The sequence below is a fragment of the Aetokthonos hydrillicola CCALA 1050 genome (genome assembly GCF_017591665.1).
In the GTDB taxonomy this organism is placed as follows: domain Bacteria; phylum Cyanobacteriota; class Cyanobacteriia; order Cyanobacteriales; family Nostocaceae; genus Aetokthonos; species Aetokthonos hydrillicola.
The window spans coordinates 1-57,671 of sequence record NZ_JAAKGC010000019.1 but is presented as its reverse complement, the minus strand read 5'-3'; the positions used below and the strand labels follow the sequence as shown (position 1 = coordinate 57,671).

The 57,671-nt window shown below is 39.5% G+C and carries 26 protein-coding genes and 1 tRNA gene; 7 read left to right on the top strand and 20 right to left on the bottom strand.

The annotated features are described in order from the left end of the window. Positions 1-251: 251 nt before the first annotated feature. Positions 252-452 (bottom strand): hypothetical protein, encoded by a 201-nt coding sequence (locus tag G4P69_RS12165; protein ID WP_208350006.1) that lies wholly within the window; start codon positions 450-452, stop codon positions 252-254. 124 nt (positions 453-576) lie between these two features. Here G4P69_RS12165 and G4P69_RS12160 point away from each other — a divergent pair, with 124 nt between their 5' ends. Both G4P69_RS12160 and ilvB read left to right on the top strand, forming a co-directional pair. Beyond that, entirely contained in the window at positions 577-1,350 is a 774-nt protein-coding gene (locus G4P69_RS12160) for a hypothetical protein (RefSeq protein ID WP_208350005.1), read from the top strand. 184 nt (positions 1,351-1,534) lie between these two features. After that, a complete protein-coding gene (gene ilvB, locus G4P69_RS12155) occupies positions 1,535-3,448 on the top strand; it encodes a biosynthetic-type acetolactate synthase large subunit (protein WP_208350003.1) in 1,914 nt (637 codons plus the stop codon). Positions 3,449-3,557: 109 nt separating this feature from the next. On the opposite strand, the gene G4P69_RS12150 is transcribed toward ilvB, so the two are convergent. The 16 genes from G4P69_RS12150 to G4P69_RS12075 form a co-directional block, all read right to left on the bottom strand. Beyond that, entirely contained in the window at positions 3,558-7,385 is a 3,828-nt protein-coding gene (locus tag G4P69_RS12150; protein ID WP_208349999.1) for a type I polyketide synthase, read from the bottom strand. Between the two features lie 5 nt (positions 7,386-7,390). Then, positions 7,391-13,969, bottom strand: a complete 6,579-nt coding sequence (locus G4P69_RS12145; protein WP_208349994.1) for a type I polyketide synthase — start codon at positions 13,967-13,969, stop codon at positions 7,391-7,393. A 4-nt stretch (positions 13,970-13,973) separates the two neighbouring features. Then, positions 13,974-20,855 (bottom strand): type I polyketide synthase, encoded by a 6,882-nt coding sequence (locus G4P69_RS12140; RefSeq protein WP_208341232.1) that lies wholly within the window; start codon positions 20,853-20,855, stop codon positions 13,974-13,976. Positions 20,856-20,986: 131 nt separating this feature from the next. Then, a complete protein-coding gene (locus G4P69_RS12135; protein WP_243902327.1) occupies positions 20,987-23,608 on the bottom strand; it encodes an aminotransferase class III-fold pyridoxal phosphate-dependent enzyme in 2,622 nt (873 codons plus the stop codon). A 145-nt stretch (positions 23,609-23,753) separates the two neighbouring features. Beyond that, a complete protein-coding gene (locus tag G4P69_RS12130; RefSeq protein ID WP_208341231.1) occupies positions 23,754-24,872 on the bottom strand; it encodes an acyl-CoA dehydrogenase family protein in 1,119 nt (372 codons plus the stop codon). Between the two features lie 134 nt (positions 24,873-25,006). Further along, entirely contained in the window at positions 25,007-25,822 is an 816-nt protein-coding gene (locus tag G4P69_RS12125) for a methyltransferase domain-containing protein (RefSeq protein WP_208341230.1), read from the bottom strand. A gap of 463 nt (positions 25,823-26,285) precedes the next feature. Then, the gene (locus G4P69_RS12120) at positions 26,286-27,428 is read right to left on the bottom strand and encodes an alpha/beta hydrolase (RefSeq protein WP_208341229.1); all 1,143 of its coding nucleotides are present in this window, start codon (positions 27,426-27,428) and stop codon (positions 26,286-26,288) included. Positions 27,429-27,717: 289 nt separating this feature from the next. Continuing rightward, positions 27,718-28,227, bottom strand: coding sequence for an MAPEG family protein (locus G4P69_RS12115; protein WP_208341228.1), 510 nt, complete (start codon positions 28,225-28,227; stop codon positions 27,718-27,720). 104 nt (positions 28,228-28,331) lie between these two features. Further along, the gene (locus G4P69_RS12110) at positions 28,332-29,621 is read right to left on the bottom strand and encodes an acyltransferase domain-containing protein (protein ID WP_208341227.1); all 1,290 of its coding nucleotides are present in this window, start codon (positions 29,619-29,621) and stop codon (positions 28,332-28,334) included. Positions 29,622-29,820: 199 nt separating this feature from the next. After that, the gene (locus G4P69_RS12105) at positions 29,821-32,490 is read right to left on the bottom strand and encodes an FkbM family methyltransferase (protein ID WP_208341226.1); all 2,670 of its coding nucleotides are present in this window, start codon (positions 32,488-32,490) and stop codon (positions 29,821-29,823) included. Positions 32,491-32,546: 56 nt separating this feature from the next. Beyond that, the gene (locus tag G4P69_RS12100; RefSeq protein WP_208341225.1) at positions 32,547-33,617 is read right to left on the bottom strand and encodes an HAD-IIIC family phosphatase; all 1,071 of its coding nucleotides are present in this window, start codon (positions 33,615-33,617) and stop codon (positions 32,547-32,549) included. Between the two features lie 19 nt (positions 33,618-33,636). After that, positions 33,637-34,803 (bottom strand): acyl-CoA dehydrogenase family protein, encoded by a 1,167-nt coding sequence (locus G4P69_RS12095; RefSeq protein WP_208341224.1) that lies wholly within the window; start codon positions 34,801-34,803, stop codon positions 33,637-33,639. A gap of 137 nt (positions 34,804-34,940) precedes the next feature. Then, positions 34,941-35,192: an acyl carrier protein gene (locus G4P69_RS12090; RefSeq protein ID WP_208341223.1), complete on the bottom strand. Its 252-nt coding sequence runs from the start codon at positions 35,190-35,192 to the stop codon at positions 34,941-34,943. Positions 35,193-35,261: 69 nt separating this feature from the next. Further along, positions 35,262-36,119, bottom strand: a complete 858-nt coding sequence (locus G4P69_RS12085) for a 3-hydroxyacyl-CoA dehydrogenase family protein (RefSeq protein WP_208341222.1) — start codon at positions 36,117-36,119, stop codon at positions 35,262-35,264. Between the two features lie 662 nt (positions 36,120-36,781). Beyond that, a complete protein-coding gene (locus G4P69_RS12080; RefSeq protein WP_208349991.1) occupies positions 36,782-37,663 on the bottom strand; it encodes a DUF3102 domain-containing protein in 882 nt (293 codons plus the stop codon). 1,001 nt (positions 37,664-38,664) lie between these two features. Then, positions 38,665-38,737, bottom strand: a tRNA-Val gene (locus G4P69_RS12075). A 104-nt stretch (positions 38,738-38,841) separates the two neighbouring features. On the opposite strand from G4P69_RS12075, the gene G4P69_RS12070 reads away from it, so the two are divergent. The 5 genes from G4P69_RS12070 (at position 38,842) to G4P69_RS12050 (ending at position 41,843) form a co-directional block, all read left to right on the top strand. Then, positions 38,842-39,462, top strand: coding sequence for a metal-binding protein (locus G4P69_RS12070; RefSeq protein WP_208341220.1), 621 nt, complete (start codon positions 38,842-38,844; stop codon positions 39,460-39,462). Then, a complete protein-coding gene (gene mazG, locus G4P69_RS12065) occupies positions 39,459-40,286 on the top strand; it encodes a nucleoside triphosphate pyrophosphohydrolase (RefSeq protein ID WP_208341219.1) in 828 nt (275 codons plus the stop codon). The genes G4P69_RS12070 and mazG overlap by 4 nt, the downstream gene beginning before the upstream one ends. Positions 40,287-40,831: 545 nt before the next feature. Then, positions 40,832-41,167 (top strand): hypothetical protein, encoded by a 336-nt coding sequence (locus tag G4P69_RS12060; RefSeq protein WP_208341218.1) that lies wholly within the window; start codon positions 40,832-40,834, stop codon positions 41,165-41,167. A 35-nt stretch (positions 41,168-41,202) separates the two neighbouring features. After that, positions 41,203-41,529, top strand: a complete 327-nt coding sequence (locus G4P69_RS12055; RefSeq protein WP_208341217.1) for an MbtH domain protein — start codon at positions 41,203-41,205, stop codon at positions 41,527-41,529. A gap of 77 nt (positions 41,530-41,606) precedes the next feature. Then, on the top strand, positions 41,607-41,843 hold the full coding sequence (locus G4P69_RS12050; RefSeq protein ID WP_208341216.1) for an MbtH family protein: 237 nt from the start codon (positions 41,607-41,609) through the stop codon (positions 41,841-41,843). Between the two features lie 320 nt (positions 41,844-42,163). On the opposite strand, the gene G4P69_RS12045 is transcribed toward G4P69_RS12050, so the two are convergent. From G4P69_RS12045 to G4P69_RS12035, 3 genes are all read right to left on the bottom strand, one after another. Continuing rightward, positions 42,164-45,349, bottom strand: coding sequence for a type I polyketide synthase (locus tag G4P69_RS12045; RefSeq protein ID WP_208341215.1), 3,186 nt, complete (start codon positions 45,347-45,349; stop codon positions 42,164-42,166). Next, positions 45,346-52,035, bottom strand: coding sequence for a type I polyketide synthase (locus tag G4P69_RS12040; protein WP_208341214.1), 6,690 nt, complete (start codon positions 52,033-52,035; stop codon positions 45,346-45,348). Before G4P69_RS12040 ends, G4P69_RS12045 begins: the two co-directional genes overlap by 4 nt. Before the next feature lies 1 nt (position 52,036). Beyond that, positions 52,037-57,671, bottom strand: a 5,635-nt coding sequence (locus tag G4P69_RS12035; RefSeq protein ID WP_208349987.1) for a type I polyketide synthase, incomplete at its 5' end; no start/stop codon positions are given.

The window sequence follows — 57,671 nt, the reverse complement described above, 5'->3', positions numbered from 1 at the left end:
CGGTGTACCTCATTTGTCTCAAAACTGCTGTATCTCTAGCTCTGAGTGATCGCTTATGCAAGCAGGGGTAAAAGTAGCCAAGCGCTGCAAAGCTCCATCAAAGTGCGCGTTTGTGAATCACCAACCTCACCCAGTACTCATGTTTCACCCAACCCCAAGAGAGATCAAGGACGCTAAGTGTTCACAGACATCAGTTGAGCACTTGGGTTGTTCGATAAGTTCAGTTTTAAAACTGTCACCCAGTATACTTGTCAACCAATAAAGACGGTGATAGTCTTTATTTGTGTGTGAGGAGTGAGTTGAAGATAAGAAACGCTTGGAGTGGAAACACGGCAACACTTCAAGCGTTTTTTATTGTCTCGTTGATCTGTCATCTTCGCCACGTCCGTTTTCGTCATGAATACCGTCATCTGGTTCAAATCCCCAAGCTGCATTTCTTGGCGATCGCGCATCTTACCTTAGTTTGTCTATTTGCCATTCCCTGTGTAGCTCTAAGAACCATCACAAACATTACTCCTTTCCTCCCAACCTAAAAGCCATCATAGAAGTCACAGTTTCACAACAAATGAGGGCAAGATGTATTTCACCTTCTTTATGGGTTCAAGTTTTGGGATTGTCGTTTTGGTTCTGTTGGCTTTTAGTGTTCTGCAATGGTTCCACCTACCTACAGGTAACTTTATTGACTGGGTAATTGGGGGTGCAAGCTTTTGGTGGCTGTTGGTGATTGTCACTGTACCTTGGAATGTGCATTTCCAAGCAAAAGAAGTTTTAGCACAAGGCGCACAATCCGCAGAAAAAGACATTCCAGTTGTTGAAAAGCAATTGGAGTATGTTAAGGTTTTGGCAAAGCGATCGCTTGTTGTCGCGATCGCCTTACACGTACTCTCAGCCATTGGTCTTTACATTCTTGCAGCTACCGGCATTAGTGCTGTAGGCTATGTTAGTTCTGGAGCAGCTTTATTATTAACCGCCTTACGTCCAGCTATCAGCGCCTATGAGTATTTGTATGCGCGATTAACAATGATTCGTCAAGAATGGACTTACCCACGGGAAGATATTGTAGAACTTCGCAGCCGATTTGACGCTGTTGAAGCAACTGTAAAGCGTCTGGAGGAACAACTCAACCCAGAACAGCCTTTCTCCTTAGCCGCAAATCAGCAAACTTATTTGGAAGAAAGTCGCAAAGAAGTAGCGCGCATTAGTGCTAATCTAGAGGAATTACGTGCCACTAATCAAACTGAACACGAACGTTTAGCAAGAGAAGCACGACAAGCCTTAGCCCAACTTTCAACAGATGGACAATTTCTCGATCATGTGCGGGAAATTATTCGCTTCTTTAAAACAGCTTAAATTTGAGTGTATACTATTCTTTTAACAAGAGTTTACTAACAGGTGCTGATTAAAAATTAAAGAGATCGCCGTAAGTCTCCCGCTATATTCGGTATTTCCAATTAGAGGCGAGATACAAAGCGTATTAAGCAAAGCATCGGCTAGGAAACAAAAGGATCAACGTAGCTACTTAATCTAATGAGGTTTGACTGTGTATCCACCAAGCGTCTCTGAACCAGATTTGCGTTCCCCACAACCTGAGAATCAAACCCATTCACACGTCTCTCTATCACCAGTTGTTGCGCCAATGCGCGTATCTGGTGGTTTTGCTCTACTTGATAGTCTTAGCCGTCACGGTGTCGAGTACATTTTTGGCTATCCAGGTGGTGCGATTTTACCAATTTATGACGATCTATATAAGGTGGAAGCTTCTGGTGGTGGAATTAAGCACATTCTAGTAAGACACGAACAAGGTGCTGCACACGCAGCGGATGGCTATGCCCGTGCTACAGGGAAGGTAGGGGTATGCTTTGGTACATCAGGTCCAGGAGCAACTAATTTGGTAACGGGTATTGCTACAGCCTACATGGATTCAATACCAATGGTAATCGTTACCGGACAAGTGTCGCGGGCGGTGATCGGCACAGATGCATTCCAAGAAACAGACATTTACGGCATTACACTACCAATAGTCAAGCACTCTTATGTAGTCCGTGACGCAAAGGATATGGCACGAATTGTTGCTGAAGCGTTCCACATTGCTAGCACAGGGCGTCCGGGACCAGTTTTGATTGATGTGCCTAAAGATGTGGCATTAGAAGAGTTTGATTATTCGCCTGTGGAACCGGGTTCAGTTAGATTACCAGGTTATCGCCCCACAGTGAAGGGAAATCCACGACAAATTAGTGCAGCGCTAAAGTTGATTCGTGAAAGCCGTCGTCCTTTACTATATGTGGGTGGAGGTGCGATCGCTGCAAACGCTCACCAAGAAATTAAACAACTAGCCGAGTTATTTCATATCCCTGTTACAACAACTTTAATGGGGATCGGCGCTTTTGACGAAAATCATCCCCTATCTTTGGGAATGCTAGGGATGCACGGGACGGCTTATGCTAACTTTGCTGTCAGTGATTGTGATTTGCTAATTTGCGTCGGTGCAAGATTTGATGATCGTGTTACTGGCAAGTTGGATGAATTCGCTAACCGCGCTAAAGTTATTCACATCGATATCGATCCTGCTGAAGTTGGTAAAAATCGCATCCCTGAAGTGCCGATTGTTGGTGATGTGCGAAACGTGTTGCTGGATTTGTTGCGCCGCTCCAAGCAGTTAAGTGCAACAACGACACCTAATCAAACGCAAGAGTGGCTGAACCTGATCACCCGTTGGAAAGAAGAATATCCTCTAGAAGTACCCCAACACCCGGACAGTATCTCACCACAAGAGGTGGTTGTAGAACTCAATAACCAAGCACCTGATGCAATCTACACCACAGATGTTGGTCAACACCAAATGTGGGCAGCACAATTCCTCAACAATGGTCCTAGACGCTGGATTTCTAGCGCTGGTTTGGGAACGATGGGTTTTGGTGTACCAGCAGCAATGGGTGCTAAGGTTGCTTTCCCTGATCAAGAAGTTATCTGTATCAGTGGTGATGCTAGCTTCCAAATGAATTTGCAGGAGCTAGGAACATTAGCACAGTATGGGATAAATGTCAAGACTGTAATTCTCAATAACGGCTGGCAAGGGATGGTACGCCAGTGGCAACAAGCTTTCTACGGTGAGCGTTACTCTTGCTCTAATATGGAAGTTGGGATGCCAGATATTGAGTTGTTGGGAAAGGCATACGGGATTAAAGGGATGGTGATTAGCGATCGCGCTGAATTAAAAGATGCGATCGCGGAAATGTTGGCTCACAATGGACCAGTAGTAGTCAATGTTCACGTGACCAAAGACGAAAACTGTTACCCAATGGTAGCACCAGGCAAGAGCAACGCCCAGATGATAGGCTTGCCGCGCCAACAAAAGAAAGGTTCCCCAGAACCAGTTTATTGCGGTAATTGTGGTGCAAAAAATCCACCCAATCACACTTTCTGTCCTGAATGTGGAACTAAGTTGTAATTAACATCCTGTCGTAAGGTGTTTAAAAGGATGTCTTAATCACCTATAAGTAAAGCTACATAAGCTTTACTTATACGTCCTTATTCAATTTAAAGCTATTTGCTTTTCTTCAAACAAGAAGAGCAACATTAAGGCAGCTTTTTAACTTTTCTCCAAGTTTTTGAACATGAGGTTCAAGAAACATTGAATAATGATTCCCAGGAACAATATGAATCTCTGGCTCTTTGTGAAAGGGCTTACTCCATTCCTTCCAAGATAAGAAGGGACTATTAGATATGATATGAGCTATTTCTGTAACTTCACTGGTTTCAAATAAAGTAACACGTCCTGGGTAGCTTTTAATAAGATAGTTTTGTGCTTGTTTCCAAGAATTGCGCATGCCTAATTTGTAACATTCAAAAAGATGATGAATTTCATTAAAACTAGTATTTTTAGGTACAACTCCTAGTGCTATTGCTTCTTTCAAGAGGTAATTCAATTGATGTTCAAAATCAAAGATTTTTAACAAATCGTATCTCAAGACAAGTTCTTTATGATGACGTGTTCCTAAATAATTAGCAAAGAAGAATACCAAAACCCAGTCTTCATTAAAAGGTAGGTTCATTATATTAGCAGCATCTAATAATGCAAGTAGAGGTACTTCTTGTCCTCGTTTATATAACTGTTGTGCCATTTCTAAGGCTACGCACCCCCCCAACGACCAACCACCCAATATGTAATTTTGTGGGTGAAGAGAATCCAAAGCCTTGAGGCATTTAGATGCTATATCTGCTATGGTAACTGAAGATGAAAATCCATTTTGATAATTTTGGAAATTATTAAGTTCCGAAGGTTGTAGTAAGTAAAAAGGTTGATCATTACCTAAATAACTTACTAGATTTTTGTAAAAATAAGGCTCTAAAGAACCAGGATGTACGCAAATAAAAGGTAATTTAGAACCTTCAGATTGAATACACCAAAGTAAATCTGATGGTAACTGAGAATGACTAGTTCTAGACTGCCTCATTAAATTGTTAGTGGCTTTGGAGGTAGAATCAGAAATATTTGTCAGATGTTGACATAAATTGATAACAAGTTGGTTGAAACTCAGTTCTTGAAAAAAGTTTTCGGTTTGTAAAGTTATGCCCAGGTTAGTTTCAACCCAGTTATGTAAAACCAATGCCATGATGGAATCCAACCCTATATTTTGAAGTGGTTGTTCTCTATCGAGCATTGATATCGGCATTTCCATTACCCTTACTACTTGTTCTTCTAAATAAGAACTGAGTAACTGTTGCTGATTTTCTAAATTTGCCCCTAAGAGCGCCTCACGAATAGAAGATGTTGCTTTGTTTGACTGGATAACTAAGTCTTGCTCTTTCTTAAAAGAGCCATTACAGCCTAAAAGCTCGTCTTTTGTACCATTCTTATTTTCGATGTGAGAACCTGAAAAATCTTTGATCCAATACCGTTGACGTTGAAAAGGATAAGTAGGTAATGGTAAGCGCAAACGAGAGTAGTCTTTGTCAAAACCAGACCAGTCGACTGGATAACCGTGAAGATATAGACTTAATAAAGTTTCGAGTAAGACTTGCCAATCAGGGAAAGTAGGACGTAAAGAATGTAAAAACACACCGACATCTGAAGGTGAGCGATCGCTAGCCATAGGTAACAAGCTGGGGCGAGGGCTAATCTCCAGAAATATATCCACACCTTGGTGATGGAGAGTATCCATCGCTGCAAAGAATTGCACTGTTTGGGAAGCGTGTTGACGCCAGTAGTCAGGACAAGAGATTTCAGTGTTGCTAGATTTACCAGTGACAGTGGAAACAAAATGAATACGAGCAGGAGAGTAACTCACCTGAGCAAGAATGTCAGAAAAAGGCTCCACAGAAACCATTTGTGCGGATGGAGTCAAAGCCTGCATCAAACGACCACGCTCAGCTACGAGTTTCAAAGCATCTTCTAAACTGAAAACACCAGCAATAGTAGCAGCAACATACTCGCCAAGACCATAACCCATCACAACATCTGGTTCAACACCCCAGCTACGCCATAACTGAGCCAAAGCATATTCAATAGCAAATATGGCCGGTTGAGCATATGCTGTATTCTCCAGTAATGAATCTTGGGAATGCTCAGCATACAACAGTTCTACTAAAGGTATATCTAGAAAGGATGCGAGGATTTGCTGGCAATAGTCAAGGGTGCGACGGAAAGTTGGTTGTGAGAGATAGAGTTGGCGTCCCATACCCTGGTACTGACAACCTTGACCAGTGAACAAAAAGGCAATTTTAGGGCGTTTTGTGCTTGATACTTGTGGCTGGAGTGTAGTGAGTTTATTTGCAAGTTCATCAGTGGAGGAAGCAATCACACCTACACGAGCAGAGAAATGCTCTCTTCCAGTATTGGCTGTAAAGCAAATATCTGCCAGATTCAAGTCGGGGTGTTTGGCTAAATGAAGTTGATAACGAGCGATTAATTCTTGTAGTGCTGGTTGTGACTTAGCCGAGAGTGTCAACAGCTGTAAGGGTCGGTCTATTTGAGATGGCTGTGGTTGTGGTGCAGGTGCCTGTTCTAAAATCACATGGGCATTAGTACCGCTAAAGCCAAAAGAACTCACCCCTGCAATTCTGGTGTTGTTAGTCGTCTGCCATGGAGTCATCTTAGTTGGTACTTGAATTGGCAGTTGCTCCCAGTTGATGTGAGGATTGGGTTGTTGAAAATGCAGATGAGGAGGAATTTGTTGATGTTGCAGTGACAGCACTACTTTGATCAAGCCAGCGACGCCCGCCGCCGCTTCTAGATGACCAATATTGGTTTTCACAGAGCCTATAAGTAACGGTTGTGATGCTGATCTTCCTTGTGCTAGGACTGTCGCCAATGCTCTGACTTCTATGGGATCTCCCAACGGTGTACCTGTCCCATGGGCTTCTACATAGCTGACTTCATTTGCTTCTAGTTTTCCATTTTTCAGGGCTTGACGAATAACAGCTTCTTGTGATAATCGATTAGGCACAGTCAAGCCGCTACTACGACCATCATGATTGACTGCTGAACCACGAATTAAGGCTAAGATGTTGTCTTTATCCGCTATGGCATCTGAAAGACGCTTAAGAATGATCACTCCACAACCTTCGGAGCGAACAATGCCGTCAGCTTGATGATCAAAAGTTTTGCAACGATTATCAGAAGTTAGCATATGAGCTTTTGAAAAATTGATACTAACTTCTGGTAATAAGAGTACGTTTACACCTCCAGCAATGGCTAAATTGCACTCTTTATTACGTAAGCTTTGGCAAGCTAAATGAACTCCCACCAATGAAGAGGAGCAAGCTGTATCCACCGCAAAACTTGGACCTTGTAAACCAAGAAAATAGGATAAGCGACCTGCCGCTACAGAGTGAGAATTTCCTGTAGCCATATATGCATCTATCTCTGTTGTTTCTCTGTTTAGCAGTTTGTGCAAATAGTCATTGTGACAGATACCAATAAATACTCCTGTTAGACTATCGGCAAGTTGTTTAGGTACAATAGCTGCATTTTCTAATGCTTCCCAAGTTACTTCTTGCAATAGACGCTGTTGTGGATCTAGACTAACTGCTTCACGGGGAGAAATGCCAAAAAAACCAGCGTCAAACTCTTGTAACTGATCGACAAATCCGCCATAACGGGTACAGATCTTTCCGGGTACATCAGGATCTGGATTGTAGTAAGCATCTACATCCCATCGCTCTAATGGAACTTCACCAATGGCTATTTCTCCATTAGATAATAGTTGCCAAAAGCTTTCTGGATCATTGTTTCCTCCAGGCAACCGACAACCTATACCAATAATAGCTATTGGTTCACTCATAGCCTTTTCTAAGGCATTGAGCTTGCTTTTTGTTTCTCTGATCTCAATCAGAGCTTTCTTCATTAAAGACTGATAATCGACATCAGTTAAGTTTTGGTTCATTATTTTTACCCTTTCTCATTAGTTTCTAATTCTTGAAGCAGCAGATGAGCAACTTCTTCTAAAGATACATCTGTTAAATCAGCTAATGAATCATTTTGGTCATTTTGTTGAGGCTCTGTATCAAGGTCAGAAGTAGAAAACTCTATTGGCAAAACTTCATAAGCTAAATAGTTAACTAAGGTTTCTAAAGTAGGATATTCCAATGCTATTGTGGAAGGTAAAGAGCATTCCAAACTATTGCGAAGAAGATTTCTCAATTCTACAGAAGTTAAAGAATCCATTCCTAATTGGAAAAATCCTTGTTGTTGATCTAGTGGTTCTGATGGATTTAGCCGTAAAACTTTAGCAACTAACGAATTGACGTGTGTTAACAAATGGGCATAACGTTCGTTGATAGGAGTTGCTTCTAAATGTTTGATAAAACTATTTGCTTTTGGCTTGTCTTGGCTATGTACCTGTGTGAAATTGCTGAAAAATGGAGAAACTGAAGCTTGATCAAACTGTGTCCAGTTTATAGGTACAACTCCTATCTGCGCAGGAGAATGTGACCATACTTTTTCTAGGATCTGCAATCCTGCTTCTGGAGTTATTGAACCGACTCCTTTCATGCTCATTTGTTGATTTAAGTCTCGTTGAGCAGCTGCTCCAACTGTAGCCCAGGGACCCCAATTGATGCTTAAAGCTGTTAGCTCTTGTGTTTTTCGATAAGTAGCCAAAGCATCTAGAAAAGCATTAGCAGAAGCATGGTTAGCTTGACCGGAAGAACCTAACAAAGAAGCAGCAGAAGAAAATAGTACAAAGAAATCTAATGGCAATTTCTGAGTTAAACTATGTAAATGCCAGATTCCGCAAACTTTAGGGGCGAAAACTTTTGCAAAACGTTCCCAAGTTTGTTGTAGTAGGATACCGTCATCGAGTAAACCTGCTGCATGAATAATCCCCCGTAAAGTTGGTAAAGAATTCTCAATAGTTTCTAGTACATAATTAACCTGTTCTAACTGGGATATATCTGCTGATAGTACAACGATTTGAGCCCCGGCTTGTTCTAACTGTTTTAGTTGATTCGTAACAATTGGGTTAGGACTACTACGACTTACTAATACTAAATGTTTTGCACCGTGTTCGACTAGCCAATTTGCTGTGAGTAGACCCAAACCTCCTAAACCACCTGTAATTAAGTACGTTCCATCCTGAGACAATGTGAGAGGCTCTTGAGATATTGTTGCTGTGGCTGATTGTTGAGAAATCACGATTTTGCCAATATGTTTAGCCTGTTGCATATAGCGGAAGGCATCAAGCATATCCGTAAAGGAAAATATTTTTTGCGGTAAGGGTTTCAACTTGCCTTCACGGAATTTTTGCATCAGTTCACCAAACATTGACTGCACTAATGCCGGTTGTTCGTAGCAATCTTTTACTAAATCTACTAAAAAGTAAGAAATATCTGGTCGTATCTGCTTGGCTTGCTCTGGTGTCCAAACTCCATTCTTCCCAATTTCTAAAAAGCAGCCTTTTTCTCGTAAGATCGATAAAGTTTTAGGGATAAAATCTCCGTTTAGGGAATTGATGACAACATCCACTCCCTCTCCATTGGTTTTTTCCATGATTTCATCAGCGAAATCAAGGGTTCTAGAGTTCATAATGTGTTCAATTCCCAACGATTGGAGAAATTCCCATTTTTGAGGACTAGCAGTGGCAAAAATTTCTGCTCCAGCTAGCTGTAATAGTTGTATGGCTGCTAACCCGACACCTCCAGAGGCAGCATGGACTAGTACGCGATCGCCTGGAGATATTTCAACGTTAAGCAAGCTACTACACACAGTTAAAAACGCGACTGGAATTGTAGCTGCTTCTTCAAAGCTCATATCCTCGGGTTTGTGTGTAACTAAAGCAGTCTTAGCAGTAACATACTGACTGAAACTACCCTGGACTAAAGCAATAATCGGATCACCGATCTTAAAACCTTCAACCCCTTCCCCAATTCTTACTATTCGACCAGAACATTCTAAGCCCAAAGGACCAGGATCTCCAGGATATAAACCCAATACATTGAGAACGTCTCTAAAGTTCATTCCTGTAGCACAAACCTCAATTTCTACTTCACCAGTACCGGGCTCCTGGGGAGTGACTGGTTGTAGTTGCAAATTTTCTAGAGTTCCTCGACTAGATACTCCTAAACGGAAAAATTCAGAGTGTGGGGTCTTAATCTGTCTTTGTGTACTATTTTTAACAAGCTTACTATGTACTAATCTAGCAACATAACGAACTTGATCTCGATAAGCAACTTGGTCTTCTTTTGTACTCTTTGACCAAATTTCTGTAAATAGGTCTTGTACTTCATTCTTTTGAGGTTCTGGATTTAAATCAACCCTTACACAATTTAGTTCTGGATGCTCTAAAGTAATAACTTTACCCATACCCCATAAGGGAGATTGAGGTAATCCTAAAATATTTTGCTCTGATTTTACCGGTACAGCACCTCGGGTTACCAACCATAAGGAAGGGGATGAAATAAGTTGAGCTTTCACTAGTGATTGAACCAAGTGCAAGGTGCTGCCACATACATAATTTAATGCTGCTTCAATATTCGCACTTGTCAATGCTTCTGTTATTGTATTTAAGCTCCATAAATGCACAACACCATACAATGAAGGTGTGTACGCTGTGATTGCTGCAAATAGTTGCTCAAAGTCTTTAGGACTAGCTGGATTAATCCTGAATTTTGTTTCTGTTAACTGTTCATATGTATCACCAGGAAGGACAAGAGTACATATTTCCCCCCTTGCTTGTAATTGAGTTATTAACTGCTGACCAATACCAAATTCATCAGCTAAAATCAACCAATTTTTTGGCTCAGAATAACTACGTTGCAACTTCTGTTGTGATACAGACCCTGAAAGCATTTGGGGGTACCACTCTATTTCGTAGAGCCAGTCGTCTAAAGATTTCTGCGGGATGTTCAAGAAGCTATCACTATGGGCTCTTCTAGCTTTAAACCCAATAACCTCAGCAAGGATTTGACCCTCTTGATCTAATAATTGAATGTTACCTACGACTTCTTCTTGAGATTTTTCTATTGGTTGAGAGTAAGCATAACACCATAATTGAGAATAATTGCTAGGCTTTTGGTAGAAATATAATTTCTCGATGCTAAAAGGTACAAAAGTTTCATCTTCTTGAAGATCTACGGTTGCCATTAGCAATTGGAAACAAGAGTCAATTAAACTTGGGTGCAATTGGTATTCCTCAACATTATCTAGTGTTTGAGGAAGTTCCATTTGACAAATAGCTTCTCTATCTCCCTTCCATATAGACTTGATCCATTGGAAGGTTAAACCTAAGTTAATATGCCGTAGTTGGAAAAATTGATAAAATTCAGTCCTAGATATTTCTTTTGTGCATTTGTCTTGCAAGTTCTCAATTGAGACTTTGGTCAATTTTGGGGTATCAGTCAAATACTTTCCTTGAACAGAAATTTTGCCATTCACATGACTACTCCATGAATTGCTTGAATTTGCCACTTCACTTTCCAAGCTAATCAGTTTGAAGGAAGCTGTGGCATTACTTTCAGGAGTAATAAGCAATTGAAGAGTACGTAATTCTTCTGCAGAAATTACCAATGCTTTGGTAAAAATAACATCTTCTAGAATACAGTTTTGCTCACCAAAAGTTAGCTTGAGAGATCCTAAAAGGAAGGATAAGTGAAATGCTCCAGCTATAACAATTTCCCCATAAACCTGATGATCATTTAGATAAGGAAAATCATTGACGCTAATTTCGGATGTAAATAAAGTCTCTTTAAGTAAAGGAGATTGAAGTTTACTGGTGACTAAAGGATGAAGAGATGTTTTTCTTTGAGATGGGGAAGTTAGTCGGCGAGTCTGATTTATTGTTTCTACCCAATAGCGTTGACGTTGAAAAGGATAAGTAGGTAATAGTAAGCGCAAACGAGAGTAGTCTTTGTCAAAACCAGACCAGTCTATTGGATAGCCGTGAAGATATAAACTTAATAAAGTTTCAAGTAAAACTTGCCAATCAGGGAGAGTGGGACGTAAGGAAGGTAGAAAGACACCGACATCTGAAGGTGAGCAATCGCTGGCCATAGGTAGCAAGCTGGGGCGAGGGCCGATCTCCAGAAATATATCCACACCTTGGCGGTGAAGAGTCTCCATCCCTGCAAGAAATTGCACCGGTTGATAAACATGCTCACACCAGTAATCAGCACAAGAGATTTCAGTGTTGCTAGATTCACCAATTACAGTAGAAACAAAATGGAGGTTAGCAGGAGCGTAATTAACCTGAGTAAGAAATTGATAAAAAGGCTCTAAGATGGGCTGAATCAGAGGGGAATGAAAACCGCGAGAAACACTTAAATGCTCAGTATGAATGCCTTGTGCAGACAAAGATGATACAACAGCCTCAATAGCAGCAGGTAAGCCAACAATAACTGTATTGTTGGGTGCGTTAATGGCAGCAATAGAAATCTGTCCAGCGTAGGGTTGAATGATAGCACTGACGGTTGTGGTATTCGCCAACACAGAAACCATTTGTGCGGATGGAGTCAAAGCCTGCATCAAACGACCACGCTCAGCTACGAGTTTCAAAGCATCTTCTAAACTGAAAACACCAGCAATAGTAGCAGCAACATACTCGCCAAGACTATAACCCATCACAACATCTGGTTCAACACCCCAGCTACGCCATAACTGAGCCAAAGCATATTCAATAGCAAATATGGCCGGTTGAGCATATGCTGTATTCTCCAGTAATGAATCTTGGGAATGGTCAGCATACAACAGTTCTACTAAAGGTATATCTAGGAAGGATGCGAGGATTTGCTGGCAATAGTCAAGGGTGCGACGGAAAGTTGGTTGTGTGAGATAGAGTTGGCGTCCCATACCCTGGTACTGACAACCTTGACCAGTGAACAAAAAGGCAATTTTAGGGCGTTTTGTGCTTGATACTTGTGGCTGGAGTGTAGTGAGTTTATCTGCAAGTTCATCAGTGGAGGAAGCAATCACACCCACACGAGCAGAGAAATGCTCTCTTCCAGTATTGGCTGTAAAGCAAATATCTGCCAGATTCAAGTCGGGGTGTTTGGCTAAATGAAGTTGATAACGAGCGATTAATTCTTGTAGTGCTGGTTGTGACTTAGCCGAGAGTGTCAACAGCTGTAAGGGTCGGTCTATTTGAGATGGCTGTGGTTGTGGTGCAGGTGCCTGTTCTAAAATCACATGGGCATTAGTACCGCTAAAGCCAAAAGAACTCACCCCTGCAATTCTGGTGTTGTTAGTCGTCTGCCATGGAGTCATCTTAGTTGGTACTTGAATTGGCAGTTGCTCCCAGTTGATGTGAGGATTGGGTTGTTGAAAATGCAGATGAGGAGGAATTTGTTGATGTTGCAGTGACAGCACTACTTTGATCAAGCCAGCGACGCCCGCCGCCGCTTCTAGATGACCAATATTGGTTTTCACAGAGCCTATAAGTAACGGTTGTGATGCTGATCTTCCTTGTGCTAGGACTGTCGCCAATGCTCTGACTTCTATGGGATCTCCCAACGGTGTACCTGTCCCATGGGCTTCTACATAGCTGACTTCATTTGCTTCTAGCTTTCCATTTTTCAGGGCATCTCGAATTAATGTCTCTTGGGCTACCACATTAGGTACTGTCAAGCCACCACTAGCGCCATCATGATTGACTGCTGAACCACGAATTAAGGCTAAGATATTGTCTTTATCCGCTATGGCATCTGAAAGGCGTTTGAGAATGAGGACTCCGCAACCTTCACCTCTTCCCGTACCACTAGCACCAGCATCAAAGGTTTTGCAGCGTCCATCTTGAGAGAGAGTCTGAGAAACAGACAGAAAAACAGTCACTTCAGGAGAGAGGATGAGATGAACACCACCAGCGATCGCCATGTTGCATTCACGAACACGTAGACTTTGGCAAGCTAAATGAATGGCGGCTAACGAAGAAGAGCAAGCTGTATCAACTGCTATACTAGGGCCATTGAGCCCCAAAATATAAGACAATCGTCCTGGGGCAAAACTAAAGCCATTGCCAGTTCCTTCATAAGGACCAATTTTCGTCAGATCTCCAGAATAAAACTGTAGTTGTGCGTAGTCATTCTGACCTATGCCCACAAAGACGCCAGTTTTGAGATCACTCAGAGATTTGGGAGAAAAACCTGCATTTTCTAATGCTTCCCAAGTGACTTCTAAAAGTAATCGTTGTTGAGGATCTAGACTGATTGCTTCTCGAGGAGAAATGCCAAAAAACTGCGGATCAAATTGGTCTACTTGTTGTAAAAATCCACCAAACCGGGTGCATATTTTTCCAGGAACGCTAGTATCCGGATCATAATGTTCATCAGCGTTCCAACGATCCGTAGGTATTTGAGTAATTGCATCTGTACCATCTTGTAACAGTTGCCAAAATGCGTCTGGGTTATTAGCACCTCCTGGAAACCGGCAACCCATACCAACAATTGCAATCGGTTCAGTTTTTGCACGCTCAACTGTTTCAAGTTTTGTGACTGCTTCGTCCAAAGCAAGAAGAATTTCCTGTGATTCAGAGATACTCATGTTTTTAGTCTTCTTTCAGTAAATTTTTTAGTCTATTCAGTCTTTCAGCAATTAAGATTTCAATGTTACCTGAGGAAAGATTTTCATCTTCTAATCTTGGCTGAGCTTGTGGTTGTTTACCATTTTGAGATTGAGTTTCAACTTTGGTTGTTATTTGTAATTTCAGAATTTTTTGAAGAATGTACCTACTTAAATCTTGAATATTTGGTGCTTCAAAAGCCAACGTTGAAGGCAAGAAAACTCCTAAAACAATTTCTAAGCGATTTTTCATCTCCACAACCATTAAAGAATCCATTCCCATATCAAAGAATCCCTTGGTTGGAACTATTGAATCAGAAGATTCCAGTTTCATAATATGGGCAACTTCATCCTGAAGATAACTCACTAAAAATTCTTCACGCGCATTGATTGGATTTTGTTCTAATTTATACAATAAATCTTTATGCGGTACTGAAACAAAATCATTCGTCTCTGTTGATTCTTGTTTTCCTAAAATACTAGATAGGAGAGGTGACCGTAATTGAGTACTAAATCTTTGCTGGAAAACAACCCAATCAATTGTTAGAACTCCAATTTGTGGGAGAGCTTTCCCTAATACTATATCAAATGCTGATAATCCTTGCTTTAGAGTTATAGGATTCAATCCCATTTCAGCAATACGAGATTGAGAACGATGATCTAACTTGGCTGTCATTCCTATATTCTCCCATGGCCCCCAATTAATACTCAAAGCTGGTAAACCTAATTGGTGGCGATAATGACAGAAATTATCTAAAAAAGCATTAGCTGCGGCATAACTACTCTGTCCCAAAGAACCAATAAGCGAAGCAATAGAAGAAAAACAAACAAAAAAATCTAATGGACAATCCTGGGTTAATACATGTAAATTCCATGCTCCTTTGATTTTTGGAGACATCACTTGGTTGAAACGTTGCCAATTCTGATGTAGTACAATACCATCGTCCAAAACTCCAGCCGCATGAATAATACCTCGTAAAGGTGGGAAAGATACTTTAACCTGTTCTAGTACCTTGACCATGTCTTCTGTGCAAGACACATCAGCCTGAGCAATGAAAAGCTTAACTCCTTGTCGTTCTAATTGATCTAAAGTTTCTTGAACCACACTACTAGGATGATGACGCCCAATTAAGACTAGATGTCGTATACCTTGGTATACCATCGATTCAGCTAGTTTTAATCCCAAGTCACCCAAACCACCTGTAATCAAATAAGTCGCATCTGCGCGTAACTGTGCTTTGGGAAATTGGGGTATCTGAGCCGGTGCTAAACGAGCAAGATAACATTGTCCATTACGTAAAGCGATTTGATCTTCTTGCTGTTGACTCAAAATTTCTGCCAGTGCTAACTCTAGTTCATTTAGGTTTGCTTCACCTGATAAATCGAGCATACCTCCCCAAATACTCGGGTGTTCCAGAGCAATGACTTTACCCAATCCCCATAGAGAACTTTGGTGAAATGCAATGGAGGTTTGTGCTACAGGTGTTGCACTTTGGGTGATTAACCATAGTTTAGAAGTTGACATATTTTCTTGAACCAAAGCCTGCACTAGATACAATGCACTAGTGCACATCAGTTGTTGGGTTTGTTCCAAGATGGGAATTGTTAACTCTTCTAATTTAATTGTTTCTAAACTCCATAGATGAATGATTCCTTTTAAAGGTAATGAGCTAGAATTTCTACATTCTTGCAAGATACGGCTAAAATCTTCTGAGCGATTGGGGTCAATAGTCCAAGTTGTAGATGTTAGTTGCTGGTATTTATCCCCAGGATACACCAGAATACAGTTGTGACCGTACTGTTGTAATAAATCAGCTATGGCTGATCCTAGAGTATTAGGTTTAGCAAAAATTAGCCAACTACTTGGTTGAGACAATTTGCTGATGTCAATAGACGATAATTGTTGAGCTTTCGGATGCCACTCAATATTATAAAACGAGTTTTTGAGGCTATCAGCTTCTATCTCTAGTTGATGTTGTTGAACTAAAGCTTCTACCAACTGGGACAATAATTTTTCTTCTGTTGTTGAAAATTTGTTACTTGCTTGTAAATACTGTGTTAATTTTACTGTATTTCCTTGTTGTAGAAGATTAATGATAGATGATTGATGATATTGTTTTGAGATCTGTTGTGCTGTTTGAGACTGATTGATATTGTCAAACCAATAACTTTGGCGTTCAAAGGGATAAGTGGGCAACGTTATACGTTGTCGCTTGTAATCGCGATCTAGTCCCAACCAGTCTATTGATAATCCCCGTGTATACAACTCGCCTAAGCTATTAAGTAGAATACTCCAATCTTCATATCCAGGACGCAAGCTGGGAAGCCATAACCCTTCAAAATTTCGTAGACAATTACGTCCATTAGCCAATAAGGTTGGTTTTGGCCCAACTTCTACAAATGCATCAATGTCATAAGCCAGCAATGATTGTATACTAGTAGTAAACTTTACAGGAGAGCGTAAATGAGAACACCAATAATCTGGATCAGTCGCTGTTGTAAGTTCTTCTCCCGTTAGATTGGAGATGATAGTTATTTTGGGATTATTATACTTAACAGTGGCAGCTATCTGATAGAATTCAGACAGAATCGGTTCCATCAAAGGTGAATGGAAAGCGTGAGAAGTCTGTAATTTTTTAGTTTGAATACCAGCACTTTTTAAAGTAGCACTAATTTTTTGAACTGCTTGACGCTCGCCAGAAATAATTATATTTTTTGGCCCATTGTAGCTAGCAAATCCTACCTTTTGCTCATCTATCTCTACAGTTGCTCGTAAGGTTTCTTCGTCTGTTAGCACTGCCATCATTTCCCCTACTTGAGGTAGACTCTGCATAAGGAGTGCTCTTGAAGCAATGAGTTTTAGACCATCTTCTAAACTAAAAATGCCTGCTAAGACTGCTGCGACATATTCCCCTACACTATGACCCATAAGTGCAGATGGTTTTATTCCCCAAGATTGCCATAACTGGGCTAAAGAATACTCTAGAGCAAACAGAGCAGGTTGAGTATAGGCAGTCTGATCTATTAATGAAGTTTCTTCAGATGTCGGATACAGGACTGAAAGTAAAGGTATATCTAGGTAAGATCGCAAAACTTCATCACAATAGTCGAGGTTAGCACGAAAGACGGGTGATGTTTCGTAGAGTTGTTGTCCCATCTTTGCATATTGAGAGCCTTGCCCTGTAAATAAAAAAGCTATTTTAGGTTGATTTTTTGCATTGCTGACTTTGATTGATTGACTTACTGAGCTCTCCTGGAGTTCATCGGTGGTAAAGTTACGAAGTTTCTCTTGTAACTGCGTACGCGATGAGGCAACCAATGCTATACGGTAATCGAAATGCGATCGCCCTGTATTGGCGGTAAAACATATATCTGCTGTGGATATTTCCCGATGTGCTTCTAGAAGTTCTACATAAAGCTGTGCTAAATCTCTCAAGCTTGTTTTGCTTTTTGCCGAAAGAGCCAACAGATGTTGAGGACGTTCAATATTTGAATTTGACTGGAGCGATGTTGTTATTGGTGCTTCTTCCAAAATCACATGGGCATTAGTTCCTCCGAAGCCAAACGAAGACACCCCAGCAAATCGGCCGTTTACCCCTCTAGTCCATTTCTGGTTTTCTGTAGCAATCAATAAAGAAGTACCTACTAGAGAAATATGAGGGTTGATCTGATGAAAATGCAAGTGACGAGGAATCTCCTCATGTTGCAAAGACAATGCAACTCTAATTAACCCAGCAATACCAGCAGCAGCTTCCAAATGACCAATATTAGTTTTCACTGAGCCAATCCAGCAAGGCTGTCCTAAAGAGCGTCCTTCCATCAGCACTTCTTTCAAAGAATTTACCTCAATAGGATCTCCTAAAGAAGTTCCAGTACCGTGCGCTTCTACATAACTAATTTGATCCGGTGCAACTTTAGCATTAACTAATGCTTGACGAATAACTGCTTGTTGTGCAAGTCCATTAGGGGCTGTAAGCCCATTGCTGCGTCCATCTTGATTGATTGCTGATCCTCTAATTAAAGCTACGATCCTATCTCCATTCCTCTGAGCTTCGGAAAGACGTTTGAGCACTATGACTCCACAACCTTCTGAACGGACATAACCATCAGCTTTTGCGTCAAAGGTTTTACAACGACCATCTGAAGCCATCATTTTAGCCTGCGAAAAAACGACGGTCAATTGGGGAGCCAGAATTAAGTTTACCCCTCCAACAATAGCCATCTCACATTCTCCATTAGCCAAACTTTGACACGCTTGATGGACTGCTACTAATGAAGAAGAACAAGCAGTGTCTACTGCCCAGCTGGGTCCGTGTAAATCTAGTGTGTATGATAAGCGATTCGCCGCAATACTCAAAGCATTACCTGTACCAAAGTATGCATTTAATAAACTTGAGTCGTTAAATTGCAATTGAGAATAATCATAATTGCAAATACCAATAAATACTCCTGTGGTACTTCCAGCTAGTCGTTCTGGTGCGATACCCGCATTCTCTAAAGCTTCCCAAGTTACCTCCAGCAACAATCGTTGTTGGGGATCTATACTTTCAGCTTCCCGAGGAGAAATGCCAAAAAATTGAGAATCAAAATAATCTACCTGGTCTATAAAACCACCCCAACGAGTATTCATCTTGCCTAAATCGGCTTTCAAATCATAAAATTCGCTGATATTCCAGCGAGATGAAGGTACTTCCTGAATAGCATCTATTCCCTCATGCAACAATTGCCAAAATGTTTCCGGGGTATTCGCTCCAGGAAATCGGCAACCCATACCAACAATAGCAATTGGTTCTGTCGTTTGAGGCTTGATAGTAATAGAATGATAAATTGAGTTAGTCGATTTATTAGTTAAATACTCGACTAAGGCTTTAATTGTTGGGTACTCCCATAGTAGAGTGGGAGAAAGATGACGTTGCAGCCATTCTTCTAATTCTCCGACTAAACTCACTGCCTCTCTTGAGGGTAAACCATAACGAATAAATGGTTCGCGAATATCTATCGTTGTCGCATCAATATTTAATCTTGTAGATAATTGGGTTAATAACCAATCGATAATTGCTTTTTCGGAGTAATCAATAACATATTTTTGCCGGTTATTGTTTGTTTTTTGTTCTTCCGTAAAAGGTTTTCTCCATTCATTAATAACTTCTAAAGTTTTTTCAATAAAAGCTTTACGGCAGCCACTGCGTTGAATTTTTCCACTAGAAGTTTTCAGAATGCCACCTTTTTTTAACAAGGATATAGCAAAAACTTCTAGTCCATGAGTTTCTAAAACTGCTTGAGAAATGGTTTTTATTAAATCCTCACTATCTTCAATATTACGTTCTAATTCTGTAGCAATCACCAATCGTTCTTCACCTTGAAATTCGAATGAAAACGCTGCACAATGGTTAGAACGAATTAAAGAATGACACTGTTCTACAGTCCATTCAATATCTTGAGGATAGTAATTGGCTCCCCCAATAATAATCAAATCTTTGAGACGACCAGTAATAAACAATTCTCCATCTTTGAGAAATCCTAAATCTCCAGTTCGTAGAAACGGACCTTCTTTAGTATCTGTTAGATAAGCTTGGAATGTCTCTTCTGTAGCTTCTACTCTATTCCAATACCCCAGAGCCACACTAGGATCTGAGATCCAGATCTCTCCTATTTTATTTGGCTGGCAGAGGGTTCGTTTCTCTGGGTGCGCTATCACTACCTGCATATTACAGATAGGAACACCGCAGCTAACTATGCTCAATCCTCCTTTATCTCCTGGAGGAACTTCCACAATTTGATTTTTTTCTAAAGCAGTGGCGGAAACTGTACAACTGGTTGGTTGCTGCGTATGCCGTTTTGTTGCAACTAACAAAGTAGCTTCTGCTAATCCATAAGATGGATAAAAAGCTTCTGGACGAAATCCACAAGCACTAAATTTTTGGATAAACCTTTCTACAGTAGCTTTACGAACTGTTTCTGCGCCATTACTAGCTGTTCGTAAGCTGCTTAAATCGAGGGTATTAAGTTGTTCTTGTGTAATTTTCTCTAAACAGTAATCGTAAGCGAAATTAGGAGCTTGTGTATGAGTGACTTTATACTTAGAGATGGCTTGTAACCAGCGAATGGGACGCTTGAGAAAAGCCATAGATGACATAATATAGCAGGGAATTCCTGTATATAAAGGTTGTATCAAACCATCAATCAATCCATAATCGTGAAAATAAGGCATCCATGTGACAGCAACACTATCGGAGTTGTATCCCCATGCTTGTTGGATATATCCAGAGTGATGAATAACGTTTCCGTGACTGATTATGGTTCCTTTAGGTGTGGAAGTAGAGCCAGAAGTGTACTGGAGATAAGCGATATCGTCACTACTGATTGCTGGAGGTTCCCATTCCTGAACTAGCTGCTGCTCAATAATTTCTTCAGTAGCTAACCAACGTATATTTTCGAGTAATTCTGATATTGGCTCTTGTACTGCCGTTACTTGGGATATGATTTTGTGAGTCGTAAAGACTAAAGATGCTTGAGCATCCTCTACAATAGCTTTTAGTCTCGGTAAAGCACGTTTTAATCTTGCTGGATCAGGTGGTGGTGCAGGAATAGCAATAACTTTTGCGTACAAACAGCCAAAGAAAGCACTCAGAAATTCTAATCCTTGTGGGTATAACAAGATTGCCCTTTGTCCAGCTAATTTTTGAGACTGAAGATAAGACGCGATCGCACGCGCTTTTTTATCTAATTCTGCGTAAGTCAACTGACCTGCTTCTTTATCTCCATCTGTTAGAAATGTATAAGCTAGCTTATGTGGTTGGTGAAGTGCTCTATAGGTTAATAAATCAACCAAAGTTGTAACGTCAAAGGAAGATAATTCGTAATGCATTTTAATGCTATTTCCAGTTCAGTGTATCTTCAAGTACAAAATAAGACGCAAATCATGTGTAACATTCCTGTGGTTCTGTTATGAAATATCAATGATTTAATGACTAATTACATCACAGGAATTATTGGCTTTTACATGACAAAAAATTTATCTTGAATCATCTGTTGTAAACTTCGTTCAAAAGCTTGACAAATCATTTCTAAATCTTCCTGCGTATGGCTAGCGTTCAACATTAGAGTGTGTAACTCTGGCATGTAAATTCCGTGTTTACGCATATAGTATGCGAGGGCTAAATTAGCCTTAAAGTTACTCCCAGCTTGTTTTTCTCGATAAAACTTAATCTCTTTATGGGTGAACGACAGCGAAAAGATAGATCGATTAGCCCTCACTTTAAACGGAATCTTGTATTTCTGAGCAATTTTCAGCAGTTCTTGAGCTAACCAAGTGGTTTGCTGCTCTAAACGCGTATAAATTTCTGGGTGTTCCCTTAGATAAGTTAAAGCTGCCAGACCAGCGCTACAGGTAAGAGAATTACCTGTCATTGTGCCACCTATAAAAGCTTTGCTTTCGTAATCAACAAAAGGATCTCGTGAACTTTTGGCAATATCGATCAATTCTGCCTTACCAGCCAGAGCTCCACAAGGAAGACCTCCACCAATAATCTTACCTAAACAAGTCAAATCAGGAGAAACACCTGCCAGAGTTTGAATCCCTCCATAAGCAACTCGGAATCCTGTAACCACTTCATCAAAAATGAGTGGTAAATCGAATTGAGTGCAGACATGACGGAGTTCTTGTAAAAATTCCGTGTCATAGGTAGCCATCAAAGAAGACATAGGCTCACAAATGACGCAAGCCAGTTCATTCGCAGCTTCTCGCAAACGTTCTATGCTTTTAGGATGGCCATACTGTAAGACAAGAGTTTGTTGAACTACGTTTTGATTGCAGCCTTGAGTACCATTCATGGGTTGGGGTTCGTCTTTTTCACCCGTAAAACGAAACCATGAACTCACCATACCTTGATCGGAAAAGCCGTGGAAGTGACCTTCAAATTTCGCTATGCGATCGCGTTTCCGATAAGCCCGACACAACCTTATTGCATGTAAAACTGACTCAGTACCAGAGTTGGAAAATATAACCTTGTCTGCGCTTGGGAAAGCTTTTACAATAGTTTCTGCTAATTGAACTTCCGGTAAATTACCCATGACGTTCACACCTCCCATTTGCACTGCTTCTATAAGTGCAGCGGTAATAGCAGGATGTGCATAGCCTAAAAAGTGAGGTCCATAACCACAAGAAATATCTAAGTATTGATTTCCATCTACATCCTCTAATCTGCAACCATTAGCTTTTTTAATGAAGAGTGGGTAGCTACTAGGAAAAAAGTAGCGATCAAGGTGAGTTGGTGCAACAAGATAATTTCGAGCGTAGTCACGTAGTTCTATAGAAGTAGGGCTGTGCTGTGAGAAATAACTATCGAATATCTCCTTAACTGTCGCATTCATATAAGGAGAGAAACGATCAATAAATTTACGTACATTTTCCCAAATATCAATTTCAGGATCAATCTGGTTTAAAAATCCCTCAAATGATATGAGCAGTAAGTCTATTTTAGTAAAAGTGGTTGTGTATTGTGCTTTATATTTTTTAAGAATTTTGTTGATATCTTGAAAGTAGGCAATTGTTGACCAGCGACTTTTGCGAACTTCAAAATGAAGTTTTAGAACATCTACAACTTCTTGCTTATATTTAGACCAGTCGCGTAAAATATGATCTTTGTTAACTACAAAATCTTTAGTGAATCGCTCAACAGCTAAATCCCATTCTTTACGATTACAGGCAAAATAGAAAGAAGATAATCCCCATTTTTCATCTTCACTGAGCTTGACTGTAATGCCAAAGTCGATGAAAGTAACTTGACCATCTTTACTAAAGATGATATTCCCAGGATGAGGATCACCATGGCTATAACCATCAAAGTAAAGCATACTCCAAATAGCTTCCTGAAAACGTCTTGCCAGTAATGGAGCAGGTAAATCTACTTGATGAGCATTCTGACCCTTAATTCCCTCTATAAATTCCATAACTAATATACTAGAAGTACATAATTCCGGAATTAAAGTTGGAATACGGACATACGGATGATTTTTAAAGTTATTATATATATCCTGTTGACATTTTGCTTCCTCTCTCATATCAGTTTGAGCAATCAACAAAATATATAGCTCTTGAAATCTAACAGGTAGATTGAATTGTCTAATATTAGGTAAGAAAAAATGTGCAAATCCGATAAGATTTTTTAAGATTTCTAAATTTTGTTGTAGTTGCTGCTTAACATTTTTTTTGACTATCTTAACTGCAACTTTTTGACCAGTGGTTAAAATTCCCTCATGAACTTGAGCAATCGATGCACTGGCTATCGGTTGAAAATTGAATTGTTCAAAAATATTTTCAATGGGTTGGCCTATCTCATTTGAGAATGTGTTCTTGACATACTCTGAGCTTGAGGGAATAGTATTATCCTGTAACTCACGTAAACGACCTGCAATTTCTTCACCGATCAAATCTGAGCGAGTAGCGAGAATTTGCCCAATTTTAATATATAAAGGGCCCATTCGTAGCATATATCGATAAATCCATTCGCTACGAATCATTTTACTTTCTTGCTCTTTTTTACCAAAAGTAGAAAATAAGTATCCCAAACCATGTAAAATTGTCAAATACAAAATCCTTGATAAATGAAAAACAATCATTATATTTTTCCTTATGGATATAGATTTATACGTGGAGGTAAGAGGGGCAGAAAAGGTGAAGAAAAAAGAACTAATAGCTGCTCATTTTTCTCTTCATCTATTCAGCTTCCTCTAATCTTTGTATCAACCTTAAAGTAAAACGATCTTAGTTAAGTCCCATTCCCATCAGGTAGTGATCTAAAGCAGGTGAAATACTGAATCGTGAGGGTGGATGAAATGCGAGTGCATGAGCAGAGGAAAATAAACAAGAAACTTCGGATGAACTGATAAAGGACATACCGCCTAATAGCTCCACAGAGGCGTTGGTGGTGCGTTGAATAGTGCCTTGTGTAGCAAAACGTAGAAACAATGACTTTGCGAGGAGATCTTCCTCGGTGTATTTATCTAACATAATTGAGTATGCCAATCCCTCAAGTGCTGCCATTGAATTTTCAAGATCAATAGCTAGAGCGACTCTCTCAATTGGTGTACCCCTTTGAGCTATGATTACACGTTCCACTAAAGCACTAGCAATTCCAAGGTAAGCAGCTGACATTATAATTTCAAACCAAAGCAGACCTTTAGCTTGAATTGTGTTGATATATCTTGGATCGCCTGCACGATATAAGCTCTCGTCTGGGAGAAAAACATCATTAAAAATAACTTCATCACTTTCTGCACCAGACAAAGCCCAATTTCCCCAAAATTGCCGTCGTTCGATTCCTGGAGTGTCTGCGGGTAATATAGCCAAAGCAAGCTCTTCTTCTCCTTCCACACTTCCCGGTATCATGATACCAAAAGTGATAACATCCATTGAATAGGTTAAGCTACATGGCTTCTTGCTGCCACTGACTCGATAACCACCGTCAGTTTTGGTCACTTTCATCGTCATGGCGAACATATGTGCATTTGTTTGTCCTTCTGCAAAAGCAGAAGATACATACAATCTGCGTTGTGCGATGTCTTCTATGACTTTGATCTCAGACTCAGTACTAGCTAAGTCACTCAAAACCAAAACTGTACCATGATGCATAGTTGTAGCAACTGCAAGCGAGGGAGAACGGCTAGCAATAGCTCGTTGCATTTGTACAGCTTCGACTAGAGAAGCGCCCAACCCCCCATACTGTGATGGAATTAGTATATTTGTCCCGCCCTGGTTACGAAATTCTTTTATTGCAGGGTTACCAGGCTTTTCCATTTCTAGTAGTGGTATTTCTGCAAGAGCTTGATCTAGATCTGGTAAAAATTTTGCTAGTGTTTTCCGTTCTTGTTGTAAAAAGCTCATTTGGATTTGTTCACAAAATGCGATTCGGCGTTTGACTTTTGATTCCAAAACTTTTTGGTAGCGTTCTATATGAGCTAGTATTTTTTACTACATAGCTCTGAACAGCAAAGTTAAGAAATAAGTACACGAATTAGTTAAGGCTTATATCCACAAACACAAAAGCCTGTAATAGCGCTGAGGAAATGGCTAGTTTGACTAGCTTTCTCTAGATAAACTAGCCATTCTTCTGCTTCTTCTGCCGAGATAATCCCTTTCTCTCGTGCATAGTTTGCAGATTTAGCTAGATCAAAAGAATGGCTTGCCATATTGAAGTCATTAACGATATAAGTTTCTGGGTGAACAGATATATTCTGTAATCCCAAATCTTTGAAAATATTAGGTAGTTGATGTGCTAACCAACCGTTGGGAATGTTATCACAACTAATATTGAGAATTTTTCTAGTCAATTCTCGATTAGGCATATCAACTACTAGGGTTCCCATATCAGGTTCGCTGATATCAATCCTTGCACCTGAACGGGCTACTCGTACCATTTCTGCTATCATTTTAACGGGTTCTGATACATAAATTAGCACTCGATCAGCTCGGCAAATATCAAAACTATTATTTGGAAAGTCAAGAGTGTGAGCATCACTTACATAAAATTCTAAGGGTAAATCTAAATTTTGAGTTCGTTTACAAGCCTCAGTGATCATTGTTTCACTACTATCAACACCTACAACTCGACCTGATTTACCAACTTTCTCGGCTAATGCCTGTGCATCATTGCCAACTCCACAACCAACATCCAAAATATGATCAGACTCTTGAATTTTTAGTCGAGCAAAGCCTCGATTTTTATAACCTTGAAACCATTCAACTTGGTTTAAGTTATTCAAGTAATTAATGTAGTAGTTAGGATCATTAGAATGATCAACTTCTCTAAAACCTAGTAGACCGAGGTTTTCCATGATTATCTTTGCTAGAAGGTACAGTAATCTACAAAAGCTTACAAGATTGAAACTTATTGATGAAAAGAGCTACTTTTCAGGTTGAAAAAAATAGGACGTTTGAGAACCTTCATGTTCTCCCTAATGATTTTCTTCCTCGAAACGAGATTTAATACTTTCTTAATTTCTTTTCTATTTACATAGTACACTAATTTTTTACAACTTACACTAATATTTATTGATAATAATGAATTTTTTTTAATACCTCTTATAGATTTTCTCAATAAAATTTCTCAAAGAAATAAGAGCAATGATCGCAAAGTATAAATAGTGCAATCACTACTCTTCGGCGAGGTTACTCAAGAGTTGGTATTCTGCTAGACTATATCAAATTAAATGCAAAAGTCAGAAGTCAAAATTAGTACACGAATTCTGACTTCTAAAGTCTTGTTCAATAGTGGTGATAGATAGTTCAACAAAATTCTTATTTTTTCACATCACATGCTACCAAGCAACCCTTATGTCCAGAATCATATGATTCTTCTTTGTCAGATGGTTCATCTTCGGATATTGAACCTTTACCTACAAAGCGATCGCTCCACTGACGAGATACTTTGTACCATAAAGGAGCATTCAATTGTAGATTGATATCGTGTCCTGCATTGGGTAGGACGTATATCTGTAATTTTGCATTTTGTGAAAAATATGGTGCTTCAAGTGCTGCCACACTCTCAGCACTATTGCAAATAGTTGGAGTACAGAAAGGATTATCCTGTTGTCCGATAACAAGCAGAACAGGGACATTAATATTTTTTGATGTATCGGATAAGACGGCATCTATCTCTGAGTCTATTTCGCTGGTTGTCACTGTATCTTTAAGCTGTTCATCTAATGTGACAACTTGTGGATCCACATTTTGTTGATTGTAGAAAAGTTCTCCTCGTGTTCCTGGTATAGTTGTCTGGTAATTATCTGGAATGTTTTGACCACTGAATTTTGGGTCAAGTTGCGCTGAGTAGAATGAGTTAAGTGCAAACTGGGCGTAGTCAAGTTTTAAGTTGTGGAGAAATCCAGTCAGAATAACCCCATCAACACCGCCATATTGACTTGCAGCATAAATAACTGGTCCAAAAGAACCATAGGAATGTCCTACATTGATAATCCGATCAAATCGCACTCCTTCTATTGCACCATTCCTCAGAGCTTGATTGATTTGAGCTAATACGTAGGTGTTAGATTGCAAGTTTACTTGGTCAGCAGGTGGACGGGAACTTTTACCAAGCCCAATTCTATCAATGTTAAAAGTGGCATAACCAGCTCGCGTTATAGCATTGACATAAGAATAACGCTCCTGTTGATAAGGGAAGTCCCAGTAACTATGGTTATATGTAAGACCAGAAACTAGAACTTGAACAGTACGACCCTCAATTGGAAGCTTACTGCACAACTGACCGTAAATTTTATATTGTGGGGATTCATTCGGTGATAATGCCACAGGTAAGTATGTCTCGGAACACTTTACAGACGAAGATGTTGGTGATTTCGCAGATGCAACTGTAAATGGTTGAAAAGCAATTGTAGATAAACTGACTAGAGGCAACAAACATTGATACAAAAACTGCTTCACTTTGGTTCCTCTATTCAGTAAGTTTTTTGAGAAGTATGATTAAGCAATTCGGGCATAGTGATTCTCGGGTAACATATTGAGAAATTGGAAATTTATTAGGCAGGAATTTTTGTAGAATTGGATTACAATTTTGTTTCCGTAATCCAATTCTCTAGAATGTCTTGCAAATTGGCGAGTTTTATCATGTATGGACTGATTTCTAATTTAGATCTATCTATCCCATCGTCAAAAAGATTTCAATCATCATACAATAACTTCCAGGCTAATATCTAAATCCCAAATATTTCTACTATAGAATGTTAGCCAAGGCATAAAAAATACAGGCTATACTCCCAAAAACATATACAAACCACGTCAAGAAAAATCCAATTGCTCGTCCAGGAGAAGGTCCATAAGTTTTGATTAAACCCCAAGCGTGAGCAATTCGAGCCACACTCAAGGTACTTCCCAGCAACCATAGAATCCATGTTGGTGTGTGCATTAACTCTAAAGCCAACACAAATAGCAATGCATGGGGTACATACTCAGCAAAATTGCCATGAGCACGAATCTTACGTTGTAACAATCCATAATCTTGAGTTTTTCCTTTAAAAAATTTCTGAGATGATTGCTCAACTAAAGCTGCCCATGGATTTGGGTTTATCAGGGGGTTGGGTTGTGCAGCTACATCTTCTTTAGACTCACCATGCCAAACTCTTGTTTTTGTTCGTTCAACTGAGGCGATATATGATAAAGAAAAAGCGATAAGACCATTAATCCCAATAAAAAGAGTTGAGATAGGCACAGCATTTTCAATCATTTTGTATCCTTACAAAATCTGACTAGTTTTTATTATGCCAGATCCCACTATAGTTTATTTCCATTTCCGAAAAAAGTTATTTTTTATATGATGTTCAAAAAAATTTACTTTCCTCGATTTGTCTCATGCTTAAATGACTCAATCTGTAAACCCTCTAGCCACATTTGACCTAGAGTATTAAGCAGAAATCTTACATCAGATTCCTTCTCATAAGGATGACGTAATGAAGAAAGTATGCTATGTCTAGAGCTACGCTTTGGATGTTGCGTTGCCATAGCACTTAAAGTTCGTCCGGGTCCAACTTCTAGTAAAATTGGGTTTGGCTGTTGAAAAATTTCTTCTAAACCTTCTGAAAAACGTACAGTCTGGCGCATGTGTCTAGCCCAATAGTTGGGGTTTGTCACTTGTGTTTCAGTGATCCAAGTACCACTGACATTAGAGATATAAGGTATCTGCGGTGACTTGAGAGTTACTGTTTCTACATAACTTGTAAATAGACTTAGGATAGAATCCATTTCGGATGAATGAGGAGCATGGGAGGTATCTAAACACAGACAAACGGCTCCTCTATCGTTTAGTTGGTTTTCTAATTCTTCCAGTCTCTTCTTGGGGCCAGAAATTACACATAGATTTGGACCATTGATTGAAGCCAGAGAAAGTTGATCTCCTAAAAGTGGTAAAACTTCCTTTTCTGAAAGCTGGACAGCAAGCATGGTACCACCTGGGAGCTTTTGCATGAGTTGACCACGACTAGCAACCAACTTTAGCGCATCCTCTACAGAAAAAACTCCAGCCAAGCAAGCAGCAACGTATTCGCCAATACTATGGCCTATCATTGCTTGAGGATGTACGCCCCATTGTTGCCATAACTTTGCCAAGGAATACTCTATTGTGAATAGAGAACATTGTGCAATTAAAGTTTGCTTCAGTTGTTGCGTGGCTTCTTTAATATAATTTCTAGTGGGATATATTATTTGACGGATATCAACTCCCAAATAAGCTTTTAAGTATTCTGAACATATATCAACTTGTTCTCTAAATGTTTTCTCGACTTGATAAAGTTCCAAACCCATGTTAATGTATTGTGAACCTTGACCAGGAAACATAAAGACAACAAATCTATTCTTAGCTTCCTGAAAACTAGTAAAGACAAGCTTGTTGTCCAGTTTTTCTAAAGCATTTATTGCACTATTGTAATCATAAAAACTAATCATTCTCCTATATTTACCATCCACTACACTAAAGTCGTTATCAATAATTTTATCTAATTCCTCATCAGTAGATTCCTTAAAAGATTTAATGATTTTTTTTGTTGACATGTCTAAATCAGAGCTATTTTGAGTAGAAATCACTAACAACTTCCAAATATCCAATTTTCTTAAAATTTTATACATTCAGATTTTGCTCCAGCTGGTTTAACACTTTTTTTGTTCAATGGGTGTTACTTATTCTTTTTTCAAATTTTAACTTTTTAAAATCTCTGGGAACCAGAGAATGGGAAACCGACTAATAAAAACATATCTTGTGGATACTTAGCCAATTTCCCGTTGTAAAGATTATGTGTTGAGCTAGTTCGTCACAAGCAACAAACTTCTACGGATTACGAATAGCGTAAAGATTATAAATATTTGTAGCTTTATATAAAGAATCTTGCTCTGTGATGACATTATAACCCTTAGCTTTTAATAGAGAATCTACTTGAGCTAAACGATTTGATTCATCATGTACTTCAATTACAATTTGTCTAATTTTTAACCAATCATGCTCGTTGATCCCTAAAAGAACATCAAATTCACTTTTTTGTACATCAATCTTGAGCATATCTATACGGTTAACACTATTTTCCGCAATGACTTCAGAAAGAGTTTTTACAGGGCAATAAAAAGTTTCACTTTTAAAACGCTCCTCTAAAAGTTCATTTGTGTATTGCAAAACTTCTTCCATTTCAAGCATTCCTGCTTTCTTTTGATTGAGGATGATTGATTTTAAAACCTGCTTTTCTTCCTCTTCGTTTGGATAAAAGGATGACATCCCTGAACTGTTTGGGTAAAAGGTGAGTGTAATTGTCTTACTTTCATTAGATAAACCACAGTTAAAAAGCTTTATATTGCCTCTACACTTGGATGTATTAGCTTGCAAAATTTCAAAAGTAGGTGGTGAAGGTTCAAAAGAATATATGGTTAAATTATCACTTTCTTGATCAGCAAAGAGTGTAAATAAACCAATATTAGCTCCTACATCAAAAATGTGGTCTCTTGGATTGAATTGAATACCATTTTTTGCATAAACTTTATGCTCATAAATATCCTCGTAAAAATGTTCTGTTTCAGCTTTATTTTGATGGAAAATTTCCATACCGTTTTTTAGTTTATAAGTTAACCAGTGAACAAATTTATATTTTTTGCTTGCCTGTTCAACATCCTTGTCTAAAACATCTTGTTGTCGATAAATATTTGGATCTATCAATACTTCATTTGTAATAAAGGTAGCTAAATCAGCTATTGTCAAATTTGTGAATATAGCAGATAGAGGAATTTTTACTTCAAGAGTTTTCTTTATTTTATTAATAATTTGAATTGCTATTAAAGAATGTCCACCTAAATTAAAAAAGTTGTCAAAGACACCTATTTCCTGTAAATCAAAAACCTGCTTCCAAATATCAGAAATTTTCTGTTCTATATCATTTCTAGGTGCAACATAAGAGTTTTGTAAGTTTAAGCGTAGGCGTTCGTGTTGTATGACTTCTGTAGAATCATGAGTATTTAAATTTAAGGTCTCATAAGGAATTTTCTCTGGCTTAAGTTCATCCTCCTTTTGATATTGTTCAAATAAATCAACAGGTATATTAAGTGTATTATAACGTTGCTGACCGTAATAATTAGACCAATTTATTGACAGTCCTGTTAACCAAAGTTGACCCACTGTGTTAAGAATAAAATCAAATTCTAATTGATTATTGTAAGAGGTTGGTAATGACGAGAGTACTAATGGTCGGTGAACTGTGTTATTTACTAGATTTTGTAGAGTTATACCACCTAAAGTTTGACCTGGTCCCACTTCTAAAAGAGTCTGCCCAGGTACTTGCAATAAAGTTTCAATACCATCAGCAAACCGTACTGGTTGACATAAATGCTGGGCCCAGTAACTAGGATCTGTCGCTTCTTCTACCGTAATCCACTTACCTGTAACATTAGATATGTAGGGAATTTGAGGAGATTTAAGGTCAAAAGTTTTAACCAGATCAATCAATGGCTCTACAATGTCCTCCATCATAGGTGAGTGAAAAGCATGAGTAGTTTGGATTTGCTTACAAGCTATTCCATCACTTATCAGGTGCTGTTCTAACTTTGCAACCGCTTCTACAGAACCTGCAACAACAGACAAAGTAGAACCATTAAGAGCAGATAGGTAGATACCCTCTGTCAATATTGGCTGTAATTGTGATGGAGAGAGAGCTACTGCTAGCATAGCTCCAGTAGGTAATGACTGAATGAGTTGGCTTCTTTTAACAACCAAAGTTAAAGCATCCTCAAGAGATAAAACACCAGCTAAACAAGCTGCAACATATTCACCTAAGCTGTAGCCAATTAGCATTTGAGGCTTGATACCCCATGTCATCCACATTTGAGCTAGCGCATACTCAATGACAAACAATGCTGGCTGAGCAATATCTGTTTGATTCAGTCTTTGAGTATTTCTGTCTACCTCTACCTGATTTCGGCGTACCATTTGCCGTAAATTAAAGGTAGGGGATGTTTCTGGAATTAAACTTTGTTCTGGAGAATTTGTCTCAGTTTGAGTTCCTTTTGGATAAAGTATATCTCGCACATCTATACCCAACAGAGGCTTCAGTATTTCTGAGCAATGAATGATATGCTGACGAAAGGTTGGTTCATATTGATAAAGCTCTTGAGCCATATTGACATACTGTTCCCCTAACCCAGGAAACATAAAAGTTACAGTGTTAGGACAGCCTTGAACACTCCTACTTAGTAGACGAGCAGAGTTTCTGTTTGTTAAGCTCTCCACAGCATCGTCAATATCTCTACATACTAACATCCGGCGATAATCAAACTCTTTCTGATTTGTTTGTAGAGTATAAGCAAAATCAGCAATATTGATATAAGAGTTCTCGTTAAGAAATTTTGCTACGTGATCGGTAAATTTTTCTAAGATAGATTCTGTCTTACTAGACAACAACAGTAAATAAGACGAATTAGGATAAGTGTAAGATTGATCAACGAGAAATTTTCTGTTATTCATGGTACGCTAAATTATTTATGGATCTCGATTGAAAATAAAGAGAGGGTATCTATTCTTTAATCTAATATTTCTATTTTTACATAATCAGGAAAATTAGGTTTAGCTTCAGAATTATACATAAAAACAATTACATCATTATCCTTGCTAATTTCTTGAAAGCCACTAAATTTATATGTAATATACATGAAACGATTACGATCATTAGAAAGAAATTCTGCCCGTAATTTAACATTTTTTTCTTTGGCCATACGTATAATATGGTTGAGCATAATTCCACCTACACCTCTAGACATAACCCGACAAGACATTAGTAGTAATTTGATAGTCCATAAATTTTCTTGGCATTCTATAAGTGATAGCCCAATTTTACCGTAACTACCATACTTATCATCTAAACTAGCAATCAGTAGTTTATAATTTTCAGATTGCCTAAATTGATTCAGTTCTTCGTAGGAATAAGTATATCCTGTTGTATTTAATTGATTAGTGCGTAATGTTAGCTCTTCTGCTCTTTGTAAATCACTTTCTTTAGCAGAAGAAATGATCATATGCATCTTTAGAGTCGCTAAAAATTCTTCTTTAGAACCTACAAAATCTTCTGCCTCCTTTTTACGTTTGATATCACTTAAATACATTAGTCTTCTATTTTTAGAATCTTCTGTAATGAATCTAGGATGCATTTCTGGCATATCTAAAAGTTGATGGATGTCAGATGCACTAATACACAAAACTTGAGGAAGTGAAAATTTGACGTCGTCTAGTTCAAATTGCTGATCATCTACAAAAGCTACTGTATCTAAGCCAATATTAATTGCACTAGCAATTTCCTCAATAGAAGAAACTTTAGAGTTCCAATTTATCATAGGATATATAAAATACTCTTTTATTCCTAATTGTTCAAGCTTATTTATTGCTTTATTGTATTCATTTTTACTAGCAATAGATTGTAAAATACCTCTCCTATCTAGAGTTTTAATAATATCTACTATGTTTGCTTTTAAATCAACACATTTGTCTTCTAGCAAAGTACCATTCCATATGGTGTTATCAAGGTCCCAAACCACGCACTTAATTGACTTTTGAACAACTGTTTGGCTTTTATTTAATTGAGAAACTGTAATATTCATAGTCTTAGAAAAATAATTATTAATGTGATACAGCGAATATATTGGAATTAACTAAATTCTCTTGATAAGCATACTCAGCAATAGTGATTTCTTGCATTTGAGTACTACCTTCGATAATTTCCATAATCTTCGCATCTCGAAAATATCGTTGAACAGAGTAGTCACTAGTACAACCATTACCACCATGAATTTGTACAGCGTCATTTGCTGCTTTGTTAGCTATAACAGAGGCAAAATATTTAGCCATTGAAGTTTCCATCACTGATCTAGGATCTCCTACATCTTTTAAATAACCAGCTTGATAACATAGGAGCCTCGCCGCTTTTACATTAGTTAGCATTTGTGTGATCATTTGCTTTATTAGCGCGTGATTTTTGAGGTAAGCATCAAACTGCTTTCTCTGACTGGTGTACTGAACGCAAGCCTCTAAACAAGCTTGGGCAATACCCACACTGCCCCACGCTACGCTATATCTGCCGTAATCTAATGCAAAAGAAGCTACATGAGAAAAACCAAAGCCTTTTCTACCAACGATATTATTCTTTGGTATCTTACAATTCTCCAAATGTAATTCTGCTAACATTGAAGCTCTAGTTCCTAGAATACCAATCATCGGTTTAATTGATAATCCTGGGGTATCCCTCTCAACTAGAAAAGCAGTTGATTGATCTTCACACTGGGAAAAAACTAAAAATATATCAGCTATCTGCCCATACGTAATCCATCTTTTTGTACCATTTAGTAAATAAAAATCTCCCGTGGCTGTTGCTGTAGTTTCTACTTTCTTAGCATCACTACCAACGTTAGGTTCACTTAAGCAAAAAGCACCTATTGTTTTTCCAGATGCTAGTTTTGGAATCCAATATTCTTTCTGTAACTTACTACCCCATTTAAGAATAGCATGAGACACCATAGAATGAACGGTCAACAAACTTCGCAGTGAAGAACATCCCCTTCCTATCTCTTCATTTAAAATTCCATAAGTGATCATATCCATCCCAATGCCCAACTTATCTTTAGGTAAAAGAGCACCTAAGTAACCTTGCTGGGCTAACTTATCAATTAAAAATCGTGGAGTGTGTTCTTCTCTGTCCGCTTTATCTGCGTAAGGAATGATTTCATGGTCCACAAATTTTCGGAATGTAAGTTTACTATCTTTTTGCTGAGGAGTTAATTCTATCTGCATTGTGACATTGGTAATGTTTGACAAATAGCAGCGATTAATCTGTTGCAGAGTCGCAACGGAAATCTTTGCTAGTTACTCATGGAGGAGGGAACTGTAATCCTTGTCGGACAAGGATTACAAAATATTCATCTTAATAGTTAAGTTTGTATGTGCATAACGCTTTTTTTCTCTAATAAATTGTAAATAGCATTTATGCTTTTGAAGTTTTCAAATTCTAAGTCTTCATTGTCTACAGTCAATTGAAACTCTTTTTCGATAAAGAGAACTAACTGTATAGCAAACATAGAGTTGACAAAACCAAGAGAAAAAATATTCTCGTCATCTTGTAGATTATAATCGCCAAAATACTGAGAAAGAAATTTTCTGATTTGTAACTTGATATCTTTCATGATTTAGTTCAAGTGCCTTTAATTTGATAAATGTTGAAAAAAACGAAGAAATTTTTATGGCAATATAAATTAAGTTTTGTAGGCGTAGAAACCTTGACCACTTTTACGCCCATATAACCCAGCATCTACCATTTTTTTTAGTAAAGGTGATGGTCTATATTTACTGTCATTGAAACTCTCATATAAAACTTCAATCGATAAGAGAATAGTATCCAAACCGATTAAGTCGGCAGTTTCTAATGGTCCCATCTTATGACCAAAACACGTTTTAAAGATTCTATCTACTTCTTCTGCTGTAGCAACTTGGTCTTGAACAAGAAAGACAGCTTCATTAATAGTCAACATCAAAACTCGATTAGATACAAACCCAGGTGAGTCGTTAACTAAAATACATTCTTTGCCCATCTGAGCTAGTAACTTTTTGGCAACTTCAATGGTTGCTTCAGAGGTATGATAACCCCGAATCGTTTCAACTACAGGCTTGAGGGGCACGGGATTCATAAAATGCATTCCTATGACCTGAGCAGGGCGTTGTGTAACTGAGGCAATACGAGTAATTGGTATAGCAGATGTATTAGCCGCAAATATCGTATCTTCTGGGCAAATAGCGTCTATCTTTTCATAAATCTCTTTTTTGATTAACCATTTTTCTGTAGCGTTTTCTATGACGAACTCTGCATCTGCCAATGAATGATAGTTGGTAGAAAATTTGATTTTATCAAGAAAATGCTCAGGTTTATATCCTTTTTCATTTCTTGTAAAGAAATTTTGAAACCTTATGTTGTTCTTTATTTCTTGCTTTGCATGCTCTAAAACATTTTCAGAAATGTCTATAAGAATGACTTGATGGTTGTTTTGGGCTAGGGTTTGTGATACACCTATTCCCATAACACCAGCTCCCACAACGCCTACTGTTTTAATATCCATAACTTAGCCTGAATGATCAATCTGTACTTTCAAGTGAAACTTTGACTTTTTACAGGATGTTTTAAAGCGAATCTTTAGGTTTTTTTAATACCTACTTTTTCCCATTGATAATTATTTTCTCTAGAATAGAATCATGGAGAAAAATCAATGAAAAAATATCGCTATGTCTTTGTTTAAGTACTGCTGTGAGGAGTTGAAATTACATCGGTAAAAGTAACTCTCTCCTTAATTTTCAAAATTTTACATACTTTTTTGATAATCTCTCAAAAATAGGTTTATCAAAAAAAATCATATCCATTTCATAAAACACAAGCCTGGTGTTTTATAGAAACAAATTGACAAGTATACATTAATGTAAAACCTTAACTTAGTCTTTTCTCGAGACAAGAACCTTTAAGGAAGTTTTACTTTATTTATTGTTATCGTACCATATATCTTTTAAAGAAAATAAAAAAAAATTAAAAAAATATTATTATTCAATTAATAGATGTTTCTCAATCATGAGCAGATAATAAATTAATAGATAAAATTTGTGATTTTCAAGGGTGTATATTGTCAAAAAAACAGTCATGTGCATTGTGTATTTGATAGAGAATACGCTGATATGTTCAGATTATGAATATTTATTGGGCACAAGTCTTGTTATCCTGATTATTCATTTTCTATTCGCTTGAACTATCACTCTGTATGTAAGTGTATTCAACTTCAATATCCTGAGTCAGTGCTTTTTGAGCAGCAATAATAATTGCTCTTAGATGAGAATTGCTTAATCCATTTTTTGCAGAGTTTGTAATCACTAAAGCTACTTGCTCTGGTGTGAGTTTTTTAATTCCCATTTCTAACTGGATCATTGTATGAGGTATCTCTTCACAAGCTTTCGCATCACTGATTACATTAAGTGCTATTGGTGTAGAGTTATTAAGCCGCTCTCCATTTCTCTGTTCAGTAGATCCTAAATATTGTTTTTTAGATTCCACAAGTTTTAGCGTGTCTTGTGATGACTCTAGACACGTTTGTATATTCAACTCTAATCGAGTAAAATCTTCATCCTGAGATTTAAGGATGGATTTATTTGACTCTGACTCAGAACTTCCTACCAGGAGATTACAGTTTACTGATGAAGTATCCTTAGCTCTTACGGCTTTCTTATGCTCAGCAACAATTGCCTTAGCCTTGCTATAGGTAATGTTCTCACCCTGTTTTGCACGTTGAAGTACTTCTTTTCTTACATCTTCAGAAATCGAGGGGGAAGCTAGCAAGTAGAGAGCCGAAACGGCAATATTCAAATGTGTCAAATTGTCACTTTTAAAATTTTTAGATACTTGCATAAACCTGGTAGCAGTTTTGACACTCCAGTCAAACTCAAGCTCCAACCAAGTTCTAAAATTTCCATGACCTAAATGAGCTTTTACATTGGTCAATTTATGGCCAATTGCAATTACGCCTTCGATGGTACTACGCATCAAACTCTTAATTTCACTAGTATGTTGTTGAACAACTATTCGAGTTTCAGCGTCCAAATCTTTATAGTCGAATTCCAGCACTGACTGAGTTGATAGTTGATAGTTAATTTCTAAAAAAGAATAAACTAGAATCGCTGCAAAGTTAAGGAGTATAACTATAGGTAATAGCTATCGAGAGGATTCTAGTAATCAATCCTTCCCCACTAAACTGTTCAGAGGGGTGAGCAGACTGCTCATCACAGACAAAGCCAAAAGGTGCTAAGAACCCTTTGCTCTTACGCGTATATAAGAATTTTAAGCAGCTAATAAACACTGCTTAATACTCGAGACAATAGCCAAGCCTTTCTGGACACGGTAAGACTAAATTGGTTTTGTCAATGGCAGTTACGCTATAAATTAGCGCAGTACTTAGGTACCAGATTAATGTTTTACGAATTTGAGGGGGTAGGAGTCTATGATGCTTTTCAAGATGACGGGGCTGTCCCTCGCCCACTGTCAATTGAGCAATTGGCAGGCCAAAAATAGTGTTTTCCATCTCTGTTTTCGGCAATATTTCTAGCACTATTAGTGATTGACAATTTATTGATGACCTTAATGTCTCAAGAATTTCTAAGTAGTGACAAGTCAGTTCGTTTACCGACAATTGAGACAGGAGTTTTCCTTCCTGCTCCTTAAATATTGATGAGCGCATACCAAAACATAATTGGCGAAGGGGTTTTCCCCCCATTATTTTACTGCTGACGACCAAATTCATGAATCCTATTATAGCATCAATCAAAAAAATGCGAAATATTTTGACCTAACTCTAAGGGATGGATAATACAATCCCTTTAATCCGGATTTCTCACAATGATCTAAACGACTTGCCCAAAATGTTTACACTACACAGATGCGAGATAAAATACCCCGTTAAAGTATTTTCATAATCCGCACTGCGTGTAAAATACTCAAACTCTATACAGGATAAAGGTTTTGGTTTTAGGTATCGCAAAGATTGGGAGAAATGCGGGTTTAAGCCGTTGCACAAAATTATATTGTTTGATGGTAGACAGGGAACAGACACACTATATATATAATCGAAGTGGGTAGTACTGGACTCGAACCAGTGACATCCTGCTTGTAAGGCAGGCGCTCTACCAACTGAGCTAACCACCCGATTGCGCTTGTGAACTAATACTAGCACATAGATTTGCAAAACGCTATAGTATTTTGGAGAAAAATTTTGCAAATTCTCTAATTTAAAATTAAAAGTCGTTATTATGCCCTCTGGTCGGACGCACGATCGCATAACTTTATGGGCTTTGCCGTTTATCGCTGGTGTGACTTTCCTTGAGACTCACAGTGGTAATCTGACTTTATTGGTTGCAGGTGGGTTTATGTTCGGGGGATTGATGTTTGGTCCCGATTTAGATATTTACTCTCGTCATTACCAGCGCTGGGGTATCTTGCGCTTTATTTGGCTACCTTATCAAAAAAGTCTCCGTCATCGCTCTTTTTTATCCCATGGACCAATTATCGGCACAACGCTGCGAGTACTTTATTTAAGTATGGTAGTAAGCGTAGTGGTAATGTTTATTTTAGTGGTTGCGGAAAAACTGAGTAATACAACTGGCAGTTTACACTTATTCAAGAATAATTTTATACATGCAGTCATTCATCATAACATAGAGTTTCTTTTTCTATTCCTGGGGCTGGAACTTGGCGCTATGAGCCATTCACTTAGTGACTGGAGTAATTCTGCTTACAAACGCTTCCAAAAGCAAGGAGTTCAAGGATTGCTGCCACGTGCAAAAATGAAGAAACGTAAAGCAAGCAGTCGTGTTAATCGTCAAGCTAAACCAAAAAGTAGAAGAGTAGGGAGTAGGGGGAGATCTTCATGAATACTGATACCTTAGCGGCTTTGCAAGAATTAATTGATGTGGTGGCTAAATTAAGATCACCTGATGGTGGTTGTCCTTGGGATTTAGCACAAACTCCTCAAACGCTAACACCATATGTTATTGAAGAAGCTTATGAAGTTGTAGACGCGATCAATAATGGAGATAAACACGCGATCGCAGAAGAATTAGGCGACTTACTTTTACAAGTTGTCCTCCAAGCACAAATCGCTAGCGAAGATCAAGAATTCTCTCTCAAGGAAGTAGCGCAAGGTATATCACAAAAGCTTATTCGTCGTCATCCCCACGTGTTTGGGGATGTGACTGTCGAAAGCGTTGACGATGTAAGGCAAAATTGGGAACAAATCAAAGCACAGGAAAAAGGCGAACCCTCCCCAGAGAATCAAACACTTAGTCAGAAACTCATCGGCTACACTAGAAAACTTCCACCACTAATGGCGACAATGAAAATTTCCCAAAAAGCTGCTGCTGTGGGGTTTGAGTGGGAAAATATAGATGGCGTGTGGGAAAAGTTTAATGAGGAGTTGACAGAATTTCAACAAGCCTTAGCCCACGAAACACCAGAACGACAACAAGAAGAATTAGGTGATGTCCTGTTTTCCCTTCTCCAGCTTGCACGTTGGAATAATCTTGACCCTAGCGCTGCTTTACAGGGAACAAATCAGCGATTTATTCAACGTTTACAAAAAATGGAGGCATTTGCAACTCGCCCCCTCTCAGATTACAGTTTGAATGAGTTAGAAGAACTTTGGCAACAGGCCAAAAAACACTTAACTAATCAGCAGCAACATGGTAGTGATGGATAGTAATGATAAAATTAATCGAATGTTGATTAAACTGTAGAAAAAGGATAGTCTTTCATCAGAATAAATCTTGATGTCATATCAAAATCGTTTTCACTCAGCCATAAAAGGGAAAATAAAACTCCTCAATTTTGAAATATTGAGTAGTGCGGGTTAGAAACCTCTGTACCATCGCCAGGGATCAAGATACTCTAACTACATTTAAGAAATATGGTCGTGAAAATAGTTATGGTTTATGTCACAATAAAAACTAAGCTAATATGAGTCCAAGAAACTTAAACATCAGGAAAATTGGACATACAACGTCTATTTGTAACAAGCGATCGCTCTAAGACACTTCCATAGAGGCGCTCGCGCTTTAACAGATTCTATGAATAAATAACCACTAAGAGATATAAATAACTAAGGAGATGAAGCTAAAACCATGCATAAAATAGTTTGGTTGGTTTATTATTGTCAATGGCAGGTTTTCACGTCACAGAGGTGAGCCAACCAAAAGGTATCTTCAGTGCAATTGAAGCGAAAATTAAACGATAAGAGGTATCATTATGGCAACAATGGGGAAATATTGCAAAGCTTACTTGCTGAAAAATTTACGTCAGTTCAGTCAGTGGACTGAGCGAATTGAAAATGTCAGAAAAGAGAAGAAACAGGTAGATGGCAAGGAAGTTGAATTTGATAGACAACTCACCGATGATGATATTCTCTATCTGCAAGAAAATTATGTGGTCACAGATGGTATTTTCAAAGATGAAAATATAATTTTTGATAACGTAACTCCAGAATGGAAAGACTTTTGCACAAAGACTCTAGGTTTTGAAATTCCAGTTTATGAGCCTGTAACAGTCAACGCCTCAGGCTTTCAAAACAACGCTAAAGCTTAGTCATTTAAGAACAGGAAAAAATCAGCATAAACCGCATGAACGAGTTAGTACAACGTTTATCCCAAGGAAATCATTCTGTTGAAGCTAGTCTCAGACCAGAAAAAACTGTCGCCGCACTTAAAGAAAGTATTGATCGCTCTTATGTACATATAAAATTCACCGACACAAAGGGCGGTACTGAATTAGGCGTCAAACTTGATCCCGAAGCCTCTAATTTCAACTTGGCTGATTTCGAGCGTCAAGCGGGTAAGGTTCACTTAGTTGAAAACCTTACGCTGAATTACGTGAAAGTTAAATGTATTGCAGATATTGATCTGGAAACACTTGCGGGTTCAGGGCATCTTGAGCCCATAGAGGTATAAGCTATTCTTGTAGTGTAGGATACTCTCCCTTGGAGTTTTGTCATACAATCAAAGTCATAAACTAAAACGAGACGACAATGTATACAAATGACACAGAAGACAACACAATTTACAAAGTTGTTGTGAATCACGAAGAACAATATTCAATATGGCCTGCAGATCGTGAAAATGCTCTTGGTTGGAGGGATGCCGGCAAAAGTGGCCTCAAACAAGAATGTCTTGAATACATAAAAGAAGTCTGGACTGACATGAGACCACTAAGCCTGCGAAAGCAAATGGAAGAAGCCGCTAACAACAGCGTCGCATCATCATAATTTGCTTCCACATAAATATAATTCGCACAATTATAAACTGAGTTTTGAAGTAAATAAACAGCACCATTTGTAGGGGCGCAATGCCTTCCGCCCCTACGTGGTTTAAAAAGACCAAAAGATGATCATTAGACATCTCCAGAAATTGATGTAGGGGCGAACGGCGTACTCTGCGAGAAGCCAGAGGCTACGCCCTTAGCAAGGATTTCAAGGAACGCATAATTAATTTTCGGAAATGTATACTGCACAAGTTTGTGACGAAATTGTCTTCGGTTTGTAGTTGCGCTTTAGCGCTAAAGCGCAACTACGAACCAAAACACTTTCTAAATTTCCTCATTAAGTAGAAATTGAATTTCTTTAAGTTCGTCTTGAAGAGCCGTGGCAATTAGTTCTTCTTTAATGGCATTCTCGATCGCGTGTTCATCTAGCGGCTTTAGTTCACCATTTGTTTGATAGTTATCAATCTCATTTTTTTCCTCTAATTCTCCCAAAAAAACCTTGGTAATCAAATACTTAGCAAGCTCTTGAATATTAAAATGCTCAGACAATGTTGTGACTGAAATAGGACTCTCAAAACTTGTCTCTAATAGATTTCTGAGTTTAAGCATCATGGAATAGTCCATGCCCATGTCAAAGAATCCTAACTGTGAATCTGGGGTTTGGGAGTCATCTAATCCTAACAATTGACCAACCACACCTTGCAGGTAATGTATTGTTAGCTGTAGGCGATCTCTCTGTGCTGTTTTCTCAAGTTGTTGTAAAAGGCCTGAATCTTTTTCTGAAAACTGACCATAGTCTTGAATCCGAGTCGTTAAAATCTTTAAGAGTTTAGGTAGCAATTTTTGCTCTTGCTCTGTCAGACGTTCAGAAAAATTCAACTCTTCTACTAACTTCTGTTGATCAATTTGATTCAGTATTTTAGCAATTGGATTAAGACCATTCTCTTGAATATCTTTTTGATGTCCATTTTTAGAAGTTTCAACCCAATAGCGTTGTCGCTGAAATGGATAGGTTGGCAAGACTACTTTGCTACGGATATAATCTTTGTCAAACTCTGACCAATCCACCTTCACCCCTTTCACATACAACTGCCCTAAACTTGAGAGCATCTGTTGCCAATCTTCTTCAGGCGGATGCAGGGAAGGTAACCATACTCCAACATTCTCTGGCAAATATTGGCGACTTATTTCCAACAGTATAGGCTTGGGAGCGATTTCTAAGAACAATTGACACCCCTGTTGCTGTAGAGCTTGTATGCTTTCAGCAAAGTGCACAGGTTGCTGGATGTGATTCACCCAATATTGAGATGAAGTGATTTCATCACCTACCCGTTTACCAGTGACATGAGAAATAAGTGGTATCTGAGGCTGACTGTAGGTTATTTGATTGGCTACTGCTTCAAACTTCACCTCGTTACCATCAGGCGATTTCTGCATTAACCGTCCCCGAGTTGCAATTAATTTGAGACCGTCTTCGAGGCTAAATACTTTTGCTACACAGGCTGCCACATATTCCCCTACGCTGTTACCGATGATTACATTTGGTTTTATCCCCCAAGATTGCCACAACTTAGCCAAAGCATATTCTATAGCAAATAGGGCTGGTTGGCTGTATGCGGGTTGGTCTAGTAGAGATGAAATTTGTTTATCTGTTGTTTCAGGATATAGAACCGAAAGCAGGGGATGTTCTAACTCATATTGGAGTATTTTATCACATTGATCAATAGTTTTGCGGAATAATGGGGATTTTTGATACAGTTGTTTCCCCATTTGTACATACTGAGAACCTAGATCGGTGAATAAGAAGGCTACTTTCGGCGAACTTGCATTGCTAGGTAATTGCCCAGAAAAGAGTCCAGTTACCTCCTGTGTTTGTAAATGATGGAGTTTTTCGGCTAATTCTTGTTTGCTAGTAGCGATCGCAGCTAGTCGATGCTTAAAGTGGGATCGTCCGGTATTTGCTGTATAACAAATATCTGCTAGTTCTAATTCCGCATTATTCTTATTTTCCAGATGATTGCGGTAACGACTGACTAACTCTTCCATAGCTTTTGGCGTTTTTGCTGATAGAGTTAATAGATGAAGTGAACGTTCGCTGCTGGAATTCTCTCTTTTCGCTGGAATGGGGGCTTGTTCTAAAACGACATGGGCATTAGTACCACTAAAACCAAAAGAGCTAACCCCCGCAATTCGTTTTTGGGAATCAACTGACCAAGGAGTCAGTTTATTTGGTACACTAACTGGCAGTTTATCCCAGTTGATGTGAGGATTAGGCGTCTTCAGATGCAAATGGGGAACAACTTCCTGGTGTTGCAATTGTAGGACGACCTTAATGAGACCTGCTATACCCGCAGCCGCTTCTAAATGACCCATGTTGGTCTTGAGTGAACCAATCATCAAGGGATCTTCTTGGGAATGACTCCCACCAAAAACTGCCCCTAATGCCCCCACTTCAATGGGGTCTCCCAAAGGTGTACCTGTACCGTGGGCCTCAATATAACTGACTTGGAATGGTTCAACCCCTGCATTTTTTAAAGCCTCAGAAATGACTTTCTGCTGGGATGGTCCATTAGGTACTGTCAACCCACCAGAAGGACCATCATGGTTAATGGCAGAGCCTCGAATCAATGCTAATATATTGTCTTGGTTTTTAATCGCATCTGAGAGTCGCTTGAGGACAATGACACCACAACCTTCCCCCCGCACATAACCATCCGCATCCGCATCAAAGGTTTTACAACTTCCCTCAGGAGATAACATTCTTGCTTGTGAGAAGACGATGCTCAATTCTGGCGAGAGCAGCAAGTTTACCCCACCTGCTAAAGCAAGACTACACTCCTTCTTACGCAAGCTTTGACAGGCCAGATGAACAGCAACTAAGGAGGAAGAACAGGCGGTATCTACGACCAAACAAGGGCCAGTTAATCCCAGAAAGTATGAAAGTCTTCCGGCAGCAGTACTGAGAGCATTGCCAGTGCCAAAATAAGTATTGAGTTCCTTAGCTACTGAGAGTCTTCTAGCGTAATCATTATTACTAATACCAATAAATACCCCTGCAGGGCTTTCATATAAATTTTCAGGGACTTGATGAGAATCTTCTAAAGCCTGCCAACTGACTTCCAGTAATAAGCGCTGTTGGGGGTCGAGACTCATGGCTTCCCGAGGTGAAATATTAAAAAAACTCGCATCAAACGTCTCTACCTCATTGACAAAACTGCCGTGACGTGCGTACATTTTGCCAATAGTATCTGGGTTAGGGTCATAGTAGGAATCGGCATCCCATCGGTTTTTTGGGACTTCGGTGACTGTATCGACTCCATCGCGCAAGATCCCCCATAATGCTGCTGGATGATCAACTCCTCCAGGGAATCGGCAGCCCATACCAACAATTGCAATTGGTTCAGTCTGGGCATACTCTAATGCATCCAACTTAGATTGCATGTTCTCTATTTGAAGTAGACCATCTTCCAGCAAAGACCTATAGTCTATACTTCTCGGCTCTTGCTTCATTTTATGTTTTCCCGTTTGAGACTAGATAGTTTTTGGGCAAATAGGTTAGCAATTTCATCTTGAGACATTTCTTTTAAATGCTCTTTTAATTGCTCTGAGGAATCAGCCTCCTGCTCTGTGGCTTTTAAGTTAACATCAGATGAAACAAAAAACTCCACAGAAAGGACATCTGACACCAGATAATCCACCAACTTCTCCAATGTAGGATAGTCAAATAGGACAGTAGAACTGATGGATTCTCCTAAACTGGATTGGAGATGATTTCTCAGCTCCACAGCCATCAAAGAATCTATTCCCAACTCAAGTAACGATTCTCGTAACCCTATCTGCTCAGGTATTGTTATCCCGACAACTTTGGCTGCTTGTTCCCGAACATGACTCACTAACAAGTCCCAACGCTGTTCCACTGGAGTCGCATTTAGTCGCTGGATAAAATCGGATTTCCTGATCTTTAACTGCCCCACCGTGGAAGTAAAAGCTTCCAAAAACGGCATCTTAGTCCCAACAGGTAACTGTTTCAAGAAATCGGACCAGTTGATCGACAAGACTCCCACCTGAGTAGCATCTTGTGCCAACAAGCCAGCCAATATCTGCAAACCTCCTTCAGCAGAAATGGAACTGAATCCCTGAGCCAAGATTCGATTCTGATGCTGGCTTCCCAGGCGTGCAGCCATTCCTTTTTCGGCCCACGGTCCCCAGTTAATACTCAGTCCCGGTAAACCTATTCCCCGTCGATAGTGAACCAAGGCGTCCATGAAAGCATTAGCTGCTGAATAATTCCCTTGCCCTGGTGACCCTAGCACCGAAGCGATGGAAGAGAAACAGATGAAAAAGTCCAACGGTAGATGCTCAGTCAAGGTATGCAGGTACCAAGCCCCTTGTACTTTCGGTGCCATCACTTGTGTAAATCGCTCCCAACTCATCTGCTGCATTAAACCATCATCCAATACCCCCGCTGCATGAACTATACCTCGTAGCGGTGGTAAAGATGTTTCAATAGACTCCAGAATTTTAGTCACATCTTCTTCTTGGGAAATATCCCCACACAGAACTAAAACCTGTACTCCTGCCTTTTGCAATTCTTCAATGCTTTGTTGAGATAAATCTGATGGCGGCTTACGTCCAGTCAGGACTAAATGTTTGGCTCCTTGTTGTGCCATCCACTTCGCTGTATGTAACCCCAGTACTCCCAAACCCCCAGTAATTAAGTAACTGGCGTCGGGTTGGATAGAAGCTGGTTTTTCATCAGCTTGTTCCATCGATACTATCACCTTGCCAAGGTGTTTGCCTTGCTGCATGTAGCGGAAAGCTTCCACAACCTGTTCGATGTTAAAGACTTTATGCGGTAAAGGCTTGAGAACACCTTGTTCAAATTGCTGTCCCAAACAGTCCATGATTTGGCTTATTAAACCCGGATTTTCCTGGGCCACTTCCCCTAAGTCGAAGGGAAAATACTGAGCATCTGGTCTAGTCTGTTTGACCTGATTTTCATCCCAAATCCCGATTTTGCCAATTTCAACGAACCGTCCGTTGGTTGCTAAAACCTCAAAGCTCTTGGGAATAAATTCCCCATTCAGACTATTGAGCACCACATCCACTCCCCGTCCCTGGGTGAGATTCATGATTTCTGCGGCAAAATCTAAAGTCCGGGAGTTCATCACATGTTCCACGCCCATAGATTTGAGAAAATCCCATTTAGGGGGGCTTGCTGTGGCAAATATTTCTGCTCCTGCAAGTTGTGCTATCTGCACTGCTGCTTGCCCCACTCCTCCTGCTGCAGCATGAATTAAGACTCGGTCTCCTGGCTTAATTTTGGCTAGGTTATGTAACCCATGATAAGCAGTGGAGAAGACTAAGGGAATGGTTGCTGCTTCAAATGAGTTCATTTGTTTGGGTTGAGGCACGACCAGATCTGCTTTGGTGGTGATAAAGCTACTCAAAGCACCAGGCAGAAGGTTTGCCATCACTTCATCCCCCACTTGCAAATGGGAAACTCCTTCTCCAACTGCCACAATTGTGCCTACACATTCAAACCCAAAGGTCAGTTGTTCTGCACTGGTAATGCCGAGATGTTCGGCATAGTAATCTTTCAGCAGCCCTAAAGCATTCAGTACATCGCGGAAATTCAGTCCCACAGTTTTCACTCTTATTTCCACTTCCTGTGAACCTGGGGAGCGACGTTCCATTGGTTGTAAGCTCAAGTTGTCTAACAACCCATACTCTGATAACTTTAGTTGGAATGGTTGTTGTGAAGGAATTTCTAATCTGCCCTGTATCAATGTTAGCGCTTTTTGTTGCCGTGTTAACCTTGCAACATGACGTACCTGTTGACGGTAAGCGATTTGGTTTTCATCACCTGGGGATAATAATTCCTGCAACAAAGCTGGTACTGCTTGGACATCTTCTATAGTAGGATCTAGGTCTAAACATCGGCATTGTAATTCTCCATTTTCCAGGGCAATTGTTCGACCCAGTCCCCACAGAGGGCTTTGTTGGTATTGTAGCGGAAGGGACTTGTTACCTACTGATTGAGCTCCTTGCGTCACTAGCCACAATGGCGGGGGACTTTTTAGAGCTTGATTTTTTACTATAGCTTGTACTAAATGAAGCACGCTGCCACAACCCAATTCTTGGGATTTTTGCAAATCCTGTGTTTCTTGTAAACTCCACAGGTGGACAATTCCTCGTAGTGGGGGTTGTTGCTCTAAGCTGTCTTGCAATAAACGCGGGAAGTCACTAGCATGAATCGGATTGATTTGATAATGTTGGGAGTCTAACTGCTGATAATTTTCACCTAGTGTCACTAAGATACAATTCTGACCCTGCTGTTCTAAGGATTCTGCCAGATGTTTGCCTATACCTGTGGCTGGGGAAAACAGTAGCCAGCTTCCTGGTTTTGTTAAGTCTATCGATTGGTTTTCAGGTGAAGTTGATTGCGGTTGCCAATGGATTTGATATAACCAATGACTGGTATCTGGTGTTAGAGTATTGAGTAAAGCTTGGCGAGAAGTACGTAATACGGTTAAACCTTCTACTTCAGCTACGGCTATTCCCTGTTCATCCAATATCCGCACATCACCTGTCAAAGTTCTTTCATTGGCTTTGATTGCACCTATCTCTACTTGGCTCCACAGATGATGGCTCGCAGGACGATAAACTTGCAGCCGTTTGATGTTGACTGGTAAGTAAGTGTTCTGATTTTCATCTTGATCAAAGGCAGCAGCTAACACATGGAAGCTAGCATCTAAAAGCACGGGGTGCAGTTGATATTTTGTTGCTTCTAAGACTAAGGTTTCTGGTAACTGAATTTTCCCTAGTGCTTTTCCTGGACTGCGCCACAGTTGCTCAACAGCTTGGAAACTTGAACCGTAATCAATGCCTCTATCACTATACTCTTGGTAGAAGTCTTGAGGTGATATCTGTTGATTATACTGGGCTTGAATGGTTCTTAAGTCTGTTTTTTCTAGTTCCCCATCCTGATCCCCTGCCAGCAATTTTCCTTCAGCATGTAAAGTCCAAGTCGATTTTGAGTTCTGAGAATCTACCTTCAGACTGAAAATTTCGAAGCTATAGGTTTGCGCTTCTTGTGGGGTTAATACGACCTGAATAGTTTTGATTTCTTCTTCTGATAAAATTAGTGCTTGTTGAATAACAATATCTTCTAAAATTAAATTTTCTGAGTTGAATATAGTTGCACCTGCTGCTAAAGCTATTTCCAGATAACCCGCCCCTGGAAAAACAGGTTTAGAAAACACACAATGGTGTTTCAGGTAAGTTGGATGGGCTGCACTGAGTAGGCACTCAAAACGAATTTGCTGATCTAAGCCTGCTAAATGCAATCTCCGACCAAGTAGAGGGTGAACATTCTCATGGTTTGACAAAAATTGTGTTTTATTTGTCAGATTATTATCTGTCTCCCAATACCGCTGCCGTTGAAAGGGATAGGTAGGCAACACTACTTTACTGTGAGAATAATCTTTCTCAAACCCTAACCAATCTACTTTCACTCCCTGTACATATAATTCTCCCAAGCTCTGTAGCATTTGTTGCCAGTCTTCTTGCCCTGGACGCAAAGAAGGCAACCAAACCCTAACTCCTTCTGGCAAACACTGTCTTCCCATCCCTAACAATATTGGTTTGGATCCAATTTCTAGGAAGATTTCATAACCTTCTTGGTACAATGTCTCCATGCTTTGAACGAACTTCACTGGTTGGCAGACATGATTTACCCAATAGTTCGCTGTTGCAATGCTCTTGTCTGCTCTCTCTCCTGTGATATTTGATATCAGTGGAATCCGAGGTTGATGGTAGGTTATTTGATTGGCTACTGCTTCAAATTCCGCTAACATTGGTTCCATTAAGGGTGAATGGAAGGCGTGGGATACTTGTAGCTGTTTGGTCTTGATTCCTTCTGCTTCTAAGCTCTCCCTCAGTGTTCCAATGGCTTCTGCTTCACCAGAAATGACAATGCTAGTAGGTCCGTTGATGGCTGCTATTGCCACTTTTTCTTTGTACGGGGCAATGAGTTGATTTACTTTCTCTTGGGATCCCATCACGGCTAACATCTTACCAACTTTCGGTAACTGTTGCATTAACCGTCCCCGATGGGCTATCAGTTTTAATCCATCTTCTAAACTAAATACTCCTGCCACACAAGCTGCTACATATTCCCCAACACTATGACCCATCAGCCCATTTGGTTTAATTCCCCATGATTCCCATAACTTCGCTAGGGCATATTCAACGGCAAATAGCGCTGGTTGAGTATAAGCGGTTTGGTCTAGTGAGTTGGATTCATCTATAGTTTGAGGATAAAGAATTTTTAGTAGAGGATGTTTTAACTCTGAACGGAGGATTTGGTCACATTGGTCTAGGGCTTGGCGGAAAGTCGGCTGAGTTTCATACAGTTGTCTTCCCATATCCACATATTGGGAACCTTGGCCTGTGAATAGGAAAGCTACTTTGGGTGAACTGCTACTACTTGGTAGTTGTTGTGAAAATTTTCCTGCTACTTGTGATCCGGCTTTGTGTTGCAGAAGTTTTTCTGTGAGTTCCTGTTGTTCAGAAGCGATAACGGCTAGGCGATGGTTGAAGTGGCAACGTCCTGTGTTAGCTGTATAACATACATCTCCAATTGCTAATTCTGGATGAGTTTCTAAATGATTATGATAACTACTGACTAACTCACAAAGAGCTTTTTCTGTTTTTGCCGATATGGCTAATATATGGAGTGGACGTTCTAAATTATCTTCACTTTTGCGTTGTGATTTTTGACTTTTGACTTGCTCAGCAACTTCTTCCACAACTATATGGGCATTAGTACCTCCCATGCCAAAAGAACTAATCCCTGCTATTCTTGCTTGCCCTGGACAAGACCAAGGCATTAATGAGGTAGGAATTTTTATCGGTAATTTATCCCAATCTACATGGGGGTTAGGTTGCTTTAAGTGTAAATGAGGTGGGATTTCCTGATGTTGAAGTGCTAAAACCACCTTAATCAAAGATGATACACCTGCTGCTGCCTCTAAATGCCCAATATTAGTCTTCACTGAGCCAACAATTAAGGGCTGATCGACTGAACGATTTTTGCCGTATACTGCTGCTATAGCTTCTATCTCTATGGGATCTCCTAAAGAAGTTCCTGTACCGTGAGCCTCGACATAGCTTATTTGATGGGGTTCTAACTTGGCATTTGTCAGAGCTTCTTGAATAACCTGTTTCTGAGCCATTCTATTGGGAACCGTTACACCACTACTTGGTCCATCGTGGTTAACAGCAGACCCTCGAATAACTGCTGAAATTAAATCACCATCAGCAACAGCGTCGGACAAACGCTTCAAAACTACAACACCACATCCTTCTCCCTGACCATAACCATTGGCAGAGGCATCGAAAGTCTTGCAACGACCATCTGGGGATAGTGCTTTCAATTGGCAGCGACCAATAGTGCTGGTGGGCGATAATATCAGATTCACTCCACCTACTAATGCTAGGTTGGATTCTCCTGAACGCAAGCTCTGAGAAGCCAGATGGATAGCAACTAGAGAACTTGAACAAGCTGTGTCTACCTGTATATTAGGCCCTTGCAAACCCAATAGATGGGAAATACGACCTACACCAACACTTCTATTATTACGAACAGCAGAGGGAATACCTGTAGCACTTTGATTTTGGTGCATTAGACTCAGGGCAGAATAGTCATCTGTGGAGATCCCCATGAAAACACTTGTCTTGCTATTCTTCAGGTTAGCCCATGTTTGTCCAGCATTTTCCAGTGCTTCCCATGTCACTTCCAAAAGTAGTCTGTACTGAGGATCTAAACCAATCGCTTCCCGAGGAGAAATTCCAAAAAACAGGGGATCGAACTGGTCAACTTGATCAATAAATCCACCCTCTTTAGTGTAGGTTTTTCCAGCAGTTTGTGGGTCTGGATCGTAATAAGTATCAACATCCCAACGCTCTTGAGGCAATTGTGTAATGGCATCTATTCCATGATGTAATAAGTTCCAGTATGTCGATGGGTCATTAGCATCACCAGGAAATCGACATGCCATGCCAACAATAGCGATTGGTTCAGTTTTGGCTTTATTGACTGCTTCGAGCTTACTACGCATTTCCTTGAGAGCTTGAAGCACTTGTGGAGATGAGAAACTTTGTTGGGTTGTTTGAGAAATATCACTAGTCATTTTAGTTCTTCTCCATTAGCAAAGCCTGGATTTCTTGTAATTCTGTGACGATCGCATGATCAATTTCTCCTTGCATTTCTCTATTAAGAGGAGGTATGTCTTGCAGATTTTGACTGTTTTTAATATCAATTCCTTGGTCTTGACCTTCTGGGAAAATTTCCTTAATTAAGTATTCTGCCAAGTCTTGGATATTAGAAGTTTCAAACAATGTTGCTGTACTAATAGAACAACCAAAACTAGAAAGCAACAGATTTCTCAGTTCGATAGCCATCAATGAATCCATCCCCATTCTAAAGAATCCTAACTCTGGCTCAGGAAGTTTAGATTGCGAGAATCCTAATAGGTTACCTATTTTTATTTGAAGGTAATGAATCATAATTTGCTGGCGTTCAATGTCTACCGCTGCTGCCAGTTGTGCCAAAATTTCTTGACTTTTGGTTTCTTGACTCTTGGTTTCTGTTTGTTGTTTTGAAACCAATGCTTCTAAGCATGGCATTTTTACACCACCAGGCAAATTTTTCTCAAATTTCGACCAATTTATCGGAAATACTCCTACTTGATTCACTGGCTGTGATAATAGCTCTCCTAATATCTGTAATCCTTTCTCTTGAGTTATAAAACTCATTCCTGTTGTGCGTAGCCGACTTTTATGTTGACTTTCTAGACGAGCTGCCATTCCCCCTTGCTCCCAAGGTCCCCAGTTAATGCTTAATCCTGGTAATCCTATACTCTGACGATAGTAAGCTAAAGCATCCATAAAGGCATTCGCCGCAGCATAGTTTCCTTGACCTGTTGAACCAAGTAAGGATGTTACGGAGGAAAAACAAACAAAAAAGTCTAGTGGTAGTTTCTGAGTTAAGTTATGCAAATGCCAAGCTCCTTGTAATTTTGGAGCCATAACTTTACTAAAACGCTCCCAATTCATCTGCTGTAAAACACCATCATCTATGACTCCTGCTGCATGAATCACACCTCGTAACGGTGCAACAGATTCCTCTATCAGCTTCAAGATGCTAGCGAGATCTTGTTCTTTTGATATATCTCCTAGTTGGACTGATATTTTTGCTCCTGTTTGTTCCAACTGGTGAATAGTTTCCTGTACCTTTTGTGAGGGGGGGCGACGCCCGGTTAATACTATATGTCGCGCTCCCTGTTTAATCATCCATTTAGCTACTTCCAATCCCAAAGCTCCCAGACCACCAGTTACTAAGTAAGTTCCTTTGGTTTTTAGTGTTATTTGTTGCTGTTGCTCTGAGTTTTGGTCCTGCGAGCGCCTGACTAATCTAGCTACATAACGCTCTTTTCCACGGATTGCTATTTGGTCTTCATCATCCGGATTTAATATTTCCTTGCCTAATGCTTCTAATGTTTCTGAGCTTTGAATTTGGTCCAAATCAACTCGCCTACATTTTAGCTCTGGGTGTTCTAATGCTATTACCCGACCCAACCCCCATACAGGTGCTTGCTGTACTTTCACTCGCTGTTGATTTTCTGCTACATTTTGTGTTTCTTGGGTCACTAACCATAGAGGTACGATTGATTTCGGTTCTGATCCCATTGCTTGCACTAAATGTAGTACGCTTGCACACCCAAGTTCTTGAGAAGTTTCCAACTCTTCTGTTGAGGTATTAATATTCCATAAATGGACTACTCCTTCTAATTGATTTTGAGTAGTCAACAATTCTTTTATTAGTTGTTTAAACTCTTGGGCATTGGTGGGGTTTAGTTGATAATGTTGCTTGTCTAAGTGTTTATAGTTTGAGCCTGGAGTTATGATGACACAATTCTTATTTTGTCTTTCTAAAACTGTTTGTAACTCTTGCGTTTCTTCGTCAGCAGCAAATATTAGCCAGGTACCTGGTTCCTTAGTTGAAATTGATTTTTCTTGTTGAGATTTTGCGAGTTTCCATTTCAATTCGTAAACCCATTGTTTCACCGCCACTTGTGAGTAAGTTAACAATTGATTTAGAATTTCTTGGTTCAATTGATAATTTTGCTCTTTGGGAATTTTTTCCTGTTTCTTAGCCGTTAATAATACATAGCTTGCTAATCCTTTTCTGAGTAGCTTTCCTAACTGATTGTAGGAGCGAAAGGCAGCTTTAATGTTTTCGTCATCACTTTTTTCATTTAATTCATTTAGATTTTCTTCAAATTCAGGATCGTACAAATAGTTAGCTATTTCCTGACTGATATCTATGGCTTTGATGAATTGCAGATTATTTGTTGATAGCAGTTCTACCCAATGCTGTTTGGTAATAAAGTAAGACGATGTTTCTTCATGATCGATATCAAAGTCTCCATTAGCAATAAAATCTGCCATGACTAATAATCCTTCTTCCTGAAGGTGCCTACTTATATTAGAAAATAACAGGGATTTATTTTTAATATGATGAGCTACTTCAAATCCAAATATTAGGTTATAGTTATCAGGAAATTCCTCTTTGGAACTATCTCGGTTAAAAATTTGTATCTGCTCTTGTAGTTGATATGCCTTAACTTGGTTTGTAGCAAATTTAGCTTGTTCACTAGAAATTGTATAACCATTCAGTTGCAGATGTGGGTAAGTTTTGCCTAATGTGATTAAATCTGATCCATATCCACAACCAAAATCTAATACTTTCTTACACGACGAGAAATCTACTTGTGCAAAACACAGATTTCTTAGCTCTTTCTGTGACTCTTGCAAAGCTATTTGATATGCTGGGTTTTGATGGGGCTTTGTAAACACTTTTACCCAGGAAAAACCAGGAATAATTTCTGGTAATATACCAAAGGTTATAAATTGTAGTGATGTACCTTGTGTCTGTTCTTCTTGGATTAACTTTCCTTTACTAACTTCTGTAAAGGAATTATAGTAATCATGAACTACATTGCCTTTAAATTGAGAAGAATTTTGATGACGATTAGTTAAAATCCTTAGCAACTTGGGCAACAATTTTTGTTCGTCTTCCGTTAATCGTTCCGATAGTTTCAGTTCTTGAATTAACCCCTCTGTATCACCTTGATTAAGTAATTTGACAACTAAACTTGAACTTTCATTAACGGTTCTCTCATATTTGCTTTTGGCAGTATCTATCCAATAACTTTCTCTCTGAAAGGGATAGGTGGGCAATGCTACCTTCTGACGAGTATAATTTTGGTCAAACTCAGACCAATTTACTTTCACTCCCTGCACATACAATTGTCCTAAACTAGAAAGCATCTGTTGCCATTCATCCACACCTGAACGTAATGATGGCAACCATACTCCCACTTCTTCTGGGATACAAGAACGCCCCATGCCTAACAAAATTGGTTTAGGTCCAATTTCTAAGAAAACTTGATAGTTTTGTTCGTGCAAAGCTGCCATGCTTTGGGCAAACCTGACTGGTTGGCAGACATGATTTACCCAATAGTTAGCTGTCGCGATACTATCGTCGGCTCTGACACCTGTAACATTCGATATCAGTGGTATTCGTGGTAGATTGTAGGTCAGTTGCTTGGCTACTGCTTCAAATTCAGCCAACATCGGTTCCATCAAGGGTGAATGAAAGGCATGAGATACTTGTAGCCGTTTGGTTTTGATTCCTTCTGATTCTAAGCTGTCGATGATGCTTTTAATGGCTTCTGTTTTCCCAGAAATTACGACACTTTCGGGTCCATTGAGCGCGGCGATAGCAACTTGCTTGGCAATGGGGGTAATGAATGTACGTACTTGAGACTCTGATGCCATCACTGAAACCATTTCTCCCCCTGAGGGCAACTGTTGCATCAACCGTCCCCGCGTCGCTATCAGTTTCAGACCATCCTCTAAGCTAAAAATTCCTGCCACACACGCTGCTATATATTCTCCGACACTATGACCCATAACGACATCCGGCTTAATGCCCCAAGATTCCCATAACTTAGTGAGGGCATATTCAACGGCAAATAGCGCAGGTTGGGTATACGCTGTTTGGTCGAGTTTGGATTCATCGATAGTGTGAGGATAAAGAACTTCTAGTAGAGGATGTTCTAACTCTGTTCGGAGGATTTGGTCACATTGGTCGAGGGCTTGGCGGAAAACTGGCTGTGTTTGATACAGTTGCCGCCCCATATTCAGATATTGGCTACCTTGTCCAGTGAAGAGGAATGCCACTTTGGGTGCACTGGTGCTACTTGGCAGTTCTTTTGAGAAGATTCCACCTACTTCCTGCCCGGTGGCGTAGTTTAGTAGTTTTTCGGCTAATTCCTGTTGGTTGGAGGCGATCACCGCTAGGCGATGGTTAAAGTGCGCTCGCCCGGTATTTGCTGTATAACAAATGTCTGCTAGTTCCAATGCCGCATGATTCTGATTTTCCAGATGATTGCGGTAACGACTGACTAAATCGTCTAGAGCTTTTGGAGTTTTTGCCGACAGGGTTAATAGATGAAGTGGACGTTCGCTGGAATTCTCTCTTTTCGCTGGAATGGGGGCTTGTTCTAAAACAACATGGGCATTGGTCCCACTCATGCCAAAAGCACTAACCCCTGCAATTCTGGGTTTCTGTTGACCAGACCAAGGCATGTGTGAAGTTGGAACCACTAAAGGGAATTCATTCCAAGGAATGCGAGGATTTGGGGTAGAAAAATGCAAATGAGGTGGTATTTCCTCGCAATCCAGCGATAACACTACTTTAATTAGACCAGCTACTCCCGCTGCTGCCTCTAGGTGACCAAGGTTAGTTTTTACAGAACCGATGACTAAGGGGTTAGAACGGCTACGATTGGCACATAATACGGATGCCAAAGCTGCCACTTCAATAGGATCTCCCAGTGATGTCCCAGTCCCATGAGCTTCTATGTAATTGATTTCAGTTGGGTCTACCTTAGCATTGCTCAGGGCTTGACGAATTAAATTCTCCTGAGCCATTTGATTAGGAACAGTTAAACCACTACTCGCTCCATCATGATTAACTGCTGAGCCTCGAATCATCGCCCAAATTCGGTCTCCATCTGCGATCGCATCCGACAGTCGCTTGAGGATAACGACACCACAACCCTCGCTGCGACTAAACCCATCTGCACTAGCATCAAAGGTCTTGCAGCGACCATCTAGGGAAAGGGCTTTAGCTCTGGACAAAAGTATTGTTCCCTCTGGAAAGAGATTGAGGTTAACACCCCCAGCTATCACCAAATTAGACTCTTTATTTCGTAAGCTCTGACAAGCTAAGTGTACAGCTACTAAAGAAGAAGAACAAGCAGTATCAATCGCCATATTAGGACCTTGCGATCCCAGAATAAAGGCAAGACGTCCTGATGCAAAAGACAAACCGTTCCCTGTACCATCATAAATACTTAGCTGGTTATGATGTTCAGGGCTCGCCGCTTGCAATCTACTATATTCGGTTTGTGTCACACCAAAAAAGATTCCTGTCTGGCTATTTTCTAGATTTGGCGGTGCAATTCCAGCATGTTCTAATGCTTCCCAGCTCACTTCTAACAGCAATCGGTGTTGCGGATCAAGGCTAAGAGTTTCTTTGGGAGAAATACCAAAAAACTGTGGGTCAAATTCATCTATATGACGTAAAAATCCACCAGAGCGTGTGTAAACTTTACCAGGAGCATCTGGGTTAGAATCATAATACTCATCTATATTCCATCGGTCTTGTGGAACCTCAGTTATAGAATCTACTTTA

Coding starts and splice junctions, on each gene's coding strand:
- G4P69_RS12165 (WP_208350006.1), bottom strand. CDS start 452: ATGCGCGATCGCCAAGAAATGCAGCTTGGGGATTTGAACCAGATGACG.
- G4P69_RS12160 (WP_208350005.1), top strand. CDS start 577: ATGTATTTCACCTTCTTTATGGGTTCAAGTTTTGGGATTGTCGTTTTG.
- G4P69_RS12150 (WP_208349999.1), bottom strand. CDS start 7,385: ATGAACCAAAACTTAACTGATGTCGATTATCAGTCTTTAATGAAGAAA.
- G4P69_RS12145 (WP_208349994.1), bottom strand. CDS start 13,969: ATGAGTATCTCTGAATCACAGGAAATTCTTCTTGCTTTGGACGAAGCA.
- G4P69_RS12140 (WP_208341232.1), bottom strand. CDS start 20,855: ATGCATTACGAATTATCTTCCTTTGACGTTACAACTTTGGTTGATTTA.
- G4P69_RS12135 (WP_243902327.1), bottom strand. CDS start 23,608: ATGATTGTTTTTCATTTATCAAGGATTTTGTATTTGACAATTTTACAT.
- G4P69_RS12130 (WP_208341231.1), bottom strand. CDS start 24,872: ATGAGCTTTTTACAACAAGAACGGAAAACACTAGCAAAATTTTTACCA.
- G4P69_RS12125 (WP_208341230.1), bottom strand. CDS start 25,822: ATGGAAAACCTCGGTCTACTAGGTTTTAGAGAAGTTGATCATTCTAAT.
- G4P69_RS12115 (WP_208341228.1), bottom strand. CDS start 28,227: ATGATTGAAAATGCTGTGCCTATCTCAACTCTTTTTATTGGGATTAAT.
- G4P69_RS12110 (WP_208341227.1), bottom strand. CDS start 29,621: ATGTATAAAATTTTAAGAAAATTGGATATTTGGAAGTTGTTAGTGATT.
- G4P69_RS12105 (WP_208341226.1), bottom strand. CDS start 32,490: ATGAATAACAGAAAATTTCTCGTTGATCAATCTTACACTTATCCTAAT.
- G4P69_RS12100 (WP_208341225.1), bottom strand. CDS start 33,617: ATGAATATTACAGTTTCTCAATTAAATAAAAGCCAAACAGTTGTTCAA.
- G4P69_RS12095 (WP_208341224.1), bottom strand. CDS start 34,803: ATGCAGATAGAATTAACTCCTCAGCAAAAAGATAGTAAACTTACATTC.
- G4P69_RS12090 (WP_208341223.1), bottom strand. CDS start 35,192: ATGAAAGATATCAAGTTACAAATCAGAAAATTTCTTTCTCAGTATTTT.
- G4P69_RS12085 (WP_208341222.1), bottom strand. CDS start 36,119: ATGGATATTAAAACAGTAGGCGTTGTGGGAGCTGGTGTTATGGGAATA.
- G4P69_RS12070 (WP_208341220.1), top strand. CDS start 38,842: ATGCCCTCTGGTCGGACGCACGATCGCATAACTTTATGGGCTTTGCCG.
- mazG (WP_208341219.1), top strand. CDS start 39,459: ATGAATACTGATACCTTAGCGGCTTTGCAAGAATTAATTGATGTGGTG.
- G4P69_RS12060 (WP_208341218.1), top strand. CDS start 40,832: ATGGCAACAATGGGGAAATATTGCAAAGCTTACTTGCTGAAAAATTTA.
- G4P69_RS12055 (WP_208341217.1), top strand. CDS start 41,203: ATGAACGAGTTAGTACAACGTTTATCCCAAGGAAATCATTCTGTTGAA.
- G4P69_RS12050 (WP_208341216.1), top strand. CDS start 41,607: ATGTATACAAATGACACAGAAGACAACACAATTTACAAAGTTGTTGTG.
- G4P69_RS12045 (WP_208341215.1), bottom strand. CDS start 45,349: ATGAAGCAAGAGCCGAGAAGTATAGACTATAGGTCTTTGCTGGAAGAT.
- G4P69_RS12040 (WP_208341214.1), bottom strand. CDS start 52,035: ATGACTAGTGATATTTCTCAAACAACCCAACAAAGTTTCTCATCTCCA.